Below are 56,070 nucleotides of genomic sequence, written 5' to 3'. Positions count from 1 at the left end.
AGCCAATCAGAAAAACCATGGCCATCGACTTTCGACCCCGCTGGACCGATACGGACCTGGAACTGTACCGCGACACGGCGGTGCGCTTCATCGAGCGGGAGATGCTGCCGGACGACGGCGCCGCGCGCCAGCGCGGCCACGTCGGCCACGCCTTGTGGCGCCGCGCCGGCGAAGTCGGCCTGCTCTGCTCCGACATACCGGAGCAATGGGGCGGGGGCGGCGGCGATTTCCGGCACGAGGCGGTGCTGTACGAGGAAATGGCGCGCCGCAGCCTGACCGGCATGAGCGTATCGGTGCACAGCATCGTCGCCCATTACATCCTGAACCACGGCACCGAAGCGCAGAAGGCGCGCTACCTGCCGCGCATGGCGAGCGGCGAGCTGGTCGGCGCGATCGCGATGACCGAGCCCGGCGCCGGTTCGGACCTGCAGGGCATCCGCACCCGCGCCATCCGCGCCGGCGGCGAATACGTCATCAACGGCGCCAAGACCTTCATCACCAACGGCTTGCTGGCCGGCCTGGTGCTGGTGGTGGCGCGCACCGCGCCGGAGCAGGGTTCGCGCGGCATCTCCATCCTGATCGTTGAAACCGCCGGCTGCCAGGGCTACCGTGTCGGCCAGCCGCTGGACAAGATCGGCCTGAGGGCGCAGGACACGTCGGAACTGTTCTTCGACGATGTGCGCGTGCCGGCCGACATGCTGCTGGGCGGCGAGGAGGGCAGGGGCTTCGCGCAGTTGATGTCCGACCTGCCGTATGAGCGCCTGATCATCGCCGTGATGGCGGTCGCGATGATGGAGGGCGCCTACCACGAGACGCTGGCCTATGTGCGCGAACGCATGGCGTTCGGCAAACCGGTGGCGGAGTTCCAGAACACGCGCTTCAAGCTGGCCGGCGTCGCCACCAGCGTGAAGGCCGCGCGCGCCTTCGTCGACCGCTGCGTGGAAGACCTGGTCGAGGGCAGGCTCGATACCGTCACCGCGTCGATGGCCAAGGCCTGGGCCTCGGACCTGCAGGGCAAGGTGGTCGACGAATGCCTGCAGCTGTTCGGCGGCTACGGCTATACCAACGACTACCTGATCGGCCGCATGTACGTCGACGCGCGCGTCCAGCGCATCTATGGCGGCACCAATGAAATCATGATGGAAGTGGTCGCGCGGGCGCTGTAGCCCGCCGCGCTTTCGCAACTGGAGAACCGTATATGTCGGAATACAAGTGTGTCACGTTCGAAGTGGACGACGGGGTGGCCATCGTCACGCTGAACCAGCCGGAGAAACGCAATCCGCTGTCGCCGCTACAGGCGGAGGAACTGCTCGCCGTGCTGGCGCGCGTGCGCGCGGACCGTTCGCTGCGCGTCCTCATACTGACCGGCGCCGGCAAGTCCTTCTGCGCCGGCGCCAATCTGGACGACATGGCCGCCGGCGGCGATCGAGGCAAGTCGCTGGGGGAGTCGACCGCCGACGCGATGGAGGCCTTGTGGAACCCCTTGATCCTGGCCTTGCAGGACATGCCGGTGCCGGTGCTGACCGCCATGAACGGCGGCGCGGTCGGCGGCGGGGCCGGCCTGGCGCTGGCGGCGGACGTGGTCATCGCGGCGCGCTCGGCCTACTTCTACCTGCCGTCGATGCCGCGCCTGGGCCTGGTGCCCGACCTGGGCGGCAGCTGGTTCCTGCGCCGGCAGGCCGGCCGCGCGCGGGCGATGGGCCTGACGCTGCTGGGCGAGCGCCTGTCGGCGGAACAGGCGGCGCAGTGGGGCCTGGTCTGGCTGTGCGTGGACGATGACGATCTGCGCGCCGAGTCGCTGGCGCTGGCGCGGCGGCTGGCGGCGCTGCCGGCGCATGCCGCCCTCGAAACGCGGCGCGCCGACCGGGCGGCCGGCGGCGCCGCCCTGGCCGAGCAGCTGGCCTACGAGGCGGCGCGCCAGCGTGAACTGATCGACCGCGATTGCTTCGCCGAGGGCGTGCGCGCGTTCGCCGAGCGGCGCGATCCGGTGTTCCCGGGCCGTTGACGGCCCGCCGCGTGGTCTTTTTTTAGCAATTCCAACAGGAGTGGAGCAATGACACAGAATATGGTGGCGCCGGGGCTGGTCGCCGGCGAAGGGGCGGGAGCCCGGCTGCTCGGCGGCAAAAGCCGCGGCGACGGCAGGATCGTGTTTCCCATGCCCTCGGGCCCGGAAGCTGAACGCTACGAGGAGGTGGAACTGGCGGCCGAAGGCACCTTGTGGTCGTTCACGGTGCAGCGCTTCGCGCCGAAGCGGCCCTACGATGGCCCGTCCGGCGAGGCGGATTTCCAGCCCTACGCGGTCGGCTATGTGGAGCTGGCGGGCCAGCTGATCGTCGAGGCGCGCCTGGACACGGCGGATTTCGCCAGCCTGCGCCTCGGCATGCCGATGCGCTTCACGCTGCTGCCCTACCGCCGCGGTCCGGACGGCGGCGAGGTGCTGACCTACGCCTTCCGCCCGGTTTGCCCAAACAACGAGGAGAAACCATGAGCGGCAATGTGCGTGTGATCGGGACCGGCATCCATCCCTTCGGCCGCCACGACGGCAAGACCGGCCTGGACCTGGGCGTGTTCGCGATCCGCGAAGCGCTGGCCGACGCCGGCGTCGCCTGGAAGGACGTGCAGTTCGCCTTCGGCGGCTCGGCCGCCTCCGGCGACGCCGACGCGGTGTTGCCGCGCATGGGGCTGACCGGGGTGCAGTTCATCAACGTGGCCAACGGCTGCGCCACCGGTGGCTCGGCCCTGCTGGCAGGCTACTGGGCGATCAAGTCGGGCGAGTTCGATCTCGGCGTCGTGGTCGGCTTCGACAAGCATCCGCGCGGCGCGTTCAACGCCGACCCGGTGGCGGCGGGGCTGCCGATGTGGTACGGCCAGACCGGCATGATGCTGACGACCCAGTTCTTCGCCATGAAGATCCAGCGCTACATGGCCCTGCACGGCATCTCGGCCGAAGCGCTCGGGCTGGTGGCGGAGAAGGCGTATGCGAACGGCGCGCTGGCGCCGCACGCGTGGCGCCGCGAGCCGGTCAGCCTGGAGACCATCATGGGCAGCCAGATGGTGTCCGATCCGTTGACCAAGTTCATGTTCTGCTCCCCGGCGGAAGGGGGCGCCGCGCTGATCCTGGCCTCGGAACGCAAGGCGCGCGAACTGGGCCTGGACGGCCCGCTGCTGCGCGGCGCGGCGGTGCGCACCCGGCTGGCCGGCTCGTTCGAGGTGTTCGCGCCCTCGCTGGAGATCGAACGGGCGCCCTCGCCGACGCAAATCGCGTCGAGGGCGGCCTACGAGATGGCCGGCGTCGGCCCGGCCGATATCGACGTCGCACAGATCCAGGACACCGAATCCGGCGCCGAAATCATGCACATGGCGGAGAACGGTTTCTGCGCCGACGGGGAGCAGGAAAAGCTGCTGCGCGCGGGCGCGACCAGGCTGGGCGGAAGCTTGCCGGTCAATACCGACGGCGGCTGCCTGGCGTGCGGCGAACCGATCGGCGCCTCCGGCCTGCGCCAGGTGGTCGAGAACGTGCTGCAGCTGCGCGGGCGCGCGGGCCGGCGCCAGGTCGAGGGCGCCCGGCTGGCCTACACGCAGGTGTACGGCGCGCCCGGCATGTCGGCGGTCACCATCCTGGAAGCCTGAAGCGGCGGGCACCGCTCACGCGACGTCCGCCGCGACGGGGGCGGGACGCTTGCGCCGCGCCAGCGTGCGCAGGGCGAGCGCCTGCGCCTCGCCGGTGGTCGCGCCCGCCGCGAGCACCAGGAAGCCGCGCACCGCCTCGTCCGCCATGCGCGCCACGCCGATGTCGCCGATGGTCCATTTGCGCATGACGGCGAAGGCGAGGTCGGTCATGTCGCCCTCGATCTGTTCGCGCGACAGGAAGGGACTGATCTGCTTGAGCCGTTCGAGCCGCAGCAGCCAGGGCCGGACGTTCCCATAGGACAATTCCCGCATCATCGCGATGGTGTCCTTGTGCACCGCCGGCGCGAAATACAAGTCCATCACCGCCTTCAGGTAATTGCGCTGGCGTCCGAAATGCATGCACACGCGCGCCAGCCGCTCGATCACGCCTTCCATCGTGTCGGGGGCGGTCGCGAACCGCATGCGCGCGACTTGCTCGAGATAGTTCTCCTGGATCGCCAGCCCGACGATGCGGTCCTTGCTGCCGAAGGCGTTGTACAGCGTGCGCTGCGCGACATCGGCGCGCTTGCTCAGCTCGCGCATGCTCAGGTTCTCGATGCCGTTCTCTTCGATCACGCGCCTGGTTTCGCTCAGGATGCGCTGGCGCCGTTCATTCATCGGCGCGCTGTCGTAGACCGGCATCACGCCGGTGGGGGCGGGCGAAGCCGCGCCGCCGCGCGGCTTGCGGTTGGTGCTAGCCATGTTTGTTGGACCTTTGTGGTTCGGTGGGCGTGGTCGACACGGCGCAATTCGTCGTTTCGGACGAAGCCGGAAGTTCGCCGCGGCCGTAGACTGGCTTGCATGTTGCGGCTGTTTCCCTCGGCGTCCATCTATTTTCGAAAAATATAACATGAATCAATATTTGCACCAAGGCCGTACCGTACAGGCCATAAGCGTGGACCAGGGCTTCGCCGAGCTGCGCTTCGACCGCGGCGGCGAGGCGATCAACAAACTCGACCGGCTTGCGCTGGCCGAGCTGCGCGAGGCGGTCGCCGCGATCGCCGCCGCGCCCGGCCTGCGCGGCGTGCTGGTCACCAGCGCCAAGGAGGTGTTCATCGCCGGCGCCGACATCACCGAGTTCGGCGCGCTGTTCAAGCGCCCCGAGGCCGACATGCTGGCCCACTTCCGGCTTGGCAACGACACGCTGTCCGCCCTGGAGCGGCTGGCCGTGCCGGTGGTCGCCGCGATCAACGGCTACGCGCTCGGCGGCGGGCTGGAACTGGCCCTGTGCTGCGATTATCGCGTGATGTCGGAGGCGGCCCAAGCGGGCTTGCCGGAAGTGTCGCTGGGCCTGTTCCCGGGCCTGGGCGGCACCGTGCGCCTGCCGCGCATCGCCGGCCTGGACGTGGCGATCGAGTGGATCGCCGGCGGCAAGCCGCGCGGCGCGGACGCGGCCTTGCGCGCCGGCGTGGTGGACCAGGTGGCGGCGCCGGACCGGTTGCGCGCCGCCGCGCTGGCATTGCTCGAACATGCCGCCGCGAACGAGCCGGATTGGCGGGCGAGGCGCGCGGCCAGGCAGGCGCCGGTGCCGCTGGGCATCGCCGCCGCGCGGGAATGGTTCCGGCTGGCCAGGGAGCGCGTCGCGAAAAACAGTCCGAAACACCAGCCCGCCGCGATGATGGCGCTGGAATCGATGGAGGCCAGCTGGCCGCTGGCGATCGCCGCGGCGCTCGAGGTCGAAGCGCGCCAATTCACCCGCGTCGCCAAGACCCAGGCGGCGGCCAGCCTGGTCCAGGCCTTTGTCAGCGAGCAGGCGCTCAAGAAACTCTGCCGCGTCCATGCGCGCGAGGCGCGTCCGGTCAAATCGGCCGCCGTGCTGGGGGCCGGCATCATGGGCGGCGGCATCGCTTTCGCCAGCGCGCTCAAAGGCGTGCCGGCGCGCATGAAGGATATCTCCCAGGGCCAGCTCGACCTCGGCTCGGGCGAGGCGGACAAGCTGCTCGCGCGCCAGGTCCGGCAGGGGCGGCTGGCGCCGGACCAGGCCGAGGCGGTGCGGCGCGGCATCGTCGCGCAGCTCGACTACGCCGGCTTCCAGCAAGTCGACCTGGTGGTCGAGGCGGTGGTGGAGAACATCGATGTCAAGCACGCCGTGCTGGCCGAGCTGGAAACCATGATCGCGGAGGACGCGATCATCGCGTCGAACACCTCGTCGCTGCGCATCGACGATCTGGCCGTTCCCTTGTCCCGCCCGCACAACTTCGTCGGCATGCATTTCTTTAATCCGGTGCCCGTGATGCCGCTGGTCGAAATCGTCAAGGGCGAGAAGACCGGCATGGCGGCCGTCTCGGCCGCGGTGGGCTACGCGGCGGCGATGGGCAAGACGCCGGTGGTGGTCAAGGACTGCCCGGGCTTCCTCGTCAATCGCATCCTGATCGCCAACACCCGCGCGTTCTGCCAACTGGTGGCGGACGGCGCCGACTTCGAACTGGTCGACCGGGCGATGGAGGATTTCGGTTGGCCGATGGGCCCGGCCTACCTGATGGACGTGGTCGGCATGGATACCGGCAGCCATGTCTGCAAGGTGATCGCCGCCGGCTATCCGGAGCGCATGGCCAGCACCTGGCAGGACGTGCTGGAACTGATGGTCGGGCACAAGCGCCTCGGCCAGAAGACCGGCGCCGGCTTCTACCGCTACGAGGCCGATCCGGCGGGCAAGCCGGTCAAGCACCACGCGGCCGACAGCCACGCGCTGATCGCCAGCGTGCAGCCGCGGGGACGGCGCGATTTCACGGACCGGGAGATCGTCGAGCGCCTGATGCTGCCGATGATCATCGAGGCCGCCGCCGCGCTGGAGGAGGGCGTCGTCGCCACCCCCGCCGAACTGGACATGGCGCTGCTGCTCGGCATCGGCTTCCCCCGCTACGCGGGCGGCGCGCTCAAGTACGCCGACTGGCTCGGCATGGAGCACGTCCTGGCGCTGAGCGACAAATACGCCCACCTGGGGCCGCCGTACCTGGCCACGCCCGGGATGCGCCGGATGGCCGCGCGCGGCGCGCGTTTTTACGCGGATTGAATTGAACTCGACGCATCGAACAGGAGAATGAGCATGGCAGAAGCATACATCGTCGCCGCCGCGCGCACCGCCGGCGGCCGCCGCAACGGCAGGTTGTCGGGCTGGCATCCGGTCGACCTGGCGGCCCAGGTCATCAACGCGTTGGTGGACCGCAGCGGCATCGATCCGGCCCGGGTCGACGACGTGCTGATGGGCTGCGTGAGCCAGGTCGGCGAACAGTCGACCAATGTGGCGCGCAACGCGGTGCTGGCGTCGAAGCTGCCCGAGAGCGTGCCTGGCACGTCGATCGACCGCCAGTGCGGTTCCTCTCAGCAGGCGCTGCATTTCGCGGCGCAGGCGGTGATGTCGGGTACGATGGACTTCGTGATCGCGGCCGGTGTGGAGAGCATGAGCCGGGTGCCGATGTTCACGCCGTCCGAACTGGCGCGCGCCAACGGGCTGGGTTATTACATGAGCCCGGAGATCCGCGGGCGCTACCCGGAGGGCGATTTCAGCCAGTTCGTCGGCGCCGACATCATCGTGAAAAAGTATGGCTATTCGCGCCTCCAGCTCGACGAGTACGCGCTGCTCAGCCACCAGCGGGCCGCCGCGGCGATCGAGGCGCATGCGTTCAAGGATGAAATCGTGCCGGTGGAAGTGACCCTGGCCGATGGCGCCAGCGCCTTGCACACGGTCGACGAAGGGGTGCGCTTCGGGGCCACGCTGGAAGCCATCGGCAGCGTCAAGCCGCTGCGCGAAGGGGGCAGCATCTCGGCCGCGAACGCCAGCCAGGTGTGCGACGGCGCCTCCGGGGTGCTGGTGGTGAGCGCCCGCGGCCTGAAGGAACTGGGCGTCGCGCCGCTGGCGCGCATCCACCATATGAGCGTGCTCGGGCACGATCCGGTGGTCATGCTGGAGGCGCCGATTCCCGCCACCAAGCTCGCCCTCAAGAAGGCCGGCATGGGCATCGGCGAGATCGACCTGTACGAGGTCAACGAGGCGTTCGCGCCCATCCCGCTGGCCTGGCTGCGCGAGCTGGACGCCGACCCGGCGCGCCTGAACGTGCATGGCGGCGCGATCTCGCTGGGCCATCCGCTGGGCGCCTCGGGCACCAAGCTGATGACCACGCTGATCCACGCGTTGCGCCGCCACAACAAGCGCTACGGCCTGCAAACCATGTGCGAGGGCGGCGGCATGGCCAACGTCACCATTATCGAACGCCTTTGATCCCGGGACCACGATGAAACTCGATTCCTCGATCGCCGCCGTGATCACCGGCGGCGCCTCCGGCCTCGGCGCGGCCACCGCGCGCGCCCTCGCGGCGCACGGCGCCAAGGTCGCCATCTTCGACCTGGACGCGGCGCGCGGCGAAGCGCTGGCGTTGGAGCTGGGCGGCGTGTTCTGCCAGGTCGACGTGCGCTCGGAAGCGGAGGTCGATTCCGCTTTCGCCAGGGCGCGCGCGGCCCATGGCCAGGAACGCATCCTGGTCAACTGCGCGGGCACCAGCAGCGCGGCCAAGACCGCCGGCCGGGATAAAACCAGCGGCCAGGTGACGCACTTCCCGCTGGACGCCTTCGACCGGGTGATACAGGTGAACCTGGTGGGGGCCTTCCGCTGCATCGCCAAATCGGCCGCCGGCATGCTGTCGCTGGCGCCGATGGCGGACGGCGAACGCGGCGTGGTGGTCAACACCGCGTCGGTGGCGGCGCAGGACGGCCAGGTCGGGCAAGCCGCGTACGCGGCCTCCAAGGCCGCCATCGTGGGCATGACGCTGCCGGTCGCGCGCGACCTGATGAACGAGGGCATACGCGTCAACACCATCATGCCGGGGCTGTTCGACACGCCCTTGCTGAACGGCCTGCCGGAACACGTGCACGCCGCGCTGAGCGCATCGGTGCCGTTTCCGAAACGCCTGGGCGCGCCGCCGGAATACGCGGCGCTGGTCGAGCTGATGATCACAAACCGGTATTTCAATGGCGAGAGCGTGCGCCTGGACGGCGCGATCCGCCTGGCGGCGCGCTGATCGCATTAAAAAGTGATGCGCGTATCAAAATTTCCGGAATGGCCCGGCGCTTGTGTTGCGGCGCAATATCGGCGGCGTTCTTCCGGTTGGTGGTTGATCTTTGCGGAAAGATGAACTACCCTCAATATCAATAAAAACATTTCTGTTTGTATTTTTGTGGTTGTGTCTTTGATTAAGCGCCGCGAGGCGCATGACTTGGAGGTGATGTCGAACAATCCGCCCCGCGAATACCGGACACAAAAAACCATCGGATTCGCGCCGGCAGCCATGCCGGAAAACGGAGAACAAGAAATGTAGCGCCACTTCCGGGCACAAGGGGGTGGCCACTATCAACCTGGAGGAGACAAGAATGAAGTATGGGAGCGGAAAATCATTGGGTCGCGGTTCGCTAAGCCGCGTGATGGCGGCGGGTATCGCCGTGGTCGCGGCGGCGGCGGGGGGCCAGGCGATGGCGGGCAAGATCGATACCGGCAATCCGGACGGCGAGCTTCGCTGGGATAACACGGTCAAGTACAACGCCGGCTGGCGTATGCAACAACGCAACGACGCGATCGGCGACGCCTGGGGCTACCAGGCCGGCGACTACAAGTTCGACAAGGGCGACATGGTGACCAACCGCGTCGACCTGTTCACCGAGATCGATTACGTCTACAAGAGCCATTTCGGCTTCCGCGTGTCGGGCGCGGCCTGGTACGACGCCGCCTACGACGAGGACGTGCGCGGCAACCCGCGCTTCGCCGGCCCGCTGGCCGGCACCGCCTACCCGAACAACAAGTTCACCCGCTTCGCCAGGCGCTACAACACCCATTCCGGCGAACTGCTGGACGCCTTCGTGTTCGGCCGCGTCGAGCTGGGCGACATGCCGCTCAGCGTGAAGGCGGGCCGGCATACCGTCTACTGGGGCGAATCGCTGTTCACGCCGATTCACGGCGTGTCGTTCGCGCAAAGCCCGGCCGATTTCCGCAAGGCCCTGAACACGCCCGGCATCGAAGTGAAGGAACTGTTCCTGCCCTTGAACCAGGTATCGGCCCACATGCAGGTGAGCGATACCGTCTCGGTCGCCGCCCAGTACATGCTGGAGTGGAAGCCGTTCCGCCTGCCGGACGGCGGCACCTACCTGTCGCAGGGCGACATCATCGGCAACGGCGGCACCAACTTCCTCGGCATTCCGATGAACGGCAACCTGCACACCGGCCGCGACGCGGTGCCCAAGGACAGCGGCAACTGGGGCGTGATGATGAAGGCGTCGCCCGAATGGCTGGACGGCACCGTGGGCCTGTACTACCGCAAGTTCGACGACAAGGTGCCGGCGGTGCTGTCGCCCGGGGGCACCTTCAGCGAACTGCACAACGCCTACGCCAGGGACGTCAAGCTGGTCGGGGTGAGCCTGGCAAAATCGGTCGCCGGCGTCTCGATCGGCGCCGAGCTGGTGCACCGCGAGAACACGGCGCTGGCGACGTATTTCGGCGCGGCCGACATCGCGCGCGGCGACACCTGGCACGCGCTGGTGAACGCGCTGGCCTACGTCGGCAAGACGCCCGCCTTCGATTCCGCGACCGTGCTGGCCGAATTGACCTATAGCCGCCTGGACAAAATGTACAGCGGCAGCGCGGCCAATTACAACGGCGTCGACTACGCGCACTGCAAGATGGGCGAGCCCGGCTACGGCGCCTACCAGCGCATCGACGGCTGCGCCACCAAGGACGCGTTGGGCCTGTCGCTGGCGTTCACGCCGACCTGGTTCCAGGCCTTCCCCAGCGTCGACCTGAGTTTGCCGATGAGCTACAGCGTCGGCCTGGCGGGCAACTCGCCGGTGGCGGCGGGCGGCAACAAGGGCAGCGGTTCGTGGAGCGTCGGCCTGGGCGCGGACTACCTGGCCAAGTACCGGATCAACCTCGCCTACAACGCCTATTTCGGCGATTTCGGCACCAACACCGGCTTCCTCGGCACCCAGGCGATCAACGGTTCCACCAACGCCGGCAATGGCTCGCTGAAGGACCGCGGCTGGCTGTCCTTGACGCTGAAGACCACATTCTAAGTATCGACAGGAGACATCAAGATGTTCCACAAGATCAAAATCATGACCGCGTTCGCCGGGATCGCCGGGATTGCCGTAGCCAATGCGGCGTTTGCCGGCGCAGAGGAAGACGCCGCCAAACTTGGCACCACCCTCACGCCGTGGGGCGCCGAGAAGGAAGGCAACAAGGAAGGGACCATCCCCGCCTACACCGGACCGATCAAGCCGCCCGCCAGCTACGACCCGAAAAAGCCCGGCGTGCGCCCCGACCCCTTCGCCGGCGAGAAACCCTTGTTCTCGATCGACGCGAAGAACGTGGACAAGTACGCGGACAAGGTCAGCGAAGGCAACAAGGCCATGCTCAAGAAGTATCCGACCTACCGCATGGATATTTACCCGAGCCACCGCACGGTGAACTATCCGAAGTACGTGCTGGACAACACCAAGAAGAATGTGGGCCAGTGCAAGACCGTCGCCGACGGCCTGCAAGTGGAGAACTGCTATGCCGGCTTCCCCTTCCCGTTCCCGAAGACGGGCAGTGAAGTGATGTGGAACCGTCTGTGGAAGTTCGACGCCCACATGGTCGAATCGGCGGGCATGACCGGTACCGTGGTCGATACCCAGGGCAACCGCACCGTCACCGGCGTCGGCAAGATGTGGATCGATTATCCGATCTACAACCCGGCCAAGACCACGCCGGTCGCCCTCAACGAGACGTATGGACGGATCCGCATCGATTACACCGATCCCCCGCGCAAGGCCGGCGAGAAGTTGATCGTGCTCGATGCCGTCGACATGGTCGGCACGGGCCGCAAGGCCTTCTCCTACCTGCCTGGCCAGCGCCGCGTCAAGCTGGCGCCGGACATCGCCTACGACACGCCCAGCCCGACCGGCGGCGGCGCCGGCACGGTCGACGAGGCGGCGGTCTGGTACGGTTCACTGGACCGCTACAACTTCAAGCTGATCGGCAAGAAGGAAATGTACATTCCGTACAACGCCTACAAGATCCGCGATCCGCAGCAATGCCCAAGCGCGGTGGCGATGAAGACCAAGAATCACCTGAATCCGGATTGCATGCGCTGGGAGCTGCACCGCGTATGGGTGGTCGAGGCCACGCTCAAGACCGGCAAGCGCAATGTGTATGCCAAGCGCACGCTGTACTGGGATGAAGACATGCCGGGCATCGGCATCTCCGACAACTACGATTCGACCGGCCAGATCTACCGCACCACGCACTCGCTGCCGATCTCGCTGTATGAAACGCAGGGCCATTCGACCGATGAATGGGTGACCTACGACCTTGCGACCGGCAACTACGCGCGACAGGAGGACGTCACCGACACCGGCGGCTGGATAGTCACGCCGGCCAAGCCGTCGTCGTTCTTCTCGCCGGAGGCCCTGGCGGGCGAGGGCGTGCGCTAACGCCGACACAGGACACGCTAAAAGAGGACATAGTCCCGCAGCGCGAACCCCGGCCGGCGCGACCTGCCCCGGCCGGGATCGAGTGAATTTTTGTAGGAGACGCCGCCATGCGGTTTGATCAGTTATGTATTCTTCGCGGCTTGGCCGGCGCCATCCTGGCCGGCCTGCTGGCCGCGCCGCTGGCCGCCACTGCCCCGGCATTCCAGCCACCGCAGGAGCAGGGCGCGATGCCCAGCCGCCTGGCCGCCACCAGTCCCATCCTGGCGCTGGCCAGGGCCGGCGAGCGCATCGTCGGGGTCGGGCAGCGCGGCCACATCGTCATCTCGGACGACGGCGGCCGGCAATGGCGGCAAGCCGCGTCGCCGGTCAGCAGCGACCTGCTGGCGGTGTCCTTTCCCACGCCCACGCGGGGCTGGGCGGTCGGCCATGGCGGCGTGGTGCTGCACAGCGCCGACGGCGGCGCCAGCTGGACCCGCCAGCTCGACGGCCGCCAGGCCTCGGCCCTGGCGATCCGCCACTACGAGGCCAGGGTGGCCGCCGGAGACCAGGCCGGCCAGTTCCTGAAGCGCGAGCAAAGCCTCGCCGTCGACGGCACCCAGCCCTTCCTCGACGTGTACTTCGAAAGCGAGACCACCGGCTACGTGGTGGGCACTTTCAACCGGCTCTTCCGCACGCAGGATGGCGGCAAGACCTGGACGCCATGGATGGACCGCAGCGACAACCCCGACGAACTGCACTTCTACGCGATACGCGGCGGCCCGCACGGCGTCTACCTGGCCGGCGAGCAGGGCATGGTGTGGCGGCTCGACGCGGCCAGCCAGCGCTTCGTCGCCATGCGCACGCCCTACAAGGGCACCCTGTTCGGCGTGGTGAGCGCGGGCCCGGGCGGCCTGCTGGTGTTCGGCATGCGCGGCAGCCTGCTGCGCACGGCGGACGAGGGCAAGAGCTGGGAAACCATCTCCACCGGGAATCCGGCCGGCATCACCTCCGGCACGGTGCTGGCGGACGGCACGATCGTGCTGGTCAACCAGGCCGGCGGCATCGATCTCAGCAGCGACCATGGCAAGTCCTTCCAGGCGCGGAAGAGCGCCCGGCCGATGTCGTATTTCGGCGTCGCCGCCCTGGACGGCGGCAGGATCGCCCTGGCCGGCTCCGAAGGCGTGCGCCTCGAAACCGTAAAGTGACAGGAAGACAAAATGACAGACGTAGATAAGCCGCAAAGCAAGCCGCAAAGCAAGCCGCAAGCCATGGAAGTCGTTTCGGATCCGGCGGCGTTCGACAATGCCTCGGGCAACCTGCTGGAGCGCCTGATCTTCAACCATCGGCGCCTGCTGATCGCCGCCTGCCTGCTGCTCACCGCGCTGTTCGCGTTCCAGCTGCGCGGCCTGGTGGTGAGCGCCAGTTTCGACAAGATGCTGCCCCACGGCCATGCCTACATCAAGAACTACGTGGAGAACCGCGACCAGCTGCGCGGCCTCGGCGACTCGGTGCGGGTGGTGATCGAGAACCCGAAGGGCGACATCTTCGACCCCGAGTACCTCGCCACGCTGGCGAAGATCAACGACGAGATCTTCATCCTGCCGGGCGTGGACCGCTCGTGGATGAAATCGATCTTCACCCCGGTGGTGCGCTGGGTGGAGGTGACGGAGGAGGGCTTCACCGGCGGCCCGGTGCTGCCCAACGATTACGACGGCAGCGCGAAATCGATCAACGACCTGCGCATCAACATCGCGCGCGCCGGCGTGGTCGGCAGCCTGGTCGCGAACGACTACAAGTCCAGCATGATCGTGATCCCGCTGCTGGCCGCCGACGCGCAGGGCAAGCCGGTCGATTACCACCAGTTGTCCGCGGCGCTGGAAAAGATCCGCGGCCAGTATGACAGCGGGGCGCAGCCCAAGGTCAAGGTCTACATCATCGGCTTCGCCAAGCTGGCCGGGGACCTGATCGAAGGGCTGCAAAAGGTGATGTTCTTCTTCCTCGCCGCCGCCGCCATCGCCACCCTGATCATCTACCTGTTCACGCGCTGCGTGCGCAGCACCACGCTGGTGGTGGCCTGCTCCATCGTCGCCGTCATCTGGCAGCTCGGCATCGTCGCCATGCTCGGCTACGGGCTCGATCCGTTCTCGATGCTGGTGCCCTTCCTGGTGTTCGCCATCGGCGTCAGCCACGGCGCGCAGAAGATGAACGGCATCATGCAGGACATCGGGCGCGGCACCCACAAATGGGTGGCGGCGCGCTACACCTTCCGCCGCCTGTTCCTCGCGGGCTTGACAGCGCTCCTGGCGGACGCGGTCGGCTTCGCGGTCCTGATGGTGATCGACATTCCCGTCATCCGCGAGCTGGCGATGACCGCCAGCCTGGGCGTGGCCGTGCTGATCGGCACCAACCTGATCCTGCTGCCGGTGCTGCTGTCGTATGTCGGCGTCAGCCCGGCCGCCGCGCAACGCAGCCTCGAGGAGGAGAGGGAGGGCGCCCAGGGCTTGGGCAAGGCGTGGGCGCTGCTCGACCGCTTCACCGAACGGCGCTGGGCCGCCACCGCGATCGGCCTGTCGGTGCTGCTCGGCGGACTGGGCTACCTTCACAGCGAAAAGCTGCAGGTCGGCGACCTCGACTCGGGCGCGTCCGAACTGAGGCCCGATTCGCGCTACAACCTCGACAACGCCTTCATCACCGCCCACTACGGCATTTCCAGCGACGTCTTCGCGGTGATGGTGAAGACCCGGCCGGACCAGTGCCGCTCCTTCGAAACCCTGACCGAAGCCGACCGGCTGGGCTGGACGCTGGCGCAGGTGCCCGGCGTGCAGCGCACCGTGTCGCTGGCCGACACCGTGCGCGCCTATACCTCAGGCGGCATGGAAGGCAATCCGAAATGGATGACGGTCAGCGACAACCAGGCCCTGATCGACCCGCAGATCAACAATGCGCTGAACTGGAACTCGGAATTCATCAACGCGCAATGCTCGATGCTGCCGGTGCTGGCCTTCCTGTCCGACCACAAGGCCGAAACGCTGGACCGCGTGGTGCAGGCGGCGCGCGCCTTCGCCGCCGAACACGACACGGCGGACCGCAAGTTCCTGCTGGCGGCCGGCAGCGCGGGCGTCGACGCGGCCACCAACATCGTGGTCAAGGAAGCCAACCGCACCATGCTGTTCTACGTGTACGGCGCGGTGATCCTGCTGTGCGCGATCACCTTCCGCAGCTGGCGCGCGGTGATCGTCGCCGTGCTGCCGCTGGTGCTGACCTCGATCCTGGCCGAGGCGCTGATGGTGCAGCTCGGCATCGGCGTCAAGGTGGCGACGCTGCCGGTGGTGGCGCTGGGCGTTGGGATAGGCGTCGACTACGCGCTCTACCTGCTGAGCGTGCAACTGACGCTGCAACGCCAGGGCATGTCCCTCGCGCTGGCCTACCAGCGCGCGGTGGCGTTCACCGGCAAGGTGGTCGGGCTGGTCGGCGTGACGCTGGCGGCCGGCGTGGTCACCTGGGCCTGGTCGCCGATCAAGTTCCAGGCCGACATGGGCATCCTGCTGACCTTCATGTTCGTCTGGAACATGCTGGGCGCGCTGATCCTGATTCCGGCGCTGTCCCATTTCCTGCTGCGCGATGTGCGTCCCCGGCCCGAATCGGCCGCGGAATCGGCCGCGGCGGCGGCCCAAAATGCCGCCGCGCCGGGCGAGCCGGCCGCCGCGCGCCTGTCCCACGGACGATGATGGCGGTGCGGCCCCGCGAGGGGCCGTCACCTGAATAAAAAACAAACACGTTTTTATCTTTTGTTAAATCACGGGGGAATTCGACCATGAGTGAGAAAATACAACCGGGGGCATCCGTGCTGCGCGAGATCTATCGCCTGGCGACACTGATCAAGCAGACCGACGACCGCTTCATCGAGCTGATCATGGCCGGCCAGATCGCCTCGCCGTACTACTCGACGCGCGGCCAGGAAATCATCCCGGCGGCGGTGTCGGTCAACCTGCGCCCGAGCGATATCGTGGTGACCACCTACCGCGGCATCCACGACCAGCTGGCCAAGGGCATTCCGCTCAAGCCCTTCATGGCCGAGTTCATGGGCCGCGCCACCGGCACCTGCAAGGGCAAGGGCGGGCCGATGCACATCACCCACCTCGACTCGGGCCTGCCGGTCACCACCGGCATCGTCGGCGCCGGGCTGCCGATCGCCAACGGCCTGGCATGGGCGGCGCAGCTGAGGAAGACCGGGCAGGTCGTGGTCTGCAATTTCGGCGATGGCGCCACCAACATCGGCGCCTTCCACGAGGCCTTGAACCTGGCCTCGGTCTGGAAGCTGCCGGTGGTGTTCGTGTGCCAGAACAACGGCTACGCGGAACACACCAAATACGAACACGGCACCTCCTCGCGCACCATCGCCGACCGCGGCGTCGCCTACGGCATGCCCGGCGTGGCGGTCGACGGCAACGACGCGGTCGCCATGTGGGACGCCGCCAGGACCGCGATCGAGCGCGCGCGCGCCGGCGAAGGCCCGACCTTGTTGGACGCGAAGACCTTCCGCTTCCGCGGCCACCTGCTGGGCGACGACAGCCATTACATCCCGAAGGAGGAAATGGCGGCCGCCGTCGCGGCCGATCCGGTGCCGCGCCTGCGCGCCTGGCTGATGGAGCACGGCCACGCGTCCGACGCCGAGCTGGCGGCGATCGAGGCCGCCAACGCGGAGGCCATCGACGAGGCGGCCAAATATGGCCTGGCCAGCCCCTATCCCGATGTATCGGAGTTGTACAAGGATGTCTACGCGATGGAGAACGCAGCATGAACACGAGCAAAAACGCGACCACCCAGGCAAAGATGACGATGGCCCAGGCCATCAATATGGCGATGGACGACGCGCTGGCGCTCGATCCCGCGGTGCTGGTGCTGGGCGAGGACGTGGCCGACCCGCAGGGCGGCGGCGTGTTCAAGTGCACCAGCGGCCTGTCGACCAAGCATGGCGACGAGCGCGTGCGCTCGACGCCCATCGCCGAGCAGGCCATCATCGGCGCCGCCGTCGGCGCGGCGCTGGCGGGCATGCGGCCGGTGGCCGAGATCATGCTGATGAATTTCATGACGGTGGCCATGGACCAGATCGTCAACCACGCCGCCAAGCTGCGTTTCATGACCGGCGGCCAGACCCACGTGCCGCTGACCATCCGCACCGCCACCGGCGCCGGCTTCGGCACCGGCGGCCAGCATGGCGACTACCTGGAGGCCTGGTTCGCGCACACCGCCGGCCTGAAGGTGGTGGCGCCATCGAGCCCGGCCGATGCCTATGGCCTGCTGCTGTCCTGCATCTTCGACGACGATCCCTGCATCTTCGTCGAGAACATGCCCCTGTATTTCGCGCCCGGCGTCGCGCCGGTCAGGGGCGAACGGATCCCGATCGGCAAGGCCAAAGTCGTGCGCGAAGGGACCGACGCGACCGTGATCAGCTACAGCCGCACGCTCAACGACGTCGTCGCCGTGGCCGACAAACTGGCCAAGGACAACATCTCGATCGAGGTGGTCGACCTGCGCACGATCGCGCCGCTGGACTTCGACACGGTGTGCAAGTCGGTGGCGAAGACCGGGCGCGCGCTGGTGGCGCACGAGGCGCAGGCCGATTTCGGCGTCGGCGCCGAGATCGCGGCGCGCCTGCACAAGGAGCTGTTCGGCCGCCTCAAGGCGCCGGTCGGGCGGCTCGGATCGGTGCGTTCGCCGGTGCCGTTCTCGAAGCCGCTCGAGATGGCCTACATGCCGGGCCAGGACCGCATCTTTGACGCAATCCAGCAAGTACTCAAATAAAAGGAGAAACACATCATGGCTACCGAGATCCTGTTGCCCAAGCTGGGCTTTTCGATGAATGAAGCGCTGCTGGTGGAGTGGATGGTGCCGGACGGCGCCGCCGTGAAGAAGGGGCAGGCGATCTACGGCCTGGAAAGCGAAAAGGCCGTGCAGGAAATCGAGGCCATCGAAGACGGCGTGCTGAGGATAATCAAGCCCGCCGGCGAGACCTATGAAGTCGGCACCGTGATCGGCGAGATCGCGTGATGGAGGCCTCCGTTCTTCCGAGCGCGCCCGCCCCCGCGCCCGCGCCGGCCGCCTGGCCCGCCACGCTGCCGCCGATGCCGGTGATGGACTTCGCCCAGTTCGGCGAGGTGGAAACGGTGGCGCTGCCGCGCAACCAGAAGCTGGTGGCGTCCTTCCTGTCGCGCAACTGGGCGCAGATTCCGCATGTCACCCACCACGACGAGGCGTGCGCCGACGCCCTGGAGGCCTTTCGGCGCGAGCTCGCGGCCGGCGGCGTCAAGCTGAGCCCCTTGCCGTTCCTGATCAAGGCGGCCGCCAGGGCGCTGGCCGCCTTCCCGCGCTTCAACGCCTCGCTTTCGCCCGACGGCAACGCGCTGGTGATGAAGCGCTACGTCCACATCGGGGTGGCGGTCGAAACGCCCAACGGGCTGATGGTGCCGGTGATCCGCGACTGCGACAGGAAGCCGGTGGTCGAAATCGCGGCCGAATTGGCCGACAAGACCGCGCGCGCGCGCGCCAAGGGCCTGCCGATGGCGGAAATGTCGGGCGGCTGCTTTTCGGTCAGTTCGCTGGGCGCGATCGGCGGCACGGCCTTCACCCCCATCATCAACGCGCCGGAAGTGGCGATCCTGGGCGTGACGCGCACCATCGAAAGGCTGGCGCTGGCCGACGGCAAGGTGGTGGCCACGCTGGCGATGCCATTGTCGCTCAGCTACGACCACCGCGTCATCAACGGCGCCGACGCGGCGCGCTTTGTCCGTTTCATCGCCGAGCAGCTGGCGGACCCGATCGATCTTGCGAGGTAAAACCATGAAAACCATAGAACAGCGATTTTCACTGCGCGGCCGCGTCGCGCTGGTGACCGGCGCCAGCAGCGGCTTCGGCGCGCATTTCGCGGCGGTGCTGGCGCAGGCCGGCGCCAAGGTGGCGGTCGCCGCGCGCCGCACCGACCGGATCGTGGAGGTCGTGCAAGGCATAGTCGAGCAGGGCGGCGAGGCCTTCGCCTGCGAGATCGACGTGGCCAGCCGCGCGTCGATCAACCGCGCCTTCGACCTGGTCCAGGAAAAGCTCGGCGTCGTCGACGTCGTGATCAACAATGCCGGCCTGTCGTCGCCGGCGCCGTTTCCCGAGATGAGCGAGGCGCAGTGGACGTCGGTGCTGGACGTGAACCTGTCCGGCCCCTATCACGTGTCGCAGGAGATGGCGCGCCGGCTGATCGCGCGCGGCCAGCCCGGCGCCATCGTCAATATCGCCTCCATCCTCGGCAAGCTGGCCAAGGGCAATTTCATCAACTACGGCGTGACCAAGGGGGCGCTGATCAACCTCACCGAGTACATGGCGCTCGACCTGCTGCCGCACGGAATCCGGGTGAACGCGATCGCGCCCGGCTACTTCCCGTCCGAGATGACCAATCCCTTCTTCGAGTCCGACGCCGGCAAGCAGGAGATCGCGAACCTGCCGCCGCAACGGCTCGGCCGCCTGGAGGAACTCGACGGCGCGCTGCTGCTGCTGGCCAGCGAGGCCTCGTCGTACATCAACGGCACCACGTTGACGGTCGACTACGCGCATTCGGTGCGCCTGTCCTAGAGGGAGAGGGCAAGCGATGAGACGCCTGGGGCTGGAAGACGCCGGCCTGCCGCGCGCGCGCCGCGGTCATGGCGGCGTGGGGGGAGGCGAGGGCGGCGGCGCGGGGCAGGCCGAAAAGGGCGGCCAGACCCGCGTCGCGATCCTCGAGGCGACGCTGGAGTGCCTGGTGGACTTCGGCTACGCGCAGACCACGGCCGACAAGATCGTCAAGCGGGCCGGCGTGTCGCGCGGCGCGATGACGCACTATTTCAAGGCGCGCGCCGAGGTGTTCGACGCGGCGGCGCTGTTCGTCATCGAGCGCCGCGCCGAGGAATACGACCGGATGATAGGCCGCATCCGGGCGCATCCGGCGGGCATGCCGACCCTGGACGACATGCGCGCCACGATGGCGGTGCTGCAGCGGTATTTCGCCTTGCCCTCGTTCCTCGCCCTGAACGAACTGCAGCGCGGCGCGCGCACCGACCTGCGGTTCCGGCGCGCCATGCAGCCGCTGGAGAAGGCGCTCGACGGGAAGATCTCGGACAGCATGGTCAAGCATTTCCCCTTCCTGTCCGAGGTCGAGGAAACCCGCCAGGTGCTGACGGACCTGATCCTGTCGTCGCTGCGGCCGGTCGCGATCGGCATGGCCCCGGCCCTGAAGGGCGCCCGGCTGCAGCGCCTGGTGGACCAGCTGGCCGCGGTGGCCCTGCGTGTAATCAGTGAAGCAAGAAATAAGCACATTCAACCAGAAGGAGACGCGACATGAACAAACCCGTGGAAATCAAATTCACCGTCAATCCGCCGGAAACGGCGGGCGATCCGCTGGTGTTCCAGCGCCTGCTCAAGGAAGAGACGGTGGCGGTGCCCGACTACCTGAAATCGGTGCCGCCCAGCTTCGGCGACGAGGACCTCGACGCCGCGCGCTACACCTCGCGCGATTTCCACCGGCTCGAAGCGCAGCGCATGTGGACCAGGACCTGGCAATTCGTCGCGCGCGAGGAGGAAATTCCGAAGTCCGGCGACCATGTGCTGTACGACATCATCGACAAGTCCATCATCGTCATGCGCGGCGACGACGGCGTGATCCGCGGCTTCTACAACTCCTGCCTGCACCGCGGGCGCGCGCTGCGCACCCAGAACGGCTGCGCCGGGCAGCTCAAGTGCCCCTTCCACGGCTTCACCTGGGACTTGCGCGGGCGCTTCAAGAGCAAGCCCTGCGAATGGGACTTCCAGCATGTCGATAACGACAAGATGGAACTGCCGCAGGTGCGCTGCGAGAGCTGGGCCGGCTTCGTCTTCATCAACTTCGACATGGACGCGCAGCCGCTGATCGAGTTCCTGGGCGTGGTCCCCGATCACTTCAGGAACTACACGATGGAGCGCTCCTGTTCGATCGCCCACGTGCAGCGCCGCCTCGCCTGCAACTGGAAGGTCGGGCAGGAGGCCTTCTTCGAGGCGATGCACACCAAGGTCACGCATCCGGGCATCATGACCTTCACCGCCGACGTCGACAGCCAGTACGATGTGTTCGACGATCATATCGCGCGCGCCATCACGCCGATGGGCTTGCCGAGCGCGAACCTGTCCGGCGTCGACCAGGCCACGGTGATGCGCGACATGCTGATCCTGTCGGGCCGCATGTCGAGCACCGACGGCGACGGCCATACGCTGCCCGAAGGGATGACGGCGCGCCAGTACGTCGGCGAGCTCAATCGCGAGATGTTCTCGGCGATCTCGGGCCAGGACCTGTCGCAGGCGACGCTGGCCGAACTGGAGGACGCGATCCTGTACTCGGTGTTCCCGAACTTCCAGGTCTGGTCCGGCTACTTCGGCAACATCGTGTACCGCTTCATTCCCGACGGCGACGACCACGAACACTGCCTGTTCGACGTCTACGTTCTGGGACGCTACCAGGAGGGCGCCGACTGTCCGCCGGCCGCGCCGCTGCGCCGCCTGGGCGACGACCAGAGCTTCAACCAGGCGCCCGAGATCGGCGCGCTGGGCGACGTGTTCGAAGAGGACATGCGCAACCTGCCGCACATGATGAAGGGCTTGAAGGCGTCCAAGAGCGGCAAGCTGAAACTGGCCAGCTACCAGGAGAGCCGCATCCGCCACCACCATCTCACGCTCGACAAGTATCTCGGCATAGGGGGCGGCAAGTGAGCGGCAATACCGAATGGCGTTTGCGCGCCCGGCCCCGGGGCGAGGTGACGCGCGCGGACTTCGAAGTCTTGAGCGCCGCGCGCCCGGTGCCCGGCGCGGGCGAGGCGCTGGTGCGCAATATCTACCTGTTCGTGCCGCCATCGATGCGCCTGTGGATGGACGAGAAGGAGAGCTACCTGCCGCCGCAGCCGCTGGGCGAGGTCATGGCCGGCATCACGCTGGGCGTGGTGGAGGCGTCGAATCATCCTTCGCTGCCGGTGGGGACGTATGTGAACTGCATGGGCGGCTGCCAGCAGTGGCACGTGGCGCCGGCCGAGCGGCTGCAGCCGGTGACGCCGCATGCCGGCGTGCCGCTGGCGGCCTATCGCACGGTGCTCGATGTGCAGGGGCTGACCGCCTATTGCGGGCTGACCGAGATCTGCCAGCCGCGGGCCGGCGAGACCCTGGTCGTGACGGCGGCCGCCGGCAGTGTCGGTTCGCTGGTCTGCCAGATCGGCAAGAAGCTGGGACTGCGGGTCGTCGGCGTGGCCGGAGGGCGCGAGAAATGCGACTGGCTGCTCGAAGCGTGCGGCGTCGACGCGGTGATCGATTACAAGGCCGGCGGCGTCGGCGAGCGCCTCGACCAGGCTTGCCCGGACGGCATCGACATGCTGTTCGAGAACGTGGGCGGTCCGGTGATGGACCTGGTGCTCGACCGCGTCAACCGGCGCGCACGGATCGCGCTGTGCGGCCTGGTGTCGAGCTACAACGGCGGCGGCACGCAGCGCACCAGTGCCCTGATGCAGCTGGTGAACAAGAGCGCGCGCATGGAGGGCTTCCTGCTCACCGACCACTACGGCCGCTATGCCGAAGTGACGCGCAAGCTCGAAGAGTGGATCCTGGACGGCGGCATCCGCTACCAGATCGATATTCTCGACGGCCTGGACCAATTGCCCGAGGCGATGGGCAGGGTGTTCCATGGCCGCAACCGCGGCGCGCAGTTGCTGCGCCTGTCTCAAGAGGAAAGAACATGAGCGAAGACATGCGTGCGCGGGCCGAAAGCCTGCGCCAGGACATACGCCGATTTTGCCGGGACGTGCTGCCGGCGGACCTGCGCGGCAAGTCGCAGCGCCACCAGGTGCTGGACAAGGACGATTACCTGCGGTGGATGCGCCTGTTGCAGGAGCAGGACTGGGCGGTGGGCCACTGGCCGCGCGAACATGGCGGCCTGGCCTGGTCCCCCCTCGAACGCTTCGTGTTCGAGGATGAACTGGCGCGCCACGGCTGCCCCTGGGTGATTCCCTTCGGCGTCAAATACGTGGGGCCGGTGATTTACGCCTTCGGCTCCGAGGCGCAGAAACAGCGCTTCCTGCCGAAGATCGTCAACAACGAGGAATTCTGGGCGCAAGGCTATTCGGAGCCGGAGGCCGGCTCCGACCTGGCGGCCCTGCGCACCACCGCCGTGCGCGATGGCGACCATTACATCGTCAACGGCCAGAAGGTCTGGACCACCTATGCGCATTGGGCCGACTGGCTGTTCTGCCTGGTGCGCACCGACCGCGAGGCGCGCGCGCAGAACAGCATCTCCTTCCTGCTGATCGACATGAAGAGCCCCGGCGTGACGGTCAAGGAGATCCGCACCATGGACGGCTACCGCCATGTCAACGAGGTCTGGCTGGAAGATGTGCGCGTGCCGGTTGAAAACCTGATCGGCGAGGAGGGCGGCGGCTGGACCTACGCCAAGTACCTGCTCAAGAACGAACGCACGGCGGGCGCCTGCATCGGCATGGCCTGGCACGCGCTGCATCGCCTGCGCGAACTGGCGCGGCAGGCGCCGCTCGCGGAAACCCGGCCCGGTGGCCGGCCCATCGACAGTGCGCTGCTGCGCAACCGCATCGGCATGCTGGAACTGCGCTACCTGGCGCTGGAGAAGACCGCCTACCGCGCGGTCGGCGCGATGATGGACGGCACCGAGAACGGCGGCGAGGCCTCGCTGATCAAGCTGCGCGGCACCGAGCTGTACCAGGATATCGCCGAGAGCCTGGTCGACCTGCTTGGCGCCGCCGGCATCGCGTTCGACCCGGCCGCGCTGCACAGCGCCGGCCCGCCGCCACTCGGACCGGACGACGCCGGAGGCATCATCAAGGACCATTTCTACAATCGCGCGGCGACGATTTTCGGCGGCTCGTCGGAAATCCAGCGCAACATCATCGCGAAGGCTGTGCTGGGGCTTTGACGTCCTCCCCGTCCGAAAGGACGGGAATTCCTGCAGCCAGCGTCGCACGTCCGCGACGGAGAATGTTTAACGCAGCATTGAGATCACGATCATGTTCAGCACCGCAATCGCCACATCGCCATTCTCTTACTCCAAGGTCCGCGATACCTTTCGGCCTGGACTCCGGCAAAGTGCCGCAGTTCGAGCAGACCTGGGTGGTGAAACGTTCGTCCACTTCCTCGAACCAGACGCCATGCTTAACGGCCTTGTACGCCAGTTGATTGCGGAAGCACGACCAGCCCGCGTCCAGCACCGACTTCGCCATGCGGGTTTTGGCCAGCGTGGCGGCTTGGACATTGCCGACCACGATGTAGTCGAAGTCGCGCACCATGCGGGTGGAACACTTGTGAAGAAAATCGCGCCGGCGATTGGCGATCTTCGTGTGGATGGCCGTTACCCGTCGTCTCTTGCGGGCGCGTTGCGCCACCGCCAGCGCCGCCTCGGCGTCGCGGTAAATGCGCGGCGCTTCGATTTTTTCGCCATTCGACAGCGTAGCAAGATCCTTCAGGCCCAGATCGATGCCGACACCACGTTCCGGCATTCTTGCCGGTGCTTCCAGCACCTCCAGCACGATGTTCAGGAACCAGTTCCCACGGCGGTCGCGGGAAAAGTTGGTGCCGTCAAGGATTTTCCACTCAGGCAGCGGGCGCGAGTAAAACACCCGGAAAGTGTTGCCGGCGAAGCGGAAGGCATTGCCTTCCCGCTTCAGCTCGCGCCCCTTGAGCGGGACCCAGCCCAGCGTCTTTCGACCACGGAAGCGCAGGTAGGGACGGCGCGACTGGCTGCGCGATTTGGCGTACTGCTGGCACACGTCGTTGACCGTGCCCGAGTGCAGACCCAGTTCCTTGCTGCAACCGGTGGTCAGTTTGATCAGGTCGAAACCGGAGTGCCAGCGGCGATTGAAACGCAGCGCGTCCTTCTGCCTTTCGTTGCAGTAGTTCCAAACGAAGTTGACCGCCCGCGCCTGCTGGTTCAGCAGGCCGGCCAGCGACTTCACGCGATAACGATAGACCAGTTTCATACTTGTTTGACCAGCAGAGCTGGAACTGGTTCCCGTTTTAACCAACGCGAGTTCGACGGCTCCGGCATGGCTCTTCACGGAGCCCGAATTGCTCCGCAATTCGCCGTCGACTCCTTTCACTCCCCGTCCTGAAGGAAGAAGTTTCTCGGAGCAAAATCAGATGAATACCGACCACGACACCATCTCCATGCTGCGCGACGCCGCGCAGCGCTACACCGCCGACCATTACGACTTTCTCGAACGCGCCCAAGTGCTCGGGCAGGGGCCGGGTTTCAGCGCGCGGGCCTGGCGCGATTACGCCGATTTCGGCTGGCTGGCATTGCGCCTGCCGGAGGACGAGGGCGGCATCGACGCCGACGCCGCCGCCATCGGCGTGCTGATGGAATCGGCCGGCAGCCGCCTGCTGCTCGAGCCGCTGCTCGCCAGCGCGGTGCTGGGCACCGGCTTGCTGCTGCGCCAAGGCAGCGCCGCGCAACGGCAGGCATGGCTGCCGAGACTGGCCGACGGCTCCGTGAAGCTGGCGTTCGCCCACGAGGACGACGCCGGCGCGGCCTGCGTATGGCGCGATGGACGGCTGACGGGCGCCAAGATCGGCGTGCTGCATGGCGACATCGCCGACCGCGTGATCGTCTCGGCCCGCAACCAGGAGGGCGACACAGTGCTGTGCATGGTCGCCGCCGGGGACCTGGTGTGCGGCGGCTATCGCCTGGTCGATGGCCGCGGCGCGGCCAGGCTGCGCTTCGAGGGAAGCCGGGCGGAATTGCTGGGCGAGGCGGGCCGGCCGGCGCAAGACGCGATCGCCCTTGCGCTCGACGAAGCGGCGGTGGCGCTCTGCGCCGAGGCTTACGGCGTGATCTCCAGCCTGGTGACTATCACTTGCGGCTACCTCAAGATTCGCAAGCAGTTCGGCAAGCCGATCGGCACCAACCAGGTCTTGCAGCATCGCATGGTGGACATGTATTTGCTGCAGGAGGAAACGCGTGCGCTGGCCAGCGCCGCCCAGGAGGCGCTGGTGTTGCCGCTGGCTGAACGCGAACGCGTCGTCAGCGGCGCGCGCGCCTACATCGGCGCGGCCGTGCGGCGGGCCGCCAACGACGCGGTGCAAATGCATGGCGGGCTGGGCATCACCGAGGAACTCGATGTCAGCCACTACTTCCGGCGCGCGATGACGATCGACAGCCTGTTCGGCGGACGCGACCAGCACATGGAGCGGTTCACGGAGCATGCACTGACGGCGGGACAACCGGGAGAGCGGCAATGCGTACCGATGTAAGCGGCTGGCGGGTGCGCCTCGACGACGCGCTGATCGCCGAACACGTGGGGAGCGGCGCGTGGCGCAACCAGACCATCGGCGACATGGCGCGCGCGCTGGCGGCGCGCGATCCGCGGCGCGTGACGCACGTGTTCGAAGGGCGGGCCTGGACCATAGGCGAGCTGGTGGCCGACGCCGACGCGCTGGCCGGGAGCCTGCGCGCGATGGGGCTGCGGCCCGGCGACGTGGTGAGCTTCCAGCTGCCGAACTGGGTCGAGGCGCTGGTGATCGATCTGGCCGCCGCCATGCTGGGCCTGGTGGTGGCGCCCATCGTGCCGATCTACCGGGACGCGGAGCTGGCCTACATGCTGGCCGATGCCGGCGTCAAGGCGGCTTTCGTGCCGGGCGAGTACCGGGGCGTCGATTACATGGCGATGATGCGGCGCCTCGCGCCGCAACTGCCGGCGCTGAAACTTATCTGTCCGGTGCGCCTGGCGCCGGGAGAGCGTGACGCCCGCGGCTACGAGGCGCTGGTGGGAGCCGGCAACCAGCTCGGGAGCGCGCCGGCGGTCGACCCGAACGCGGTCAAGCTGATCCTGTACACCTCGGGCACCACCGGGCGTCCCAAGGGCGTGCTGCATTCGCATAACAGCATGGAGTACGCGGTGCGCCGCGCGATCGAGCATTGGGGGCAGGGCGAGGGCGATACGATGCTGATGGCCTCGCCGGTCACGCACATCACCGGTTACGGCTCGGGACTGGAATTGCCGATCCAGTCCGGCATGCGGGCCGTGTTCATGGAGCGCTGGAACGCCGCCGAGGGGGTGGCGCTGATCGAGCGCGAACAGGCCACGATGAGCATGGGGGCGACGCCCTTCCTGCAGGAGTTGTTGGCCGAGGCGGCGCGACAGGGCAAGCGCCTGCCGTCGCTGCGCAGCTATGCCTGCGGCGGCGCCGCCGTGCCGCCCGCGCTGATACGCAAGTCGCGCGAGGTGCTCGAGAACTGCAAGGCGTTCCGCGTGTTCGGGGCCAGCGAGGTGCCCTTGACGACGCTCGGTTTCGTCGGCGACGGCCAGGTCGACCTGGCCGCCGAGACCGACGGTGAAATCGTGCATTACGAGGTGCGGGTGGTGGACGACGACGGCCGCGACCTGCCCCCCGGCATCGAAGGCGAGATCTGCGCGCGCGGGCCGGCGATGATGATCGGCTACGCGGACCCGCTGCAAACCGCCGAGAGTTTCGACGAGGACGGATACTTCCGCACCGGCGACCTCGGGCACGTGACGCCGGAGCGCGCGATCGTCATCACCGGGCGCAAGAAGGACTTGATCAACCGCGGCGGCGAGAAGATCAGCGCCAAGGAAGTGGAAGACATCCTGCATCGGCACGCCGCCATCGACGAGGCGGCGGTGGTCGCCATGCCGCACGAACGCCTGGGCGAGACGGTGTGCGCCTTCGTCACGCTCAAGGCGGGCCAGGCGCTCGACTTCGAGCGGCTGGTCGCCCATGTGGGCGCGAACGGCGTGGCGAGGCAGAAGTATCCCGAGCGCCTGGTGGTGCTTGACGCCCTGCCGCGCACCCCGACCGGCAAGATCCGCAAGGACCGGCTGCGCGAGGACATCCGCGCGCGGCTGCAGGCGGAGAGGAGCGCGGTATGAGCGGAAACCATATGAGCGAGGCTTCGATGAGTGAACCCCTGGTCGACACGTCGCCGCAACTGCGCGCGGCCGCCGACAGCGTGCCCCAGGACTGGGCGCGGCTGGCCGGCCATCTGGCGCGACATGGCATGGAATTGTCGCTGGCCGAGCCGCCGCGCCAGTTCTCTGGCGGGCTGGCCAACCTGAACTACCTGGTGCTGGTGGACGGCCGCGAAGCGGTGCTGCGCCGCCCGCCGCCGGGGGAACTGCCGCCCGGCGCCTTCGACATGGCGCGCGAGTTCGGCATCCTGGCGCGCGTGTCCGAGGGACTGGACCTGGCGCCCCGGGCGCTGTATCTGGGCGCGGATGCCGAGGTGCTGGGCGCGCCGTTCCAGATCATCGAGTTCCGCCGCGGCTTCGCGGTGCGCGGCGCCTTGCCGGACGCGCTGTCCGCGCTGCCGGGCATAGGCGCCCGCCTGGGCGCGACGATGATCGACGTGCTGGTGCGGCTGCACGCCCTCGACACCGATGCGTTGGGCCTGGGCGATCTCGGCCGGCCGCGGGGTTTCCTGGAGCGCGCCGTGGAGGGCTGGAGCAAGCGGGCGCTGCTCGCCACCGAGGGTGCCACGTCGCCGCTGATTCCGGCGCTAACGGCCTGGCTGCGCGCGCACCGGGTGCCGGACGGCCCGTTCGCGCTGCTGCACAACGACATCAAGCTCGATAATATCCTGCTCGACGGGACCACGCTGGCGCCGGTCGCCGTGCTGGACTGGGACCAGTGCACGCGCGGCGATGCGTTGTTCGACCTGGCCACGACGCTCAGCTACTGGACCGAGGCGGGCGACCCGCCCGCGATGCAGGCCTTGCGCCAGATGCCGACCGCGCAGCCGGGCTTTCCGACGCGCGAACAGGCGGCGCTGGCCTATGCCAGGGCGACCGGGCGCGACCTGTCCGATTTCCGCTTTTACCGCGTGCTGGCGATGTTCAAGCTGGCCGTGATCTTTCATCAATTGCACGCGCGATACCGGCAGGGCGCGACGCAAGACCCGCGCTACGCGGCCTTCGGCGAACTTGCCGACGGCATCCTCGAATTCACCCATACCGTCGCCCAAGGCGCATCCTTCTAGACCATGGACTTTTCCCTTTCCTCCTCGCTGCTGGAGTTACAGCAGCGCACCCGCGACTTCATCGCGCGGGAAGTCATGCCGTACGAGCGCGACGAGCGCAACACCGCGCACGGCCCGTCCGAGAGCCTGCGCGCCGAACTGGTCGAAAAGGCGCGCGCCGCCGGCCTGCTGACGCCGCACGCGTCCCCCGACATGGGCGGACTCGGCCTGGACCACGTGGCCAAGGCCATCGTTTTCGAGGAAGCCGGCTATTCGCCGCTGGGCCCGGTCGCCATGAACATCCACGCGCCGGACGAGGGCAATATCCACCTGATGGAGGCCGTCGCCACGGAGGCGCAAAAGGAGCGCTGGCTGCGTCCATTGGCCGCCGGCCGCATCCGCTCCTGCTTCGCGATGACGGAGCCGGCGCCCGGCGCCGGGGCCGACCCGTCCATGCTGGCCACCACCGCCACCCGGGACGGCGACCATTACGTCATCAACGGCACCAAGTGGTTCATCACCGGCGCCCTGGGCGCGTCGTTCGCCATCATCATGGCCAAAATGGAAGACGGCTCGGCGACGATGTTCCTGTCCGATATGGACAGGCCCGGGATCCGGCTCGAGCGCCTGATGGACTCCCTCGACTCCTGCTTCACCGGCGGCCACGGCGTGCTGACGTTCGAGAACCTGCGCGTGCCGGCCGGCGACGTGCTGGGCGAGATCGGCAAGGGCTTCCGCTACGCCCAGGTGCGCCTGGCGCCGGCGCGGCTGACCCATTGCATGCGCTGGCTGGGCCAGGCGCGCCGCGCGCATGACGTGGCGCTCGCCTACGCGCGCGAACGGCAGGCGTTCGGCAAGGCGCTGGGCGAGCACGAAGGCGTCGGCTTCATGCTCGCCGATAACGAGATCGACTTGCTGAACGCCCGGCTGCACATCTGGCATACCGCCTGGCTGCTCGACCAGGGCGGCAGGGGCAATATCGAGTCGAGCCTGGCCAAGGTGTCCTGTTCGGAGGCGGAATGGCGCGTGGTGGACCGCTGCGTGCAGATACTCGGCGGGCGCGGCGTGACCGGCGAAAGCATCGTCATGCGCATCTTCAAGGACATGCGCGCCTTCCGCATCTACGACGGTCCCAGCGAGGTGCACCGCTGGAGCATCGCCAGGAAACTGATGGCGCCGCGGCGGGGAGACGCGTCATGACTGAATTTTTCGTCAAGGTTGTCAGGAAAACCCGGGAAGCGCTGGATATCGCCGGTTTCGAGCTGGCCGCGCTCGATGGCAAGCCGCTGCCGCCGTTTTCCGCCGGCGCGCACATCGACGTGCACGTGTGCGATGGCCTGGTGCGCCAGTATTCACTGTGCAACGATCCGCGCGAAACGCACCGCTACCTGATCGGCGTGCTGCGCGACCCCCACACCCGCGGCGGTTCCGGGGCGATGCATGAGGGCGTCCACGAGGGCGACGTGCTCCGCATCAGCGCGCCGAGGAATCATTTTCCGCTGGTGCCGGCGCGGCGCTCGCTGCTGTTCGCCGGCGGCATCGGCGTCACGCCCATCCTGTGCATGGCCGAGCGGCTGGCGCACGCCGGCGCCGACTTCGCCATGCATTACTGCACGCGCGAGCCGGCCCGCACCGCCTTCCATGAACGCATCCTGGCGTCCTCCTTCGCCGACCGCGTGGGCTTCCATTTCGACACCGGCGCGCCGTCGCAGAAGCTCGACCTGGCGGCCCTGCTCGCGGCGCCGGATCCGGAGACCCACTTGTATGTGTGCGGCCCGGGCGGCTTCATCGGGCACGTGGTCGACACCGCCAAGGGCCTGGGGTGGGGCGGCGCCCAGATCCACCTCGAATATTTCGCGGCCAAGGCGCAGGACAGGTCCGCCGACGCGGCATTCGACGTGACGGTCGCCAGCAGCGGCAGGACCTTCACCGTGCCGGCGGACAGGACGGTCGTCGCGGTGCTGGCCGAGAACGGGGTCGAGGTCCCCACTTCCTGCGGGGAGGGCGTATGCGGCACCTGCATCACGCGCGTGCTCGACGGCGTTCCCGCGCATCGCGATGTGTATTTCACGGAGGAGGAAAAGGCGAGGAACGACCAGTTCACGCCATGTTGTTCACGTTCGCAGAGCAAGTGCCTGGTGCTGGATTTATAGGCAGCATTGGTGTTACATTGCAGAGCAGAGCACAAGCAGAGCGCAAGCAGCGCGCCCAAGTGCCGGAGGAGACTTATGGAAATCACCTGGGATGAACGCTTCCGCGAAAAACTGTCGGCGCAGACCAGCTTGAACTCGGCCGCGCTGCTGCTGGCGGAAAGCGCCGCCGAACTTGGCTGGGACCTGGCCGCCTTTCAGCTCGATCGCGAACAACTGGCGCTGCCGCGCTGCAGCGACGGCCAGTTCATCGGCACCGCCATGGGCTGGCCGTCCGACTGCGTGCATGCCTGGGTCGACCGCGAACTGGGACGCTATTGCCCCGTGACGCAACTGTGCGGGCGCACCGCCGACGCGATCGTGTGGGAGTGCGATCCCGCCGGGGTGGAATGGCGCGGCCGCAAGCTGGCGCCCGAGCAAACCGAGGTGCTGCGGTATTACCGAGGCTACTTCGAAGGGGCGGTGACGGTGCCGGTGCATCGTCCGGGCGGCAAGTCCGGCTATGTGACATGGTGCATCGGCGACAGCGGCAAGCTGCTGCGGCAGGCCCGCGACACCTATGCCGCGACCTACCTCATCTCGCACGCCTTCATCCGCCATATCGACAGGCTCGACGCCGCGCGGCGCGACGCCGTCAACCCGGCCAATCCGAACGCGCTCACGGCGCGCGAAATCGAATGCCTCAGTTGGGCCGCGTGCGGCAAGACGGAGGAGGAGATCGCGCTGATCATCCGGCGCTCGCACGAGACGGCGCGCTTCCATCTGCGCAACGCCGTGACCAAGCTCAATGCCAGCAACCGCACGCACGCGGTGGCCATCGCCTGCTCGCGCGGCCTCATCACCGTGCGCTGAACGCGCGAACCCAGGCCATCAGCTGTCCATTCCGCCCACGGAGCTGACGCGGTATTTCTTCACCTCCAAGCCGAGCATTTTCATGGCCTGGGTCTTCTTCAGGAAGTCCGTGATGTGCGCCGATTTCAAGTGGTCGAGCAGGGCCTCCTCGCTGGCCCATTCCTCGCTGATCAGGATCACATTCGCGTCCTCGATATCCCGTCCGAACACATAGTAGTTGCAGCCGCTTTCCTCGCGGGTCGGCGCGATGATGGCCGCCGCGGCCTGGCCGAAGGCGGCGGTGAACTCGGGGGCGAGGGTAATGCGGGCGGAAATGGCGATCATCTGTCTCTCTCTTTCTTTCTCTTGGGTTGGTCATGCAGCCAATTCATCTTAGCAAAACACGCCTTCCGCCGAGACCTCCCTAAAAGGGTAGTTGTGACCGGGCCGTGCTTGATCGACACTCATCGGCATACAACAAGGGCAACCACGGAGACATCATGCTCAACGAAAAAGAGGTACTGCACGCCATCGTCAAGCGCGTCCTCAAGCATCTCGACGCCGGCACCACGGACAGCGCGGAAGCCCCTTACCGCCATCCGACCTGGACCTACACCGACCCGGCGCTGTTCGAGCAGGAGCGGCTGAAGATCTTCAAGGAGAACCCGCAGCTGGTGGGCTTTTCACCCGACTTGCCGCAGCCCGGCTCGTTCTTCACTTTCGACGATCTGGGCGTGCCGGTGCTGCTGGTGCGCGACAACGAGGGCAAGGTCAACGCCTTCCTGAACGCCTGCTCGCACCGCGGCGCACGGCTGAAGGAAGGCTGCGGCAAGGCCGCCGCGCTCAGCTGCCCCTACCACGCCTGGGGTTTCGACCTGAAGGGCAAGCTGCGCACGATCTACAAGGAGGAGAGTTTCGGATGCGTCGACAAGGCCTACTACAACCTGGTCAAGCTGCCGGTCGAGGAAAAGTACGGCATGATTTTCGTCGGCCTCGACCCCGACATGAAATTCTCCATCGACGACCATCTCGGCGACCTGGCGCCGTACTTCGCGATGTGGGATTTCTCCAGCATGGAGCTGGTCAACACCCATGAATGGCGCTTGCAAACCAACTGGAAGCTGGCGCTCGACACCTTCTGCGAGGGCTACCATTTCGGCCCGCTGCACAAGGACAGCGTGGGCGATTACGCGATCGGCAACCTGTCGCTGTTCGACCGCTTCGGCCCCGGCCAGCGCCACCACCGCGTGGCCTTCCCGAACACGTCGATCGGCACGCTGAAGGACTTGCCGGAAGACCAGTGGACCGACGTGTTCAGCCATTTCCAGCTGGTGCATTTCATCTACCCGAACATTTCGATGCTGGTGTCGCCCACGGCGGTCGAGTTCTTCCAGCTGTATCCGGGCGCCACCGTGGACAGCCACATGACGCGCTACCGCTGCTACTGGCGCTCCGACCTGAGCCGGCCCGACCAGGGGCGCGACCCGCAGGCGCACTTCGAGTTCATCCGCGAAGTGGTCGACAAGGAAGACTACTGGGTCAGCGCGAACGTGCAGAAGTCGCTGAGCGCGAACGTCAAGCCGTTCTCGACCTTTGGACGCAACGAGCCGGCGCTGATCAATATGCACCAGGCCTTCCTGCGCGGCGTCGGCATGACGCCGGAGCAGGCGCCACTCGAAAAAGTGGGGGCCTGACATGGGCCGGGTCGATGGCAAAGTGGCGCTGGTCACGGGCGCGGGATCGGGGCTGGGCAGGGCGGATGCGCTGCTGCTGGCCCGCGAGGGCGCGCGCGTGGTCGTGACCGACATCAACGAGGAAGCGGGACGCCAAGTGGCGCGGGAGTGCGGCGGCGTGTTCGTGCGCCATGACGTGAGCAGCGAAACCGACTGGCAGCGGGCGATCAACATGGCGGGCGAGCAGTACGGCCGGCTCGATGTGCTGGTCAACAACGCCGGCATCGTGATTCCCGCCGACATCGAGACCACCACGCTGGAACAGTACCGGCTGGTCAACGCGATCCACGCCGAAGGCACCTTCCTCGGCTGCAAATACGCGGTCGAGGCCATGAAGGCGCACGGCGGCGCGATCATCAACATCGCCTCGATCACGGCGCTGCGCGGCTCGCCCCAGGTGCTGGCCTATGCGGCGGCGAAGGGCGCGATCCGCTCCCTCGGCCAGTCGGTGGCCGCGCACTGCGTCGAGAAGGGCTACCCGATCCGCTGCAACACCGTGTTCCCCGGCGTCATGGCGACCCCGCTTGTGGTCGCGGTGGTGGGGGAGAACTATCCCGGCGCTGGGCACCCGGACGACGTCGCCAACATGGTGCTGTTCCTGGCGTCGGATGAATCGCGCTTCGTCAACGGCGCCGAATTCGTGGTCGACAACGGCGCCTCGATGCGCTTGAGCGCCTGAGTAAAAAAAGAATGGGCGGGCCGCCACGCGCAGGCCACGCCGAACCTGGAGACAGACATGGCTGAAACACCGCAGCACCCGGGCGCCATCGACGGCGTATTGATCGCCTCGGGAAAATACCACGATATCGATTTCGCGCGGCTTGAACTGCTCAAGCTGCTCGCCGAGGACAGCCACGTGCGGATCCGCGTGTTCGAGGACTATGCCAACCTCGACGCCATCCGCAACGCCAGCTTCCTCGTCACCTACACCTGCGACGTGGTGCCCAGCCTGGAGCAGCAGGAAGCCCTGCGCGGCTGGGTGGAGGGGGGCGGGCGCTGGTACGCCCTGCACGGAACCAGTTCGATCCTGCGCTTTCTGTCGAATGGCCTGGTCGATTCGCCGAACTGGGCGCCGCACCTGATGGAAACGCTGGGATCGCAGTTCATCGCCCATCCGCCGATTGGACCCTACCGGGTCGAGGTGGCCGACGCCGGCCATGCGCTGGTGCGCGGCATCGAGCCCTTCGATGTGACCGACGAGTTGTACCTGTCCGACACGCACGCCGGCCTGCAGGTGCTGCTCGACGCCGAATTCGAAGGCGAGGCGACGGGCTTCGCGCGTTCGACCTGGCCCAGGGGCCGGCATCCGGTGTTCTACCTGCGCGCCATCGGCAAGGGGGCGGTGCTGTACCTGACGCTCGGCCATTGCCGCGGCCACCACGACATGCGCCCGCTGATGGATCACTGGCCGGAAACGCAGCGCTGCGCCTGGGAGCTGCCGGTCTACTACGAGCTCCTGCGGCGCGGCATCGCATGGTCGAAGGAAGCCGAGACATCCACGAAATAGCGTCGCCAGCACTATCGCAAACCGCATCGCAAAAACACCGTATACAACATAACCAAGGAGAGCAACATGGAACTGGGCTTACGTGGCAAAAAGGTCATCATCAACGGCGGCAGCCGCGGCATCGGACGGGCGGCGCTTGAACTGTTCGCGCAGGAAGGCTGCGACATCGCCTTCTTTTCGCGCGACGCCAAGCGCGTCGACGAGACGGTGACGCAGTTGCAGGCGGCGGGCGTCAAGGTGTTCGGCGAAGCCTTCGACATGAACGACATCGCGGCCTACCAGGCCTGGCTGGCGAAGGCGGCCGAAGAGCTCGGCGGCTGCGACGTGTTCATCCACAACGCCAGCTCGTCCGGCGCGCAGGGCACCACCGACTGGGACCTGACCTACAAGCTGGACATGCTGGGCGCCGTGCGCGGCTGCGAAACGCTGGAGCCCTTCCTGGAAGCGTCCGGCGCGGGCTCGGTGATCCTGATGTCGAGCACGGCGGCGGTGGAGACCTTCATCTATCCGCAGGCCTTCAACGCGATCAAGTCCGCCATCATCACGTACGGCAAACAGCTGTCGCAACTGTGGGCGCCCAAGAACATTCGCGTCAACATGCTGTCGCCCGGCCCGATCTCCTACCCGGGCGGCAACTGGGCGATGATCAAGGACGCGGTGCCGGATCTGTACAACAAGACGCTGTCGGAGATGCCGCTGGGCCGTTTCGGCGCGCCGGAGGACGTCGCGCGCGCCATGGTGTTCCTGGCGAGCCCGGCGGCTTCCTACATCACCGGCGCCAACCTGGTGATCGACGGCGGCTACACCAAGCGCGTGCAGTTCTGAACCGGAGCGCGCCATGAAGCTGCATACCTCGATCGGGCCCAATCCACGCCTGGTCAATATGTTCATCGCGGAAAAGGGATGGTCGCTGCCGAAGGTCGAGGTCGACATCATCGGCGGCGAGAACCGGCGCCAGCCCTTCCTTTCCATCAATCCGGCCGGCGGCACGCCGGTGCTGGAACTGGACGACGGCACGGCGCTGGCCGAGACGCTCGCGATCTGCGAATGGATCGAGGAAACGCATCCCGAGCCGGCGCTGATCGGCGCGACGGCGCGGGCCCGCGCCGTCACGCGCATGTGGACGCGGCGGGTCGATCTGATGGTGGCGCAGCCCCTGACCGCGGGTTTTCGCGGCGCCGAGGGCCTGCCGCTGTTCAAAGACCGGGTGCGCTGCCTGCCGCAGGCGGCGGACGACCTGAAGCTGGCGGCGCGCGAAGGGCTGGCGTGGCTGGACCGGCAGCTGGGCGAGCGCGCCTACCTCGCGGGGGACACCTTGTCGCTGGCCGACCTGCTGCTGTTCTGTTTCGTCGAGTTCGGCGCGCAGGTGGGGCAGCCGCTGGACCCGGAAAACCGGCGCCTGGCCGCCTGGCATGCCCGGATGGCCTCGCGTCCGGGCGCGGCGGCGACCGCTTGACATGAAGCGTATGCCTACCCTCTCCATCGCCAACAAGCTGCTGGCCGCCTTCGCGGCCATGCTCGCCATCGCCACCGCGCTGGGCGTGTTTTCGATCGGCCAGCTGGGCGCGGTCAACGGCACCGCCAAGGAGCTGGGACTGCTGTGGATGCCGAAGTTGCGCGCGCTGCTGGAAGTGAAGGCGGACCTGGGCGACCTCCATGCGACCGAGCTGAACTACCTGCTGTCGCGCGACCCGGCGTCCAGGAACGCCTACCAGGCGCGCATCGGCGCCATTCTGACCCGCCTGGGCGGCACCGCGAAGCAATACCGGGACCTGATGTCCACGCCGGAGGAGATCAGGGTCTTCAAGGCCTCGGCCCTCACCTTCCAGGCCTTCATGGGCGAGCACGAGAAATTGATGGCGCTGGTGGCCAAGGACCAGGGCGACGCGGCCCTGATCCTGATCCGGGGCGACTACGCCCGCCTGCTGGACGAATTGAATGGGCAGATCGATACCGTGGTCCGGCTCGACATCGACGGCGCCGCCCAGGCCAGCCGCGACGGCGAAGCGCGCTACGCGGCGGCGCGCCTGTCGATCGGCGCCATGCTGGCCGGATCGCTGGCGCTCGGACTGCTGCTGGCCTTCGTGATTTCGCGCGCCATCGCCCGGCCGCTGCGTTCGGCCGCGAACGTCGCCCGGCGGGTGGCCGATGGCGACCTGGGCGCCGATATCGAAGCGGCTTCCGGATCGTCCTCGCGCGACGAGACCAGCCAGATGATGGACGCCTTGCGCGACATGAACGGCAGCCTGGTCCGGCTGGTGAGCCGGGTTCGCGCGGGCACGGAGACCATCGCCGGCGGCTCGGAGAAAATCGCCGCCGGCAATCTCGACCTGTCGCTGCGGACCCGGGCGCAGGCCGGCACGCTGGAGGAAACCGCCACGTCGATGGCGGCGCTGACGGCCGCCGTCAGGAACAACGCCGCCAGCGCGCTCGAGGCCAACGCGCTGGCCGCCACCGCCGCCGAGGTGGCGAACCAGGGCGGCGAAGCGGTGGCGCGGGTGATCGGCACGATGGACGCGATCGACGCTTCCGCGCGGCGGGTCATCGACATCATCGCGGTCATCGACGGCATCGCCTTCCAGACCAATATCCTCGCGCTGAACGCAGCGGTGGAGGCGGCGCGCGCCGGCGAGCAGGGCAGGGGTTTCGCGGTGGTCGCCGCCGAGGTGCGCAACCTGGCGCAGCGCGCGGCCACCGCCGCCAGGGAGATCAAGACGCTGACCGGCGACTCGGTCGAACGGATCGACGACGGCACCAGGCTGGTCGGCGAGGCCGCGTCGACCATGCAAGGCGTGGTCGACAGCATCCGGCGCGTCACCGACTGCATGCGCAGCATCACGGCGGCCAGCCAGGAACAGTCGGCCGGCATCGAGCGGGTCAACCGCGCCATCGGCGACATGGACCAGGTGACGCAGCAGAACGCCGCGCTGGTGCAGGAAACCGCGGCGGCCGCCCAATCGCTGCAGGAGCAGGCCGGCGAACTCGTGACGCTGGTGCGCGTGTTCCGGCTCGGGGCGCGGGATGCGGCGCCCGCCGCGGCCGAACGAGACACCCACCATCAACTTTGCGAGTAGCGAGCATGGACAACAACACAAACAGCCCGATTTTGTATTCCAACCACGGTGGCATCGCGCGCATCCGCTTCAATCGTCCGGCGGCGCTGAATTCGATCGACGAGGAAATGGCGAAGTCCCTGTGCCGCATCTCATTCGAACTGGCCAATAGCCAGGATGTGCGGGTGGTGGTGGTGAGCGGGGAGGGCGCCGCCTTCATGGCCGGCGGCGACCTGGCGAGCTTTCACCAGGACAAGGCGCGCGCGGTCTGCACGGCGGACGCCATCATCAAGCCGCTCAATGTGGCGCTGACGCGCCTGGCGGCGCTGCCGCAACCGATCATCGCCAGCGTCCACGGCGCGGTGGCCGGCGCGGGGGTGAGCATCGCGCTCGCCTGCGACTTGTGCATCGCCGCCGACGACACCCAGTTCAACCTGGCCTACGCCCGCATCGGCGCCAGTCCCGACGCGGGCGGCAGCTGGTCGCTGCCGCGCGTGGTCGGCACGCGCAAGGCGCTCGAACTGGTGCTGCTGGCCGAGTCGTTCGGCGCCGAGGAGGCCAGGCGGCTGGGGCTCGTCAACCGGGTCGTTGCCCGCCATGGGCTGGAGGACGCCACCGAAACGCTGGCGCGCCGCCTCGCGGCGGGGCCCTCCTATGCCTACGGCCGTATCAAGCGCCTGATCCACGCCTCGTTCGACACGCGGTTCGAAGACCAGCTCGACGCCGAGCGCAAGGCCTTCTGCGCCTGCGCCGGGACGGCGGACTTCGCCGAGGGGCTGGACGCCTTTTTTGAAAAGCGGCGGCCGGTGTTCAGCGGTGCTTGATCGGATCCGCATCCGCGTTGGACATCGCAAGGGTTTGCCGCCGTGGGCGGCAAATCGCAAGGTTGACCATGAGCTGATGGCGAGGGAGTGGATCGGGCAGACGGGCAAGAGGCTGTCTTTTTTGGCAACGAAATATCGATAAGGCCATCCAGGGCATACGGCCCGGGCGTGACGGCCGGGCCGCTGAAGACGCAACTTGGGTGTCAGGCATCATGAAGCGCCGGGCCAACAGCAAGTTGGCCAAGTCAAACAGCGTGAACAACTGCGCGGTATTTTTGGCCAGCCCTCGATAGCGTAGCCATGCCCAACAAGGCAGCATCTGGTTGAAGTCGGACTGCTCCGCCTTGGCCAGCTTCAGCAGGCGGGCGCGCACAGACGCGGCCACGTTGGCGGTCATTGGATGGATTCCAGATAGGGACGCATCACGTTGGCCACACGGCAGATTTTTGCCAGGCGCCAAAGTTCATCCATGTTCGCCTGGCCACTGGCACGGGCGTCCCGCAACGCCTCCAGCGCTACATCTAGCCCGATCATGTTGCGGTGTTTGAAGCAATCCACCACTGTCTTCGCCACGCTGTAGACGCGTATCGTAACCTTGCCGCAGTCCCGGGTTTCAATGCCCGCCGTATAGGACTCCATGTTGAACTGGACCATCTTGAGCGGTGGATAATCAATTCTCGGCGTGTGGCTGCCGCGCGGCATGGCAATCCAAACCCTGCGCGGCAGTTGTGTCGTCAATTGGTGGAACTGAAGGGCGCTGAGCAGGCAAAAGACCGCCTGCGGCACTTTTTTCGCGATGATCAGCAGACTTTCATGCTCATCCGGCGGGATGTCCGGGAGGTGGTAGATTCCTCTGCCTATTTTCCGCAGCAAGCCATTGGCGGCCATGCGCGTTAGCGCGACGCGAGGAGCGCCTATGGCATCCAGGTCGCTTGGCCGTAGCATGCCGTTCTGTCTTGCCAGTTCAATGATGCGTTGCGTGTGGGTTTCCATTTCCATTGCATTAGTATGTTCCATTTGTTCGTTAGTTTCAAATATATCGCGAAAAAATGGAACATAGCCGCGCCCCGACGCATGCTTGGACGCCGCGCGACCATCAGTCTTGGATGGACTGTGGTGCCGCCTCAGCGGACGTCCAGCAACTCCACTTCGAAGATCAGGGTGGCGTTGGGCGGAATCGGGCCCGCGCCTCCGTCGCCGTAGCCCATCGCGGCCGGCACGATCAGGGTGCGCTTGCCGCCCACCTTCATGCCTTGCACGCCGTCGTCCCAGCCCTTGATGACCTGGCCGGCGCCCAGCGGGAAGGAGAACGGGCCGCGGCCGATCGACGAATCGAACTGCTTGCCATGCTGCTGGGGCGCGCCCGGCTCGTACAGCCAGCCGGTGTAGTTGACCACGGCGGTGCCGCCGGCCACGGCCTCCTTGCCCGTCCCGGCCACGGTATCGATCTTTTGGAAGGGCACGGCGGGCGCCGCGGCCACCGGAGGGGCTTTGGCGCGGTCGCAGGCGGCCAGCGTCAGCGTCAGGGACAGCGCCAGGGCGCTGGAGGCGAGCAGTTGTTTCATGTTGTGCTTTCTTGATGGGGGAGCGGAAAATCGCAGCAGCATACATCAGAAGCACCGACATCGCCCGCCAGGCTACTCCACGAACGCCTCTTCCCGTTTCTTGCGCAAGGCCGGCAGCATGACGGCCACCAGCGCGGTCAGCGCCATCGCCAGCATGGTGGCGCTGATGGGGCGCTCGAAGAACACGATCGGGTCGCTGCGCGAGAGCAGCAGCGCGCGGCGCAGGTACTCCTCCATCATCGGCCCGATGATGAAGCCCAGCATCAGCGGCGCGGGCTCGCACTCGAGCTTGGCGCAGATGTAGCCGAACAGGCCGAACAAGGCCATCAGGTGGATGTCGAAGTCGCTGTTGTTCAGGCTCAGCACGCCGATGGTGCAGAACAGCAGGATGGCCGGATACAGGAAGTGGTAGGGCACCATGATCATGCGCACCCACAGCCCGATCATCGGCAGGTTCAGCACGATGAGGAAGAAGTTGCCGATCCACATGGAGGCGATGATGCCCCAGAACAGCGCCGGCTGCTCCGTCATCACGGCCGGTCCGGGCTGTATGCCCTGGATGATCATCGCGCCTATCATCAGCGCCATCACCGGGTTGGACGGGATGCCGAGCGTCAGCATCGGGATGAACGAGGTCTGCGCGCCGGCGTTGTTGGCCGCCTCGGGCGCCGCCACCCCCTCGATCGCGCCATGCCCGAATTGCGCCTTGTTGGGCGACACCTTTTTCTCGATCGAGTAGGCGGCGAACGAGGACAGCATCGCGCCGCCGCCGGGAAGGATGCCGAGCACGGCGCCCAGCCCTGTCCCGCGCAGGATGGGCGCCACCATGCGCCGCAAGTCCTCCCGGGTCGGGAACAGGCCCTCGATCTTCTTGATCGTCATGGTGCGGGTGGCCTCGTGCTCCAGGTTGCGCACGATTTCGCCCAGTCCGAACATCCCCATCGCCACGATGACGAAGTTGATGCCGTCGGCCAGCGGCGGCAGGTCGAAGGTGTAGCGCGGCGTGCCGGAGTTGACGTCGGTGCCGACCAGGCCGAGGATCAGCCCGACCACCACCATGCCGATGGCCTTGACCAGGGAACCGTGGGCCAGCACGATGGACGCCACCAGGCCCAGCGTCATCAGCGAAAAATACTCGGCCGGGCCGAACCGGAGCGCGAGTTCGGCCAGCGGCGGGGCGAACCACGCCAGCAGGAAGGTGGACACCGTGCCGGCGAAGAACGACGCGATCGCGGCGGTCGCCAGCGCGCGGCCGGCCTGGCCGTTGCGGGCCATCTTGTAGCCGTCCAGCGCGGTGACCACCGACGACGCCTCGCCGGGCAGGTTGACCAGGATGGCCGTGGTGGAGCCGCCGTACTGGGCGCCGTAGTAGATCCCGGACAGCATGATCAGCGACGACACCGGCGGCAGACCGAAGGTCACCGGCAGCAGCATCGCGATGGTGGCGGTCGGGCCGAGGCCCGGCAGCACGCCCACGGCGGTGCCGACGAACACGCCGATCAGGCAGTACAGCAGGTTGCCGAGGGTGAGGGCGGTCTCGAAACCGAGACCGAGGTTGCTAAGCACTTCCATGTCGTCCTCCCCTCACGCGCCGAGCCACGGGCCGACGATGGGCAGCGGCAGGCCCAGGGCCTTCACGAACAGCAGCACGCAAAACACGGCCGAGCCTATGGCCAGGGCGATCGCCGGCCCCCAGCGGAATTTGGCGCTGGCGCGCGCGCTGACGATGACCAGCGCCGGAATCGCGCAGGCCAGGCCGGCGCCCCGCACCAGCAGGCCGAACAGCAGGACCGAGCCCAAGATCAGCAGCATGTCCTTGTAGGCGAACCGTTCCATCGGCGCGCCGCGCGCGCTGAGCGAACCGATCAGGGTGATGGCGCTGATGGCGGCCAGCAGCCACCCCAGCACGGTGGGGAAATAACCCGGCCCCATCCGGCCGGCGTCGCCCATGGGGTAGTCGCGGGCGATGACCACGGTGGCGAGGCCGATGGCGAGGAACATGATCCCCGACCAGAAATCCTTCGGGCTGCGAATGAATGATCGCATCGTGTGCTTCCTTTTCTTTTTTTAACGGGAGGTCGCGCGGCATGGCTGGCTCAGCCATGCGCGGGGATCGGCGCCTAGTGGACGCCCTTGAGGTTGGAGGCCTTGGCGACTTCCTGCCACAGCGCCAGTTCGTTGCCCAGCAGCGTGCCGAACTGCGCCGGCGTGCCGGAGTGCGGCGTGGCGCCTTCGCTGATCAGGCGGGCCCGCATGGCCTCGCCCGAGGCGATCTCGTTGACGACCTTGTTGAGCTTGTCGATGATGGGCTGCGGCGTCTTGGCGGGGGCGAGCACGCCCCACCAGGTGGTGATGTTGTAGTTCGGGACGCCGCTTTCCGCCACCGTGGGGATCTCGGGGAAGAGATGGGAGCGCCGCTCGCCGGTCACGGCCAGCAAATCGACGGCGCCGCTCTTGACGTGCTGCGCCATCGCGGGAACCGTCGTGAAGAAGATCTGCGTGCGGCCGGCGAGCAGGTCCGCCGTCGCCGGGCCGCTGCCCTTGTACGCCACGTGCGTCATGTTCGCCCCGGTGCGCAGCTTGAACAGTTCCCCGGCCAGGTGCAGCACGGTGCCGGGGCCGGAGGAGGCGAAGTTGATGCCGTCCGGGCGCTTCTTGGCCGCGTCGATCAGTTGCGGCACCGTCTTCGCGGCCACGCTCTTGTGCGACACCAGGATCAGCGGCGCCCGGCCGATCATGGCGATGGGCGCGTAGTCCTTCACCACGTCGTAGGACTGTTTCGCCTCGGTGGCCGCGTGAGTCACGAACGACGAACTGACAAACAGCAGCGTGTAGCCGTCCGGGTCGGACTTGGCCGCCAGCTTGGAGCCGATGGCGCCGCCGCCGCCGCCGCGGTTGTCGACGACCACGGCCTGCTTCAGGCTGTCCGACATGCCCTTCGCCAGGGCGCGCGCCACGTTGTCGGTGCCGCCGCCGGCCGCGTAGGGCACGATCAGGGTGATCGCGCGTTTTGGATAGTCTTGCGCCATGGCGCCGAAAGACACGGCGGCCAGCGCGGCCGCGGCCGTGGCTAGACGTAGCAATTGGGTGGTTGGGGTAGTGGGCATTTCAGTCTCCTGATTATGAATGGTTGCAGTCTCTCGCAACCGTATTGATTTGTGAATTGCAATTTTCTTTGTGATTGATGCGCCTTGCGCATGGGTTGCGGTCGGACGGACTTTGCTAGAAATTGTGCCGGACGCCGAGATTGAAGGCCCTGTCCCCCGTGCCCCTGTCGGTGGCGTTGCCGACCTTGTAGGCGGCGCCGTTGCGGTTGTCGATCGCGGCGTAGGCGGCGTAGACGTCGGTGCGCTTGGACAGCGGAAGCAGGTAGGCGATGCCCCACTGGGTCGCGTCCCGGTTCACGGCGGCGCGGTCGTCGTGGCGCACGTGGGACAGGAGCAATTTGCCCGTGCGCACCGGCAGCGCCACGCCGGCCACCATGTCGTCGCCGCGGGCCGTGCCGGGGCCCTTGTTGACCGCGTAGGAGAGATAGGCGGTGATCCAGCCGGCGTTGTAATTGGCCGCCAGCAGGGCGTTGCTGGTGGCGTCGGTCGCCGTCGCGTTGTCGATGCGATGGTAGGCCAGCTGCACGCCCAGCGGCCCGCCCGTGTAGCCCAGCGACCCGCTCAGCGACCGGTTCCTGGCGCTGTCGCCGGCCGTCTCGCCGGCGCCGTAGGCGAGGTCGGCGCGCACGCCGCCGAACGCGGGACTGACGTACTCCACCATGTTGTCGGTGCGGGTGTTGGTTGCCAGTAGATTGCCGGCGCGGCCGGCCAGGCTGACGGCGCCGAACGGGTCGCCGACGTCGCGCAGCGTCTTGTAGTACGGCGAATACTGGCGCCCGAGGGTGAGCGCGCCCAGCCGCCCGGTGAGGCCGACGAAGGCCTGGCGGCCGAACAGCAGTCCGCTTTGTCCCGCCGCGCCGGTGTCGGCGTTGAAGCCGTTTTCAAGCAGGAACACCGCCGCCATCCCGCCGCCGAGGTCCTCCCTGCCTTTGAAACCCAGGCGGGAGCCGGAGGCGATGCCGCTGCTGAGATTGGTGACCGGGCCGGTCGGGGCGCCGCTCTCGCGCACCAGGCCGGCGTCCACCACGCCGTACACCGTGACATTGGTTTGCGCCAGCGCGCTCGCCGAAAACAAGGCCGGCAATGCCAGCGCGAATAGGAATTTGTTCATTTCGTGTCTCTCTTTCTAATTGTTTGGGCGCACCGCGTCCTTGCACTCGGCGGGACGCGGAATGCGCGGGGAACAGCGTGGGCTTGGTTCAGGCGGCGGGCAGGCGCTTGGCCCTGGCGCGCAGCACCCCGTCGACCATTTCGCCGGACAGGCCGAGGTAGTTGCCGGGGTCGCACAGGGACGCCAGCGCGGACCGGTCCAGATGCGCGGAAATCTCCTGGTTCTCGGCCAGCAGGTCGAGCAGCGGACGGTTTTCCTTGATGGCGACGCGGCAAATGTCGTAGACCAGGTCGTGCGCGTATTCCCGGCCGAGGTACGGTCCCAGCCCCATCATCACGGCTTCGGACACCACCAGCCCGTTGGTCAGGTCGAGATTGGCCCGCATCCGCGCCGGGTCCACCTCCAGGCCCTCGAGCACGAAGCGCGATTGGGCCAGGGCGCCGGCGGCCAGGCAGAACATCTCCGGCAGCACGATCCATTCGATTTCCCAGGGGCCGGTCGAGCGCTCGTGGTCGGCCACGTTGGCGTCCAGCAGGGCGGCCACGTGCTGGCGCACCACGCTGACGCAGGCATGGATGTAGCAGGACGAAATGGGATTGCGTTTCTGCGGCATGGTGCTGCTCGAGCCGCGCCCGTGCGCGAACGGCTCGTACACCTCGCCCACCTCGGTCTGCATCATCAGCTTGACGTCGGTCGAGAACTTGCCGAGCGTGCCGGTGACCAGGCCGAGGAAGCAACCGGCCTCGGCGATGTTGTCGCGGATGGTGTGCCAGGCGATGTCCGGCTGGCCCAGCCCCAGTTCCCGCATCAGGCCGGCCTGCGTTTCCAGGCCGCCGTGGGCGAGCGAGGCGAGCGTGCCCGAGGCGCCGGCGAACTCGCCCACCAGCACCCGCGGACGCAGCTGCGCCAGCCGCTCGCGGTGGCGTTCGATCGCGCTGAGCAATCCCGCGATCTTGTAGCCGAAGGTGATCGGCACGGCTTGCTGCAGGTTGCTGCGCCCGATCATCGGCGTGTCGCGATGGCGCTCGGCCAGGGACGCCATCGCGGCCGAGATGGCGGCCAGTTCAGAATCGACCAGGTCCAGCGCCTCGCGCATTTGCAGCACGGTGGCGGTGTCGGTGATGTCCTGCGTGGTCGCGCCCCAGTGGCAGTACTCGCCCAGGTTGTCGCGGCACAGGGCGTTGATCTGCGAGACCACGCCCAGGATCGGGTAGCCGATGCGCTGGGTTTGCTCCGCCAGCCTGGCCATGTCGATTTTCTCCAGCACGCAGTTGCGCACGATTTCATCGGCCGCCTCCTGCGGGATGATGCCCAGTCGCCCCTGCACCCGGGCCAGCGCGGCCTCGATGTCGAGGTATTTCCGGGTGCGGTTCTCGTCCGACCAGATTTGCCGCATCGCGGCCGTGCTGAAGATGTTTCCGAAAATTGCCGAGTCCACTATGGTCGCGGGCATGATGAGTCTCCTGATTCGTTGATGGGATTGCGTGGGCCGGTCACGCGGGACCGCGGGCCAGGATGGCGTTGGCGCGGACCAGCACCGGGCGGTCGACCATTTTTCCGTCGACCTGGACCGCGCCGCCGCCGGCCCCGGCCGCCGCGACGACGCGCGCCGCCCAGTCGCGTTGTTCGGCGCTGGGCGCCAGCATCGCGTGGACGGGCGCGACCTGGCGCGGGTGGACGCACAATTTGGCGCCGAAGCCGCAGGCCCGGGCCAGGCCGAAATCCTCGCGCAGCGCGGCGTCGTCGTTGAACCCGGCCGTGACGCCGGCGACCGGAGGCGGCAGCCCGGCCGCGCGCGAGGCGAGGGCGATGCGGCTGGCGGGATACAGCAGGCCGCGCGGATCGTCGTCGAGGCCCAGGTCGAGCGCGTAGTCGAGCGTGCCGAAGGCGAGCCGCGCCACGCCGGGGGCCGCGGCGACGGCTTCCGCGGCGAGCACGCCCCGTGCCGATTCGATCAGGGCGATCACGCCCGTGCCGGCGGGCAGCGCGGCGGCCAGCCGCTCCAGCTGGCGCGCCGATTCGGCCTTGGGCAGCATCACTTCGCAGGGGCCGAGCGTGCGCAGCATGTCCAGGTCGTCCGCGAACCACGGGCTGGCGTCGTCGTTGACGCGCACCACCAGCCGCCCGCCGCGTTCCTGGCCGGCGGCGCGCCAGGCCGCGAGCGCCGCGCGCGCCGCGTCCTTCCGGTCCGGCGCCACCGCGTCCTCCAGGTCGACGACGACGGCGTCGGCGCCGGCCCCGAAGGCTTTCCCGAAGCGCTCGGGCCGGTCGCCCGGCACGAACAGATAGCTGCGCGGGATGAACGCGATGTCGGCGCTCATATTGCCTGCTCGCCGCGGAGTTCGGCGACCCGTTCCGGCGCGTAGCCGAGTTCGGCCAGCAGCGAGTCCGTGTGCTGCCCGAGCGCGGGCACCGGGTCCATGCGCGGCGGGCGCCCGTCCCAGGAGCCGGGCGGCAGCAGCGCGGGGATGGCGCCCACCGGGGTGTCCACTTCGGTCCAGCGGCCCCGCGCGCGCAACTGCGGATGGGCCCACACGTCGTGCATGGTGTTGACGTTGGCGTTGGCGATCTGGGCCTCGTCCAGCCGTTCCACAACCTGCGCCGCGGTCAGGCCGGCGAAGGCATCGACGATGAGGGCGCGCAACTCGGTCCGTGCCGCGCTGCGTTTCGGGTTGCTGGCGAAACGCGCATCGGTGGCGAGTCCGGGCGCGCGCAGCACCTTGTCGCAGAACAGGGCCCACTCGCGTTCGTTCTGCAGGCCCAGCATGACGGTCTTGCCGTCGCCGGCGGGGAAGGGGCCGTAGGGATAGATGGTCGCGTGGCTGGCGCCGGTGCGCGGCGGCGGCGCGGCGCCGTCGAAGGCGTAGTACAGCGGATAGCTGGTCCACTCCACCAGCGACTCCAGCATCGAGATGTCGATATGCCGGCCGCGCCCGGTCTTGCCGCGTTCCAGCAGCGCGGCCAGGATGTTGCTGAAGGCGTACATGCCGGCCGAGATGTCGGCGATCGAGGGACCGGCCTTGGCCGGCTCGTCGGCGCCGCCCGTCACGGACACGAAGCCCGCCTCGCTCTGGATCAACAGGTCGTAGGCCTTCTTGTCGCGGTAGGGGCCGTCGTTGCCGTAGCCCGAGATGTCGCACACGATCAGCTCCGGCTTGGCCTCGGACAGGGCGGCGTACGACAAGCCCAGCCGCGCGGCGGCGCCCGGCGCCAGGTTCTGCACCACGACGTCGGCCTGTTCCAGGATCAGGCGCTTGAGTATCGTTTGCGCCTCGGGGTGCTTGACGTCCAATGTCAGGCTCTCCTTGGAACGGTTGGTCCACACGAAATGCGAGGCCATGCCGCGCACCCGCTCGTCGTATCCGCGCGCGAAGTCGCCCACGCCCGGTCGTTCGACCTTGATGACGCGCGCGCCCAGGTCGGCCAGTTGGCGGGTGGCGAACGGCGCGGCGATCGCGTGCTCCAGGGTGACGACGGTGACGCCTTCGAGCGGCCTCATGACGCGCTCCGGTCCGCGCCGGCCAGCGTCGCGGTGGCGTCCATCGTCAGCCAGCCCTCGTGGTCGCGGGCCCACAGGTGGACCCGGCCGTCGGCGAGCCGCTCGCCGCAAACGAAGAAGTGGTGGATGTCGAACACCGGCCGCAGGGCGCGGAACTCGAAGCCGGCCACGACCGCGTCGGGCATGTGCTCGCGCAGCAGGTCCAGCAGCAGGGTGGCGACCAGCGGGCCGTGCACCACGAGGCCGGGATAGCCCTCGACTTGCGTCACGTAGCGGCGGTCGTAGTGGATGCGGTGGCCATTGAAGGTGAGGGCGGAGTAGCGGAACAGCAGCACGTCGTCGGGCACGACCTTGCGTTCCCAGCGCGCGCCGTCCGGCGCGGCGACCGGGGCCGGCGCGACCGCGTCCGGCAACGCCGCTTCGCGGTAGACGATGTCGTGGAATTCGGTCAGCGCGGCGTCGCCTTCCCCCCGGCGGCGCAGCTCGTGGCGCACCTTGACGAACACCAGCTTGCCGGTGCGGCCCTCCTTCTCCGTCACGTTGTCGATGGTGGAGGTGCGTGTCACCTCGTCGCCGATGCGCAGCGGCGCGTGGAAGGTGAACTGGCTGCCGGCCCACATGCGGCGCGGCAGGGCGACCGGCGGCAGGAAGGCGCCGCGCTTCGCGTGGCCGTCCGCGCCCACCTCGGACTCGCGGTACAGCGGCAGGAAGTAGAGCCAGTGCCACAGCGCCGGCAGGACCGTCCCGGCCGGCGGGCGCTCGGCGGGCCGGTCCAGCGTCGCGGCCAGCGCGGCGCAGGGCGTGGCGGTCAGGATGTCGGTCGCCGTTTCGCTGGCGCCGATCCAATCTCCAAGATTCATCGTTCTCCTCCTTTGGTGGTGCGGCTGTCCGGCCGCTTGCAATGGACACAGTTTCGCGCTACCGTATTGATTTGTATATTGCAAATTTTCTTGGGATTGATGCGCCATGAACATGAATTTCGATCTGGCCGATCTGCGCGCCTTCGTGGCCGTGGCCGAGCTGAACAGTTTCCGGGCGGCGGCCGATTCGATCCACCTGTCGCAGCCCGCCTTGAGCCGCCGCGTGGAGAAACTCGAGCTGGCGCTGGGCGTGCGGCTGTTCGAACGCACCACCCGCAGCGTCAGCCTGACGGCGGTGGGGCGCGACTTCTCGCACAAGGCGCGCACCTTGCTGGACGACCTCGAGAATTCATTGCTGAGCATGCAGGCGGTGGCCGCGTCGCAGCTGGGCGAGGTGGTGATCGCCTGCGTCCCGTCGGCCGTGTATTACTTCCTGCCCAAGGTGCTGCGCACCTTCCACGAGCAGTACCCGCGCATCCGCGTGCGCATCGTGGACGACAGCGCCAACGCCGCGCTGGAGAGCGTGGCGCGCGGGGAGGCGGACTTCGGCATCAACATCATCGGCACCCAGGAGCCCGAAATCGACTTCCAGGTGATCCTGAAGGAGCGTTTCGTGGTGGCCTGCCATCGCGACCATCCGCTCGCCGGCCTGAAACAGGTGGCCTGGGCGGAGTTGGCGAAATACGATTTCATGACGGTTGACAAGAGCAGCGGCAACCGGCTGCTGGTCGACCTGGCGCTGGCGAACTCCAACGTGCGGCCGAGCTGGTGCTTCGAGGCCAAGCACGTCTCCACGCTGCTGGGGCTGGTCGAGGCGGGGCTGGGCGTGGCGGTGGTGCCGCGCCTGTCCATGCCGCAGGGCGAGCACGCCACGCTGGCGATGGTGGCGCTGGTGGAACCGGAGGTGGAGCGCAATGTGGGCTTGCTACGGCGCCGCGGCCGCGAGCTGACGCCGGCCGCGCGCAAATTGTACGATCTGATCGAGACGACCTGGCCGCGCGCCAGCGGCCAGGTGCCCGTTTAACGAAGGCGCAGCGCATCGCTCTATTGATGCGCCTGGGGCATTAATGTAGGCAAATAATGCAATTCACAGCCGATGAGCGCTTCTCTACGATGGGGGCCATTTCCACCTCATCGCGTTAGGAACCATTATGCTCACTTCGATCCCTTGCATGCTCATCCGGGGCGGCACCTCCAAAGGCCCGTTCTTCCTCGCCAGCGACCTGCCGTCCGATCCCGCCCTGCGCGACCGGACGCTGCTGGCGGTGATGGGCTCGCCCGACGCGCGCCAGATCGACGGCATCGGCGGCGGCAGCACCTTGACCAGCAAGGCCGTCGTCGTGGGACGGTCCACCCGGCCGGGTATCGACGTCGAATACCTGTTCGCGCAGGTGTCGCTGACCGAAAACACGGTCGACACCGGGCCGAACTGCGGCAACATGCTGTCCGGCGTGGCGCCGTTCGCCATCGAGCGCGGCCTGGTGCCGGCGCGGCATCCGGAGACGCGCGTGCGCATCTTCAATATCAACACGGGCAAGGTGATCGAGTCGGTGGTGCAGACGCCGGACGGGCGGGTGAGCTATGAGGGCGACGTGCGGGTCGATGGCGTGCCCGGCACCGGTGCGGGCGTCAGCCTCGATTTCCTGGACGCGGCCGGTTCGAAGACCGGCGCCTTGCTGCCGACCGGCAGGGCGGTCGACCTGATCGACGGGGTGGCCGTCTCCTGCGTCGATTTCACGACGCCGATGGTGCTGATCGCGGCGCGCTCGCTCGGCAAGACCGGGCACGAGTCCAAGGCCGAACTCGATGGCGACGAGGCGATGCTGGCGCGCCTGGAGCGCTTGCGGCTGGCGGCGGGGCGCCTGATGGGCTTGGGCGACGTGAGCGGCAGCGTGCTGCCGAAGGTGGCGCTGCTGGGCGCGCCGCGTTTCGGCGGAACCGTGAGTTCGCGCTATTTCGTGCCGTGGAATTGCCATGCCGCGCACGCCGCCACCGGCGCCACCTGCGTCGCCGCCGCGTGCTGCATCCCCGGCACCGTGGCGGCGGAGCTGGTGCCGGCGGCGGGTCCGGGCGAGACCGAGCGCGCCGTCACGATCGAGCATCCCGCCGGGAAGATCGCCACCTCGGTCCGGTTCGAGCCGGGCGCGGGAGGAGGCGCGCCGAGCATCGTCAGCGCCGGCATCGTGCGCACCGCGCGGCTGCTGTTCTCCGGCCAGGTGTATGCGCGCCTGCCGGATCCCTTTCTGATCGCGGCCTAGCCCGGATATTTTATGAGGAGAGGTCGGCGGCCACGCCATGAAGCACGGTAAACGCGGCTTGCTTTTGTATAATGCAATCGATTACTGTGAGGCTTGTTTCGCAAATAACGCCTTGTGCCCGAACATCGCCTCTGCTGAGATCGACATGACCCCCATTCCCACCCCCGGCGCCGGCGCTCCGGCGCGCATCCCCCTGCTGAGCACCGGCGTTTCCGGCCTGGACGAGATCCTGGGCGGAGGCTTCCCGGCCCACAGCCTGTATCTGATCCAGGGCCTGGCCGGCAGCGGCAAGACCACGCTGGCCTGCCAGATCGGCTTCCAGCACGCGCGCAAGGGCAAGAAGGTCCTGATCCTGACGCTGATCGCGGAGACCCACGGCAAGATGCTCAACCACCTGAGCAGCTTCTCGTTCTTCGACGACAGCCTGGTCGGCGAGCGCATCGTCTTCCTCGGCGCCTACCCGGACCTGCTCAAGGGCGGCATGCGCGAACTGCTCAAGTTCATCGCCGCCACGCTGGCCGAGCAACGGCCGGACATCATGATCATCGACGGCTTCCGCACCGTGCGCGACGCCAGGCCGTCCGACCTGGCGCTGTCGGAGTTCATGCTGTCGCTGAACTCGCTGGTGTCCACCATGCAGTGCACCACCTTCCTGCTCTCGCCCACCGAGGGCAACGTGGCCGATTCGGAAAACACGCTGGTCGACGGCCACATCGAACTGAGCCAGTACGAGCAGGGGCTGCAGCTGATACGCGAGATCAAGGTCTACAAGCTGCGCGGCAGCAAGCATCTGCTGGGCCGCCATGTGTTCGAGGTCGCCGAGGAGGGACTGGTGATTTATCCGCGCCTGGAGGCGGTCAGCTCGACCTCCGGCGCCGCGCCGGAAGTGTCGCGCCAGCGCCTGGGCTTCGGCATCGCGGGCTGGGATCAACTGACGCACGGCGGCGTGGCGAGGGGCTCGACCACGGCGCTGCTGGGCAATCCCGGCGTGGGCAAGACACTGATGGGCCTGCACTTCATGCACGAGGGCCTGCGGCGCGGCGAGAACTGCCTGATCGTGGGCTTCTACGAGTCGCCGCTCCGGCTGATCGAAAAGGCCGCCAGCGTCGGCATCCATTTGCAACCCTACTATGACAGCGGCGCGCTGCAGGTGGTCTGGCATCCGCCGCTGGAGGTGCTGGTCGACGGCCTGGCCCAGCGCGTGCTGCGCAACATCGAGGAACGCAAGGTGTCGCGGCTGATGGTCGACGGACTGGACGGCTTGCGCGACATCATCCTGCACGCGGGCCGCTCGCGCTCCTTCCTGGCCGCCTTCGTCAACGAGTTGCGCAACCGCGGCGTCACCACGTTCTTCACGCAGGAATTGCCTTACTTCGGACGGGGCCAGTTGCATGGCGACATGTCGGCGTCGATGCTGTTCGAAAACATCATCCTGCTCCGCTATGTCGACGTCAACGGCATCAACCGGCGCCAGATCGGCGTGCTCAAGCTGCGCGAAAACAGTTACGACGCCGCCAACCACATCCTGCTCATCGATGACAGCGGCATGTCGATCGAGGCCGCGGTCGGCGGCGCGGTGGTGCCGCCCACCCCGCTGTGACGCGCGATGACGAGCGATCAAGCCATGAATACGAACGCCGGGCGGGAGGGACAACTCGTCCTGGTGGTCGACGACGAGTTCGACGTGTTGTCGATCTATACGATGCTGCTGGAGTATCACGGCTTTCGCGTCCGCACCGCCGGCAACGGCCGGGAGGCGCTGGCGGCGGCGGCGCTGGAGCGGCCCGACATCGTGGTGTCGGATTTCATGATGCCGGTGATGGACGGTGGCGAACTATGCCTGGAATGGCGCGCCACGCCCGGCTTGCGCGGCATCCCTTTCATCCTGTGCAGCGCGGGGATCATGCGCAAGGACCTGGAGATCCCCTACGACAGTTTTTTCAAGAAGCCGGTCTTCATGCAGCAGCTGGTCGACGAGATCAAGCGCCTCCTCGCCGCGCCGCGCTGATCGCCTCAGCAACGGCGCGGGGCATTGTTCATCTTCGCGAGCAGGGCGGCGATCTCGCTCTCCATTTCCGGCCGCAAGTCGATGAACTTGCAGCCGATATGGAGCTGTTCGCCCAGCAGGAAGGAGCGGTAGGAGCGCGACAGGCGCACTTCCAGTTCCGTGACGATGACCGTTTCCGGCCCCAGTTCCAGCCGCACGTCCACCAGTTTGCGGCCCCTGAACAAGCCCTTGGCCTCGCTCTTCGCGCAACGCAGGCCGACCCCGCCCAGCGAGAAATCGTACAGCGGCAATTCATAGGGGTTGCCGTTCAATACGAACGATGCCCGGAAATTCGCGCCCAGCGGGGTTTCCAGGCGTTCCGCGGCGCGCCGGTTCAGCACCTCGCATTTGTCCGGGAAGATCATCGGTATCAGCGTCGGCTTGCCGGGCGCAGAACGCCAGGCCGGATCGGACAGGCGGAATTGCAGCTTCGCCGTGCGCAGCCAGGCCACGAATGTGACGCTGCCGGGCGCCAGCTTTTCCCCTTCATTCAATTCCATCACGAAGTGCGGCAACTCGGGATCGACCGACAGGATGCGTCCCAGCACCGCCTTGCGGCTGCCGGCCGCGTACATCGAGATCGCGTCGCCGCTGTAGGCCAGCAGGGTCAGCGCGTCGCCGATGTCGTCGACGTCCGTCATGTCGTGCGGATTGGCCGTGGAGGCGATGGGGTCTATCGCGTCCTGCGGCCGCGGTGGTCCCTTACGGATCTGAAGGTGGCTTGGATCGTTTAGTATCATATCTTTTAGTAATGAAAGAATGACTTCAATATAGATATTCAGTCATATAGTCTAACAAGCTATTGGCTGGTTGTAATTGCCAATTGGCAATTGCTTGTGAATTTTCAATAAGCGCTGTGGTGAAAATCCCGCGCCGGCCGGTCAAACCCTTCGATCAAGGACCCGGCAGTCAAATCGGGGTGGTGTGGGGCGCGGCGGGCTCGCCCCACTGCTGCCTGGCGATGGCGAGGAAGTTGCTCACTTTGGCGGAGCCGTCGGCCAACCGCGACGCCAGTGCCAGCTTGCTGCGGGCGTTCGCGTCCTGGATCTCGACGTAGGCCACGCCCTCGGCGTGGAACTGGCTGACCGAGGCGGGCACCAGCGACACGCCGAACCCGGCCGCGACGAGGCTGACGACGGACGACAACTGCGGCGCCTGCTGGCCGGCCAGCGGCTCGAAGCCGGCCTGCCGGCAGGCGCCCACGATCTCGTCGTGCAGCATGGGGCTGGCCTCGCGGGGAATCAGCACGAAGGATTCCTCCGACAGGCCGGACAGCGGAATGCGGCGGCGCTTGGCCAGCGGATGGTGGCGCGGCAGCACGGCCTTCAGCGCCTCCTCGGCGACCTCGTGCAGCGTCATGCCGGCGAACGAGTGCCGGCCGGGCCGCAGGAACGCGAGGTCCATCCGGCCTTCCTCCAGCATGGCCAGCAGCTGCGCGGTGCTGCCCTCGGACAGCGTGAGCCCGACGCCCGGATAGGCGCCGCGGTAGGCGCGGATCAGCGAGCGGACGGTGGGGTGGAAGGCGGCGGAGGCGGTGAAACCGAGGTTCAGGTGGCCGGTCTCGCCGCGGCCGGCGCGCTGCGCGTTCAGGATGGCGTGCTGCGCGTCCTCCAGCAGGCGTTTCGCGTCCACCAGCAAGACCCGTCCGGCCTCGGTGGCCACCACGCCGTGGCCGGTGCGGTGGAACAGCTGGACGCCCAATTCGCGCTCGAAGGCGAGTATCTGCTGGCTCAACGGCGGCTGGCCGATGCCCAGTTTTTCCGCCGCCCGCGTCACATTGCCCTCTTCGGCGACGGCGACAAAGTAACGTAAATGCCGTAATTCCATGATGGTATCTGTTTTAAATATGGATCGAAGATGTTCCATATATTGGACAGTATAGCTGTCTTTCTGGATAATTACATACCCTCAACGACTAGGCTCAGGTTATCCCCATGTCAAATGCCCTACAAAAAAAGCGGCCTGAGTTCCGTAATATCCACATCACGGAACTATCCAACTACCGCCTGCCACTGGCCGGCATCGTCTCCATCCTGCACCGCATCAGCGGCTTCCTGATGTTCGCGCTGCTGCCGGTGATCCTCTATCTGTTCGAGAAAAGCATCGTCTCCGAGATCTCCTTCGAGCATTTCCGCGGCATCGTCTCGCATCCCGTGGTCAAGCTGGTGATCCTGGCGCTTGTGTGGGCCTATTTCCAGCACTTCGCCGCCGGCGTGCGCCACCTGGTGATGGACACCCACATCGGCCTGGACAAGGATTCGGCCCGCAAAAGCGCCGCCACCGTGCTCGCGATCAGCCTGGCGCTGACCGCGCTGGTGGCATTGAAACTGTTTGGAGTGTTCTGAAAATGGCAAACAATAACATCGGACCGAAGCGCCTGGTCGTCGGCGCCGG

54 protein-coding genes are annotated in these 56,070 nt (G+C 67.3%); 38 read left to right on the top strand and 16 right to left on the bottom strand.

What is annotated here, in order from left to right:
• The first annotated feature begins 17 nt into the window (after positions 1-17).
• The 4 genes from BM436_RS31395 to BM436_RS31380 are packed head-to-tail and all read left to right on the top strand — an operon-like array spanning position 18 to position 3,630.
• Positions 18-1,166 carry an acyl-CoA dehydrogenase family protein gene (locus tag BM436_RS31395; RefSeq protein WP_093560254.1) on the top strand — a complete coding sequence of 383 codons (1,149 nt, stop codon included), beginning with the start codon at positions 18-20 and terminating at the stop codon, positions 1,164-1,166.
• A gap of 32 nt (positions 1,167-1,198) precedes the next feature.
• Positions 1,199-2,005 (top strand): enoyl-CoA hydratase-related protein, encoded by an 807-nt coding sequence (locus BM436_RS31390; RefSeq protein ID WP_093560252.1) that lies wholly within the window; start codon positions 1,199-1,201, stop codon positions 2,003-2,005.
• Positions 2,006-2,053: 48 nt separating this feature from the next.
• A complete protein-coding gene (locus tag BM436_RS31385) occupies positions 2,054-2,488 on the top strand; it encodes a Zn-ribbon domain-containing OB-fold protein (RefSeq protein WP_218164967.1) in 435 nt (144 codons plus the stop codon).
• Positions 2,485-3,630, top strand: coding sequence for a thiolase family protein (locus tag BM436_RS31380; RefSeq protein WP_093560249.1), 1,146 nt, complete (start codon positions 2,485-2,487; stop codon positions 3,628-3,630). The genes BM436_RS31385 and BM436_RS31380 overlap by 4 nt, the downstream gene beginning before the upstream one ends.
• A gap of 15 nt (positions 3,631-3,645) precedes the next feature.
• Here the strand turns inward: BM436_RS31380 and BM436_RS31375 are convergent, their stop codons facing one another.
• Positions 3,646-4,371 carry a TetR/AcrR family transcriptional regulator gene (locus BM436_RS31375; protein ID WP_177307677.1) on the bottom strand — a complete coding sequence of 242 codons (726 nt, stop codon included), beginning with the start codon at positions 4,369-4,371 and terminating at the stop codon, positions 3,646-3,648.
• Positions 4,372-4,519: 148 nt separating this feature from the next.
• Here BM436_RS31375 and fadB point away from each other — a divergent pair, with 148 nt between their 5' ends.
• The 16 genes from fadB to BM436_RS31295 all read left to right on the top strand — a co-directional run bounded on the left by fadB (position 4,520) and on the right by BM436_RS31295 (position 24,076).
• Positions 4,520-6,682: a fatty acid oxidation complex subunit alpha FadB gene (gene fadB / locus BM436_RS31370; RefSeq protein WP_093560245.1), complete on the top strand. Its 2,163-nt coding sequence runs from the start codon at positions 4,520-4,522 to the stop codon at positions 6,680-6,682.
• A 33-nt stretch (positions 6,683-6,715) separates the two neighbouring features.
• Entirely contained in the window at positions 6,716-7,888 is a 1,173-nt protein-coding gene (locus BM436_RS31365) for an acetyl-CoA C-acetyltransferase (protein ID WP_093560267.1), read from the top strand.
• Positions 7,889-7,901: 13 nt separating this feature from the next.
• Positions 7,902-8,684 carry an SDR family NAD(P)-dependent oxidoreductase gene (locus BM436_RS31360; RefSeq protein WP_093560243.1) on the top strand — a complete coding sequence of 261 codons (783 nt, stop codon included), beginning with the start codon at positions 7,902-7,904 and terminating at the stop codon, positions 8,682-8,684.
• Between the two features lie 349 nt (positions 8,685-9,033).
• Positions 9,034-10,722, top strand: a complete 1,689-nt coding sequence (locus BM436_RS31355) for a DUF1302 domain-containing protein (RefSeq protein ID WP_093560241.1) — start codon at positions 9,034-9,036, stop codon at positions 10,720-10,722.
• Positions 10,723-10,743: 21 nt separating this feature from the next.
• The gene (locus BM436_RS31350; RefSeq protein ID WP_093560235.1) at positions 10,744-12,123 is read left to right on the top strand and encodes a DUF1329 domain-containing protein; all 1,380 of its coding nucleotides are present in this window, start codon (positions 10,744-10,746) and stop codon (positions 12,121-12,123) included.
• A gap of 107 nt (positions 12,124-12,230) precedes the next feature.
• Positions 12,231-13,307, top strand: coding sequence for a WD40/YVTN/BNR-like repeat-containing protein (locus tag BM436_RS31345; protein WP_093560233.1), 1,077 nt, complete (start codon positions 12,231-12,233; stop codon positions 13,305-13,307).
• A gap of 12 nt (positions 13,308-13,319) precedes the next feature.
• Positions 13,320-15,830: an efflux RND transporter permease subunit gene (locus tag BM436_RS31340; RefSeq protein WP_371859695.1), complete on the top strand. Its 2,511-nt coding sequence runs from the start codon at positions 13,320-13,322 to the stop codon at positions 15,828-15,830.
• An 86-nt stretch (positions 15,831-15,916) separates the two neighbouring features.
• Positions 15,917-16,903: a thiamine pyrophosphate-dependent dehydrogenase E1 component subunit alpha gene (locus tag BM436_RS31335; RefSeq protein WP_093560231.1), complete on the top strand. Its 987-nt coding sequence runs from the start codon at positions 15,917-15,919 to the stop codon at positions 16,901-16,903.
• Positions 16,900-17,907 (top strand): alpha-ketoacid dehydrogenase subunit beta, encoded by a 1,008-nt coding sequence (locus tag BM436_RS31330; protein ID WP_229490901.1) that lies wholly within the window; start codon positions 16,900-16,902, stop codon positions 17,905-17,907. Before BM436_RS31335 ends, BM436_RS31330 begins: the two co-directional genes overlap by 4 nt.
• 15 nt (positions 17,908-17,922) lie before the next feature.
• Complete coding sequence (locus tag BM436_RS31325; RefSeq protein WP_093560229.1) at positions 17,923-18,153, top strand: biotin/lipoyl-containing protein; 231 nt, start codon at positions 17,923-17,925, stop codon at positions 18,151-18,153.
• Complete coding sequence (locus tag BM436_RS31320; protein ID WP_093560227.1) at positions 18,153-18,938, top strand: 2-oxo acid dehydrogenase subunit E2; 786 nt, start codon at positions 18,153-18,155, stop codon at positions 18,936-18,938. The genes BM436_RS31325 and BM436_RS31320 overlap by 1 nt, the downstream gene beginning before the upstream one ends.
• Before the next feature lie 4 nt (positions 18,939-18,942).
• Positions 18,943-19,719 carry an SDR family NAD(P)-dependent oxidoreductase gene (locus tag BM436_RS31315; protein ID WP_093560225.1) on the top strand — a complete coding sequence of 259 codons (777 nt, stop codon included), beginning with the start codon at positions 18,943-18,945 and terminating at the stop codon, positions 19,717-19,719.
• Positions 19,720-19,735: 16 nt separating this feature from the next.
• Positions 19,736-20,464, top strand: a complete 729-nt coding sequence (locus BM436_RS31310) for a TetR/AcrR family transcriptional regulator (RefSeq protein WP_093560223.1) — start codon at positions 19,736-19,738, stop codon at positions 20,462-20,464.
• Positions 20,461-21,861 (top strand): aromatic ring-hydroxylating oxygenase subunit alpha, encoded by a 1,401-nt coding sequence (locus BM436_RS31305; protein ID WP_093560221.1) that lies wholly within the window; start codon positions 20,461-20,463, stop codon positions 21,859-21,861. Before BM436_RS31310 ends, BM436_RS31305 begins: the two co-directional genes overlap by 4 nt.
• A complete protein-coding gene (locus BM436_RS31300) occupies positions 21,858-22,874 on the top strand; it encodes an NADP-dependent oxidoreductase (protein ID WP_093560219.1) in 1,017 nt (338 codons plus the stop codon). The genes BM436_RS31305 and BM436_RS31300 overlap by 4 nt, the downstream gene beginning before the upstream one ends.
• Positions 22,871-24,076: an acyl-CoA dehydrogenase family protein gene (locus BM436_RS31295; protein WP_093560217.1), complete on the top strand. Its 1,206-nt coding sequence runs from the start codon at positions 22,871-22,873 to the stop codon at positions 24,074-24,076. The genes BM436_RS31300 and BM436_RS31295 overlap by 4 nt, the downstream gene beginning before the upstream one ends.
• Here BM436_RS31295 and BM436_RS31290 read toward each other — a convergent pair.
• Positions 24,048-25,136, bottom strand: coding sequence for an RNA-guided endonuclease InsQ/TnpB family protein (locus BM436_RS31290; RefSeq protein ID WP_093560215.1), 1,089 nt, complete (start codon positions 25,134-25,136; stop codon positions 24,048-24,050). The genes BM436_RS31295 and BM436_RS31290 overlap by 29 nt on opposite strands.
• Positions 25,137-25,296: 160 nt before the next feature.
• Here BM436_RS31290 and BM436_RS31285 point away from each other — a divergent pair, with 160 nt between their 5' ends.
• The 6 genes from BM436_RS31285 to BM436_RS31260 all read left to right on the top strand — a co-directional run bounded on the left by BM436_RS31285 (position 25,297) and on the right by BM436_RS31260 (position 32,133).
• Positions 25,297-26,409 (top strand): acyl-CoA dehydrogenase family protein, encoded by a 1,113-nt coding sequence (locus BM436_RS31285; RefSeq protein WP_093560213.1) that lies wholly within the window; start codon positions 25,297-25,299, stop codon positions 26,407-26,409.
• Positions 26,394-28,046 carry an AMP-binding protein gene (locus BM436_RS31280; RefSeq protein ID WP_093560211.1) on the top strand — a complete coding sequence of 551 codons (1,653 nt, stop codon included), beginning with the start codon at positions 26,394-26,396 and terminating at the stop codon, positions 28,044-28,046. The genes BM436_RS31285 and BM436_RS31280 overlap by 16 nt, the downstream gene beginning before the upstream one ends.
• Positions 28,043-29,152 (top strand): phosphotransferase family protein, encoded by a 1,110-nt coding sequence (locus BM436_RS31275; protein WP_218164965.1) that lies wholly within the window; start codon positions 28,043-28,045, stop codon positions 29,150-29,152. The genes BM436_RS31280 and BM436_RS31275 overlap by 4 nt, the downstream gene beginning before the upstream one ends.
• 3 nt (positions 29,153-29,155) lie before the next feature.
• Positions 29,156-30,331 carry an acyl-CoA dehydrogenase family protein gene (locus tag BM436_RS31270; RefSeq protein WP_093560207.1) on the top strand — a complete coding sequence of 392 codons (1,176 nt, stop codon included), beginning with the start codon at positions 29,156-29,158 and terminating at the stop codon, positions 30,329-30,331.
• Entirely contained in the window at positions 30,328-31,284 is a 957-nt protein-coding gene (locus tag BM436_RS31265) for a PDR/VanB family oxidoreductase (protein WP_093560203.1), read from the top strand. The genes BM436_RS31270 and BM436_RS31265 overlap by 4 nt, the downstream gene beginning before the upstream one ends.
• Before the next feature lie 75 nt (positions 31,285-31,359).
• Positions 31,360-32,133: a helix-turn-helix domain-containing protein gene (locus tag BM436_RS31260; RefSeq protein WP_093560201.1), complete on the top strand. Its 774-nt coding sequence runs from the start codon at positions 31,360-31,362 to the stop codon at positions 32,131-32,133.
• A gap of 18 nt (positions 32,134-32,151) precedes the next feature.
• Here BM436_RS31260 and BM436_RS31255 read toward each other — a convergent pair whose 3' ends face one another.
• The gene (locus tag BM436_RS31255; protein ID WP_093560198.1) at positions 32,152-32,457 is read right to left on the bottom strand and encodes a putative quinol monooxygenase; all 306 of its coding nucleotides are present in this window, start codon (positions 32,455-32,457) and stop codon (positions 32,152-32,154) included.
• A gap of 155 nt (positions 32,458-32,612) precedes the next feature.
• Between BM436_RS31255 and BM436_RS31250 the strand changes: the two genes are divergently transcribed.
• The 7 genes from BM436_RS31250 (at position 32,613) to BM436_RS31220 (ending at position 39,229) form a co-directional block, all read left to right on the top strand.
• A complete protein-coding gene (locus BM436_RS31250; RefSeq protein ID WP_093560195.1) occupies positions 32,613-33,806 on the top strand; it encodes an aromatic ring-hydroxylating oxygenase subunit alpha in 1,194 nt (397 codons plus the stop codon).
• Between the two features lies 1 nt (position 33,807).
• The gene (locus BM436_RS31245) at positions 33,808-34,524 is read left to right on the top strand and encodes an SDR family oxidoreductase (RefSeq protein WP_093560193.1); all 717 of its coding nucleotides are present in this window, start codon (positions 33,808-33,810) and stop codon (positions 34,522-34,524) included.
• Between the two features lie 57 nt (positions 34,525-34,581).
• On the top strand, positions 34,582-35,352 hold the full coding sequence (locus BM436_RS31240) for a ThuA domain-containing protein (protein ID WP_093560191.1): 771 nt from the start codon (positions 34,582-34,584) through the stop codon (positions 35,350-35,352).
• 66 nt (positions 35,353-35,418) lie between these two features.
• Complete coding sequence (locus BM436_RS31235; RefSeq protein WP_093560189.1) at positions 35,419-36,177, top strand: SDR family NAD(P)-dependent oxidoreductase; 759 nt, start codon at positions 35,419-35,421, stop codon at positions 36,175-36,177.
• A gap of 13 nt (positions 36,178-36,190) precedes the next feature.
• Positions 36,191-36,808 (top strand): glutathione S-transferase family protein, encoded by a 618-nt coding sequence (locus BM436_RS31230; protein WP_093560187.1) that lies wholly within the window; start codon positions 36,191-36,193, stop codon positions 36,806-36,808.
• A gap of 10 nt (positions 36,809-36,818) precedes the next feature.
• Positions 36,819-38,426, top strand: coding sequence for a methyl-accepting chemotaxis protein (locus BM436_RS38590; RefSeq protein WP_177307675.1), 1,608 nt, complete (start codon positions 36,819-36,821; stop codon positions 38,424-38,426).
• Between the two features lie 5 nt (positions 38,427-38,431).
• Positions 38,432-39,229, top strand: a complete 798-nt coding sequence (locus BM436_RS31220; protein WP_093560175.1) for an enoyl-CoA hydratase/isomerase family protein — start codon at positions 38,432-38,434, stop codon at positions 39,227-39,229.
• On the opposite strand, the gene BM436_RS31215 is transcribed toward BM436_RS31220, so the two are convergent.
• The 11 genes from BM436_RS31215 to BM436_RS31165 all read right to left on the bottom strand — a co-directional run bounded on the left by BM436_RS31215 (position 39,216) and on the right by BM436_RS31165 (position 49,371).
• Positions 39,216-39,626, bottom strand: coding sequence for a hypothetical protein (locus BM436_RS31215; RefSeq protein ID WP_093560173.1), 411 nt, complete (start codon positions 39,624-39,626; stop codon positions 39,216-39,218). The genes BM436_RS31220 and BM436_RS31215 overlap by 14 nt on opposite strands.
• On the bottom strand, positions 39,623-40,228 hold the full coding sequence (locus BM436_RS31210; protein ID WP_093560171.1) for a type IV toxin-antitoxin system AbiEi family antitoxin domain-containing protein: 606 nt from the start codon (positions 40,226-40,228) through the stop codon (positions 39,623-39,625). The genes BM436_RS31215 and BM436_RS31210 overlap by 4 nt, the downstream gene beginning before the upstream one ends.
• Positions 40,229-40,353: 125 nt before the next feature.
• Positions 40,354-40,794 carry an FKBP-type peptidyl-prolyl cis-trans isomerase gene (locus tag BM436_RS31205; RefSeq protein WP_093560169.1) on the bottom strand — a complete coding sequence of 147 codons (441 nt, stop codon included), beginning with the start codon at positions 40,792-40,794 and terminating at the stop codon, positions 40,354-40,356.
• 72 nt (positions 40,795-40,866) lie between these two features.
• Positions 40,867-42,366, bottom strand: coding sequence for a tripartite tricarboxylate transporter permease (locus BM436_RS31200; RefSeq protein WP_093560167.1), 1,500 nt, complete (start codon positions 42,364-42,366; stop codon positions 40,867-40,869).
• A 12-nt stretch (positions 42,367-42,378) separates the two neighbouring features.
• Positions 42,379-42,840, bottom strand: a complete 462-nt coding sequence (locus BM436_RS31195) for a tripartite tricarboxylate transporter TctB family protein (RefSeq protein ID WP_093560165.1) — start codon at positions 42,838-42,840, stop codon at positions 42,379-42,381.
• Positions 42,841-42,914: 74 nt separating this feature from the next.
• Complete coding sequence (locus tag BM436_RS31190) at positions 42,915-43,901, bottom strand: tripartite tricarboxylate transporter substrate binding protein (protein ID WP_093560163.1); 987 nt, start codon at positions 43,899-43,901, stop codon at positions 42,915-42,917.
• 115 nt (positions 43,902-44,016) lie between these two features.
• A complete protein-coding gene (locus BM436_RS31185) occupies positions 44,017-45,012 on the bottom strand; it encodes a porin (protein ID WP_093560161.1) in 996 nt (331 codons plus the stop codon).
• An 88-nt stretch (positions 45,013-45,100) separates the two neighbouring features.
• Positions 45,101-46,465, bottom strand: a complete 1,365-nt coding sequence (pcaB, locus tag BM436_RS31180) for a 3-carboxy-cis,cis-muconate cycloisomerase (protein ID WP_093560159.1) — start codon at positions 46,463-46,465, stop codon at positions 45,101-45,103.
• A 40-nt stretch (positions 46,466-46,505) separates the two neighbouring features.
• Complete coding sequence (locus BM436_RS31175; RefSeq protein ID WP_093560157.1) at positions 46,506-47,333, bottom strand: HpcH/HpaI aldolase/citrate lyase family protein; 828 nt, start codon at positions 47,331-47,333, stop codon at positions 46,506-46,508.
• Positions 47,330-48,511: a CaiB/BaiF CoA transferase family protein gene (locus BM436_RS31170; protein WP_093560155.1), complete on the bottom strand. Its 1,182-nt coding sequence runs from the start codon at positions 48,509-48,511 to the stop codon at positions 47,330-47,332. The genes BM436_RS31175 and BM436_RS31170 overlap by 4 nt, the downstream gene beginning before the upstream one ends.
• Positions 48,508-49,371 carry an HTD2 family dehydratase gene (locus BM436_RS31165; protein ID WP_093560153.1) on the bottom strand — a complete coding sequence of 288 codons (864 nt, stop codon included), beginning with the start codon at positions 49,369-49,371 and terminating at the stop codon, positions 48,508-48,510. The genes BM436_RS31170 and BM436_RS31165 overlap by 4 nt, the downstream gene beginning before the upstream one ends.
• A 106-nt stretch (positions 49,372-49,477) precedes the next feature.
• Between BM436_RS31165 and BM436_RS31160 the strand changes: the two genes are divergently transcribed.
• From BM436_RS31160 to BM436_RS31145, 4 genes are all read left to right on the top strand, one after another.
• A complete protein-coding gene (locus BM436_RS31160; protein ID WP_093560151.1) occupies positions 49,478-50,395 on the top strand; it encodes a LysR family transcriptional regulator in 918 nt (305 codons plus the stop codon).
• Between the two features lie 127 nt (positions 50,396-50,522).
• Complete coding sequence (locus tag BM436_RS31155) at positions 50,523-51,629, top strand: 4-oxalomesaconate tautomerase (RefSeq protein ID WP_093560149.1); 1,107 nt, start codon at positions 50,523-50,525, stop codon at positions 51,627-51,629.
• A gap of 145 nt (positions 51,630-51,774) precedes the next feature.
• Positions 51,775-53,229 carry an ATPase domain-containing protein gene (locus BM436_RS31150; RefSeq protein WP_093560147.1) on the top strand — a complete coding sequence of 485 codons (1,455 nt, stop codon included), beginning with the start codon at positions 51,775-51,777 and terminating at the stop codon, positions 53,227-53,229.
• Between the two features lie 24 nt (positions 53,230-53,253).
• Positions 53,254-53,637: a response regulator gene (locus BM436_RS31145; protein WP_093560145.1), complete on the top strand. Its 384-nt coding sequence runs from the start codon at positions 53,254-53,256 to the stop codon at positions 53,635-53,637.
• 5 nt (positions 53,638-53,642) lie between these two features.
• Here the strand turns inward: BM436_RS31145 and BM436_RS31140 are convergent, their stop codons facing one another.
• Positions 53,643-54,416: a flagellar brake protein gene (locus BM436_RS31140; protein WP_177307673.1), complete on the bottom strand. Its 774-nt coding sequence runs from the start codon at positions 54,414-54,416 to the stop codon at positions 53,643-53,645.
• Positions 54,417-54,585: 169 nt separating this feature from the next.
• Positions 54,586-55,503 (bottom strand): LysR family transcriptional regulator, encoded by a 918-nt coding sequence (locus BM436_RS31135; RefSeq protein ID WP_093560141.1) that lies wholly within the window; start codon positions 55,501-55,503, stop codon positions 54,586-54,588.
• A gap of 107 nt (positions 55,504-55,610) precedes the next feature.
• Between BM436_RS31135 and sdhC the strand changes: the two genes are divergently transcribed.
• Entirely contained in the window at positions 55,611-56,021 is a 411-nt protein-coding gene (sdhC, locus tag BM436_RS31130) for a succinate dehydrogenase, cytochrome b556 subunit (RefSeq protein WP_093560139.1), read from the top strand.
• The last annotated feature ends 49 nt before the right edge of the window (positions 56,022-56,070 follow it).

Origin of the sequence: Pseudoduganella namucuonensis, assembly GCF_900116645.1 — a bacterium.
Classification (GTDB): domain Bacteria; phylum Pseudomonadota; class Gammaproteobacteria; order Burkholderiales; family Burkholderiaceae_D; genus Rugamonas; species Rugamonas namucuonensis.
The sequence above is the reverse complement of the archived record's forward strand: the minus strand, read 5'-3'. Positions and strand labels throughout refer to the sequence as shown.

Bases quoted from the DNA above. Each gene is read 5' to 3' on its own strand.
- BM436_RS31395 (WP_093560254.1), top strand. From the start codon at position 18: ATGGCCATCGACTTTCGACCCCGCTGGACCGATACGGACCTGGAACTG.
- BM436_RS31390 (WP_093560252.1), top strand. From the start codon at position 1,199: ATGTCGGAATACAAGTGTGTCACGTTCGAAGTGGACGACGGGGTGGCC.
- BM436_RS31385 (WP_218164967.1), top strand. From the start codon at position 2,054: ATGACACAGAATATGGTGGCGCCGGGGCTGGTCGCCGGCGAAGGGGCG.
- BM436_RS31380 (WP_093560249.1), top strand. From the start codon at position 2,485: ATGAGCGGCAATGTGCGTGTGATCGGGACCGGCATCCATCCCTTCGGC.
- BM436_RS31375 (WP_177307677.1), bottom strand. From the start codon at position 4,371: ATGGCTAGCACCAACCGCAAGCCGCGCGGCGGCGCGGCTTCGCCCGCC.
- fadB (WP_093560245.1), top strand. From the start codon at position 4,520: ATGAATCAATATTTGCACCAAGGCCGTACCGTACAGGCCATAAGCGTG.
- BM436_RS31365 (WP_093560267.1), top strand. From the start codon at position 6,716: ATGGCAGAAGCATACATCGTCGCCGCCGCGCGCACCGCCGGCGGCCGC.
- BM436_RS31360 (WP_093560243.1), top strand. From the start codon at position 7,902: ATGAAACTCGATTCCTCGATCGCCGCCGTGATCACCGGCGGCGCCTCC.
- BM436_RS31355 (WP_093560241.1), top strand. From the start codon at position 9,034: ATGAAGTATGGGAGCGGAAAATCATTGGGTCGCGGTTCGCTAAGCCGC.
- BM436_RS31350 (WP_093560235.1), top strand. From the start codon at position 10,744: ATGTTCCACAAGATCAAAATCATGACCGCGTTCGCCGGGATCGCCGGG.
- BM436_RS31345 (WP_093560233.1), top strand. From the start codon at position 12,231: ATGCGGTTTGATCAGTTATGTATTCTTCGCGGCTTGGCCGGCGCCATC.
- BM436_RS31340 (WP_371859695.1), top strand. From the start codon at position 13,320: ATGACAGACGTAGATAAGCCGCAAAGCAAGCCGCAAAGCAAGCCGCAA.
- BM436_RS31335 (WP_093560231.1), top strand. From the start codon at position 15,917: ATGAGTGAGAAAATACAACCGGGGGCATCCGTGCTGCGCGAGATCTAT.
- BM436_RS31330 (WP_229490901.1), top strand. From the start codon at position 16,900: ATGAACACGAGCAAAAACGCGACCACCCAGGCAAAGATGACGATGGCC.
- BM436_RS31325 (WP_093560229.1), top strand. From the start codon at position 17,923: ATGGCTACCGAGATCCTGTTGCCCAAGCTGGGCTTTTCGATGAATGAA.
- BM436_RS31320 (WP_093560227.1), top strand. From the start codon at position 18,153: ATGGAGGCCTCCGTTCTTCCGAGCGCGCCCGCCCCCGCGCCCGCGCCG.
- BM436_RS31315 (WP_093560225.1), top strand. From the start codon at position 18,943: ATGAAAACCATAGAACAGCGATTTTCACTGCGCGGCCGCGTCGCGCTG.
- BM436_RS31310 (WP_093560223.1), top strand. From the start codon at position 19,736: ATGAGACGCCTGGGGCTGGAAGACGCCGGCCTGCCGCGCGCGCGCCGC.
- BM436_RS31305 (WP_093560221.1), top strand. From the start codon at position 20,461: ATGAACAAACCCGTGGAAATCAAATTCACCGTCAATCCGCCGGAAACG.
- BM436_RS31295 (WP_093560217.1), top strand. From the start codon at position 22,871: ATGAGCGAAGACATGCGTGCGCGGGCCGAAAGCCTGCGCCAGGACATA.
- BM436_RS31290 (WP_093560215.1), bottom strand. From the start codon at position 25,136: ATGAAACTGGTCTATCGTTATCGCGTGAAGTCGCTGGCCGGCCTGCTG.
- BM436_RS31285 (WP_093560213.1), top strand. From the start codon at position 25,297: ATGAATACCGACCACGACACCATCTCCATGCTGCGCGACGCCGCGCAG.
- BM436_RS31280 (WP_093560211.1), top strand. From the start codon at position 26,394: ATGCGTACCGATGTAAGCGGCTGGCGGGTGCGCCTCGACGACGCGCTG.
- BM436_RS31275 (WP_218164965.1), top strand. From the start codon at position 28,043: ATGAGCGGAAACCATATGAGCGAGGCTTCGATGAGTGAACCCCTGGTC.
- BM436_RS31270 (WP_093560207.1), top strand. From the start codon at position 29,156: ATGGACTTTTCCCTTTCCTCCTCGCTGCTGGAGTTACAGCAGCGCACC.
- BM436_RS31265 (WP_093560203.1), top strand. From the start codon at position 30,328: ATGACTGAATTTTTCGTCAAGGTTGTCAGGAAAACCCGGGAAGCGCTG.
- BM436_RS31260 (WP_093560201.1), top strand. From the start codon at position 31,360: ATGGAAATCACCTGGGATGAACGCTTCCGCGAAAAACTGTCGGCGCAG.
- BM436_RS31255 (WP_093560198.1), bottom strand. From the start codon at position 32,457: ATGATCGCCATTTCCGCCCGCATTACCCTCGCCCCCGAGTTCACCGCC.
- BM436_RS31250 (WP_093560195.1), top strand. From the start codon at position 32,613: ATGCTCAACGAAAAAGAGGTACTGCACGCCATCGTCAAGCGCGTCCTC.
- BM436_RS31245 (WP_093560193.1), top strand. From the start codon at position 33,808: ATGGGCCGGGTCGATGGCAAAGTGGCGCTGGTCACGGGCGCGGGATCG.
- BM436_RS31240 (WP_093560191.1), top strand. From the start codon at position 34,582: ATGGCTGAAACACCGCAGCACCCGGGCGCCATCGACGGCGTATTGATC.
- BM436_RS31235 (WP_093560189.1), top strand. From the start codon at position 35,419: ATGGAACTGGGCTTACGTGGCAAAAAGGTCATCATCAACGGCGGCAGC.
- BM436_RS31230 (WP_093560187.1), top strand. From the start codon at position 36,191: ATGAAGCTGCATACCTCGATCGGGCCCAATCCACGCCTGGTCAATATG.
- BM436_RS38590 (WP_177307675.1), top strand. From the start codon at position 36,819: ATGCCTACCCTCTCCATCGCCAACAAGCTGCTGGCCGCCTTCGCGGCC.
- BM436_RS31220 (WP_093560175.1), top strand. From the start codon at position 38,432: ATGGACAACAACACAAACAGCCCGATTTTGTATTCCAACCACGGTGGC.
- BM436_RS31215 (WP_093560173.1), bottom strand. From the start codon at position 39,626: ATGACCGCCAACGTGGCCGCGTCTGTGCGCGCCCGCCTGCTGAAGCTG.
- BM436_RS31210 (WP_093560171.1), bottom strand. From the start codon at position 40,228: ATGGAAATGGAAACCCACACGCAACGCATCATTGAACTGGCAAGACAG.
- BM436_RS31205 (WP_093560169.1), bottom strand. From the start codon at position 40,794: ATGAAACAACTGCTCGCCTCCAGCGCCCTGGCGCTGTCCCTGACGCTG.
- BM436_RS31200 (WP_093560167.1), bottom strand. From the start codon at position 42,366: ATGGAAGTGCTTAGCAACCTCGGTCTCGGTTTCGAGACCGCCCTCACC.
- BM436_RS31195 (WP_093560165.1), bottom strand. From the start codon at position 42,840: ATGCGATCATTCATTCGCAGCCCGAAGGATTTCTGGTCGGGGATCATG.
- BM436_RS31190 (WP_093560163.1), bottom strand. From the start codon at position 43,901: ATGCCCACTACCCCAACCACCCAATTGCTACGTCTAGCCACGGCCGCG.
- BM436_RS31185 (WP_093560161.1), bottom strand. From the start codon at position 45,012: ATGAACAAATTCCTATTCGCGCTGGCATTGCCGGCCTTGTTTTCGGCG.
- pcaB (WP_093560159.1), bottom strand. From the start codon at position 46,465: ATGCCCGCGACCATAGTGGACTCGGCAATTTTCGGAAACATCTTCAGC.
- BM436_RS31175 (WP_093560157.1), bottom strand. From the start codon at position 47,333: ATGAGCGCCGACATCGCGTTCATCCCGCGCAGCTATCTGTTCGTGCCG.
- BM436_RS31170 (WP_093560155.1), bottom strand. From the start codon at position 48,511: ATGAGGCCGCTCGAAGGCGTCACCGTCGTCACCCTGGAGCACGCGATC.
- BM436_RS31165 (WP_093560153.1), bottom strand. From the start codon at position 49,371: ATGAATCTTGGAGATTGGATCGGCGCCAGCGAAACGGCGACCGACATC.
- BM436_RS31160 (WP_093560151.1), top strand. From the start codon at position 49,478: ATGAACATGAATTTCGATCTGGCCGATCTGCGCGCCTTCGTGGCCGTG.
- BM436_RS31155 (WP_093560149.1), top strand. From the start codon at position 50,523: ATGCTCACTTCGATCCCTTGCATGCTCATCCGGGGCGGCACCTCCAAA.
- BM436_RS31150 (WP_093560147.1), top strand. From the start codon at position 51,775: ATGACCCCCATTCCCACCCCCGGCGCCGGCGCTCCGGCGCGCATCCCC.
- BM436_RS31145 (WP_093560145.1), top strand. From the start codon at position 53,254: ATGAATACGAACGCCGGGCGGGAGGGACAACTCGTCCTGGTGGTCGAC.
- BM436_RS31140 (WP_177307673.1), bottom strand. From the start codon at position 54,416: ATGATACTAAACGATCCAAGCCACCTTCAGATCCGTAAGGGACCACCG.
- BM436_RS31135 (WP_093560141.1), bottom strand. From the start codon at position 55,503: ATGGAATTACGGCATTTACGTTACTTTGTCGCCGTCGCCGAAGAGGGC.
- sdhC (WP_093560139.1), top strand. From the start codon at position 55,611: ATGTCAAATGCCCTACAAAAAAAGCGGCCTGAGTTCCGTAATATCCAC.